The 54987-nt window shown below is 64.6% G+C and carries 57 protein-coding genes and 1 pseudogene (1 of these 58 only partly in view); 22 read left to right on the top strand and 36 right to left on the bottom strand.

Annotated elements, in window-relative coordinates:
- Positions 1–555, top strand: the 3' end of a protein-coding gene (locus GPL20_RS29090) for an RsmB/NOP family class I SAM-dependent RNA methyltransferase (RefSeq protein WP_157334122.1). The gene continues 747 nt to the left of window position 1, outside the view; 555 of the gene's 1302 nt are visible here — the last part of the coding sequence; its start codon lies beyond the left edge, outside the window; it ends in the stop codon at positions 553–555.
- 209 nt (positions 556–764) lie between these two features.
- On the opposite strand, the gene GPL20_RS29085 is transcribed toward GPL20_RS29090, so the two are convergent.
- The 3 genes from GPL20_RS29085 to GPL20_RS29075 form a co-directional block, all read right to left on the bottom strand.
- Positions 765–974 carry a cold-shock protein gene (locus GPL20_RS29085; RefSeq protein ID WP_157334120.1) on the bottom strand — a complete coding sequence of 70 codons (210 nt, stop codon included), beginning with the start codon at positions 972–974 and terminating at the stop codon, positions 765–767.
- A 261-nt stretch (positions 975–1235) separates the two neighbouring features.
- Positions 1236–1568: a DHCW motif cupin fold protein gene (locus GPL20_RS29080; RefSeq protein ID WP_157334118.1), complete on the bottom strand. Its 333-nt coding sequence runs from the start codon at positions 1566–1568 to the stop codon at positions 1236–1238.
- Positions 1569–1725: 157 nt separating this feature from the next.
- Complete coding sequence (locus tag GPL20_RS29075) at positions 1726–2097, bottom strand: nuclear transport factor 2 family protein (RefSeq protein WP_157334116.1); 372 nt, start codon at positions 2095–2097, stop codon at positions 1726–1728.
- 155 nt (positions 2098–2252) lie between these two features.
- Between GPL20_RS29075 and guaA the strand changes: the two genes are divergently transcribed.
- From guaA to GPL20_RS29060, 3 genes are all read left to right on the top strand, one after another.
- The gene (guaA, locus tag GPL20_RS29070) at positions 2253–3851 is read left to right on the top strand and encodes a glutamine-hydrolyzing GMP synthase (protein WP_157334114.1); all 1599 of its coding nucleotides are present in this window, start codon (positions 2253–2255) and stop codon (positions 3849–3851) included.
- Positions 3852–3926: 75 nt separating this feature from the next.
- On the top strand, positions 3927–4826 hold the full coding sequence (locus tag GPL20_RS29065) for an HNH endonuclease (RefSeq protein WP_157334112.1): 900 nt from the start codon (positions 3927–3929) through the stop codon (positions 4824–4826).
- Positions 4827–4929: 103 nt separating this feature from the next.
- Positions 4930–5328 (top strand): MAPEG family protein, encoded by a 399-nt coding sequence (locus GPL20_RS29060; protein ID WP_157334110.1) that lies wholly within the window; start codon positions 4930–4932, stop codon positions 5326–5328.
- A 31-nt stretch (positions 5329–5359) separates the two neighbouring features.
- On the opposite strand, the gene GPL20_RS29055 is transcribed toward GPL20_RS29060, so the two are convergent.
- A complete protein-coding gene (locus tag GPL20_RS29055) occupies positions 5360–5815 on the bottom strand; it encodes a DUF3592 domain-containing protein (protein ID WP_157334108.1) in 456 nt (151 codons plus the stop codon).
- 243 nt (positions 5816–6058) lie between these two features.
- Positions 6059–6937, bottom strand: a pseudogene (locus GPL20_RS29050) (LysR family transcriptional regulator); the annotation flags it as partial.
- Between the two features lie 79 nt (positions 6938–7016).
- Between GPL20_RS29050 and GPL20_RS29045 the strand changes: the two are divergent.
- Complete coding sequence (locus tag GPL20_RS29045) at positions 7017–7808, top strand: MBL fold metallo-hydrolase (protein WP_157334104.1); 792 nt, start codon at positions 7017–7019, stop codon at positions 7806–7808.
- A gap of 74 nt (positions 7809–7882) precedes the next feature.
- Here the strand turns inward: GPL20_RS29045 and GPL20_RS29040 are convergent, their stop codons facing one another.
- Together GPL20_RS29040 and GPL20_RS29035 are read right to left on the bottom strand one after the other, a co-directional pair.
- Positions 7883–8248 carry a bleomycin resistance protein gene (locus tag GPL20_RS29040; RefSeq protein ID WP_157334102.1) on the bottom strand — a complete coding sequence of 122 codons (366 nt, stop codon included), beginning with the start codon at positions 8246–8248 and terminating at the stop codon, positions 7883–7885.
- A 54-nt stretch (positions 8249–8302) separates the two neighbouring features.
- Complete coding sequence (locus GPL20_RS29035; protein WP_157334100.1) at positions 8303–8653, bottom strand: cupin domain-containing protein; 351 nt, start codon at positions 8651–8653, stop codon at positions 8303–8305.
- Between the two features lie 233 nt (positions 8654–8886).
- Here GPL20_RS29035 and GPL20_RS29030 point away from each other — a divergent pair, with 233 nt between their 5' ends.
- Together GPL20_RS29030 and GPL20_RS29025 are read left to right on the top strand one after the other, a co-directional pair.
- The gene (locus GPL20_RS29030) at positions 8887–10146 is read left to right on the top strand and encodes a serine hydrolase domain-containing protein (protein ID WP_157334097.1); all 1260 of its coding nucleotides are present in this window, start codon (positions 8887–8889) and stop codon (positions 10144–10146) included.
- Between the two features lie 200 nt (positions 10147–10346).
- On the top strand, positions 10347–11225 hold the full coding sequence (locus GPL20_RS29025; RefSeq protein WP_157334095.1) for an AraC family transcriptional regulator: 879 nt from the start codon (positions 10347–10349) through the stop codon (positions 11223–11225).
- 64 nt (positions 11226–11289) lie between these two features.
- Here the strand turns inward: GPL20_RS29025 and GPL20_RS29020 are convergent, their stop codons facing one another.
- On the bottom strand, positions 11290–12432 hold the full coding sequence (locus tag GPL20_RS29020; protein WP_157334093.1) for an FAD-dependent oxidoreductase: 1143 nt from the start codon (positions 12430–12432) through the stop codon (positions 11290–11292).
- A 77-nt stretch (positions 12433–12509) separates the two neighbouring features.
- On the opposite strand from GPL20_RS29020, the gene GPL20_RS29015 reads away from it, so the two are divergent.
- The 3 genes from GPL20_RS29015 (at position 12510) to GPL20_RS29005 (ending at position 14291) form a co-directional block, all read left to right on the top strand.
- Positions 12510–13181: a TetR/AcrR family transcriptional regulator gene (locus GPL20_RS29015; protein ID WP_205751213.1), complete on the top strand. Its 672-nt coding sequence runs from the start codon at positions 12510–12512 to the stop codon at positions 13179–13181.
- 85 nt (positions 13182–13266) lie between these two features.
- On the top strand, positions 13267–13929 hold the full coding sequence (locus GPL20_RS29010; protein ID WP_157334091.1) for an SRPBCC family protein: 663 nt from the start codon (positions 13267–13269) through the stop codon (positions 13927–13929).
- Complete coding sequence (locus GPL20_RS29005) at positions 13929–14291, top strand: ArsR/SmtB family transcription factor (protein WP_157334089.1); 363 nt, start codon at positions 13929–13931, stop codon at positions 14289–14291. The genes GPL20_RS29010 and GPL20_RS29005 overlap by 1 nt, the downstream gene beginning before the upstream one ends.
- Positions 14292–14535: 244 nt before the next feature.
- Here the strand turns inward: GPL20_RS29005 and GPL20_RS29000 are convergent, their stop codons facing one another.
- The 3 genes from GPL20_RS29000 to GPL20_RS28985 form a co-directional block, all read right to left on the bottom strand.
- Positions 14536–15000, bottom strand: coding sequence for a hypothetical protein (locus GPL20_RS29000; RefSeq protein ID WP_246251067.1), 465 nt, complete (start codon positions 14998–15000; stop codon positions 14536–14538).
- A gap of 851 nt (positions 15001–15851) precedes the next feature.
- Positions 15852–16961 carry a c-type cytochrome gene (locus GPL20_RS28990; RefSeq protein WP_254125698.1) on the bottom strand — a complete coding sequence of 370 codons (1110 nt, stop codon included), beginning with the start codon at positions 16959–16961 and terminating at the stop codon, positions 15852–15854.
- A 335-nt stretch (positions 16962–17296) separates the two neighbouring features.
- Positions 17297–17797, bottom strand: a complete 501-nt coding sequence (locus tag GPL20_RS28985; protein WP_157334087.1) for a peptide deformylase — start codon at positions 17795–17797, stop codon at positions 17297–17299.
- Between the two features lie 77 nt (positions 17798–17874).
- Here GPL20_RS28985 and GPL20_RS28980 point away from each other — a divergent pair, with 77 nt between their 5' ends.
- Both GPL20_RS28980 and GPL20_RS28975 read left to right on the top strand, forming a co-directional pair.
- Positions 17875–18459 carry a TetR/AcrR family transcriptional regulator gene (locus tag GPL20_RS28980; protein ID WP_157334085.1) on the top strand — a complete coding sequence of 195 codons (585 nt, stop codon included), beginning with the start codon at positions 17875–17877 and terminating at the stop codon, positions 18457–18459.
- 92 nt (positions 18460–18551) lie between these two features.
- A complete protein-coding gene (locus tag GPL20_RS28975) occupies positions 18552–19130 on the top strand; it encodes a DUF308 domain-containing protein (protein ID WP_157334083.1) in 579 nt (192 codons plus the stop codon).
- Between the two features lie 238 nt (positions 19131–19368).
- Here GPL20_RS28975 and GPL20_RS28970 read toward each other — a convergent pair whose 3' ends face one another.
- On the bottom strand, positions 19369–19830 hold the full coding sequence (locus GPL20_RS28970) for a cupin domain-containing protein (RefSeq protein WP_157334081.1): 462 nt from the start codon (positions 19828–19830) through the stop codon (positions 19369–19371).
- Positions 19831–20195: 365 nt separating this feature from the next.
- Here GPL20_RS28970 and GPL20_RS28965 point away from each other — a divergent pair, with 365 nt between their 5' ends.
- On the top strand, positions 20196–21416 hold the full coding sequence (locus tag GPL20_RS28965) for an MFS transporter (RefSeq protein ID WP_157334079.1): 1221 nt from the start codon (positions 20196–20198) through the stop codon (positions 21414–21416).
- A gap of 21 nt (positions 21417–21437) precedes the next feature.
- Here the strand turns inward: GPL20_RS28965 and GPL20_RS28960 are convergent, their stop codons facing one another.
- From GPL20_RS28960 to GPL20_RS28945, 4 genes are all read right to left on the bottom strand, one after another.
- The gene (locus tag GPL20_RS28960) at positions 21438–21824 is read right to left on the bottom strand and encodes an ester cyclase (RefSeq protein WP_157334077.1); all 387 of its coding nucleotides are present in this window, start codon (positions 21822–21824) and stop codon (positions 21438–21440) included.
- Positions 21825–21881: 57 nt separating this feature from the next.
- Positions 21882–22754: a bifunctional helix-turn-helix transcriptional regulator/GNAT family N-acetyltransferase gene (locus tag GPL20_RS28955; RefSeq protein ID WP_157334075.1), complete on the bottom strand. Its 873-nt coding sequence runs from the start codon at positions 22752–22754 to the stop codon at positions 21882–21884.
- A gap of 102 nt (positions 22755–22856) precedes the next feature.
- Positions 22857–23009: a hypothetical protein gene (locus GPL20_RS28950; protein ID WP_157334073.1), complete on the bottom strand. Its 153-nt coding sequence runs from the start codon at positions 23007–23009 to the stop codon at positions 22857–22859.
- Positions 23010–23132: 123 nt separating this feature from the next.
- Positions 23133–23486: an MmcQ/YjbR family DNA-binding protein gene (locus GPL20_RS28945; RefSeq protein ID WP_157334071.1), complete on the bottom strand. Its 354-nt coding sequence runs from the start codon at positions 23484–23486 to the stop codon at positions 23133–23135.
- 389 nt (positions 23487–23875) lie between these two features.
- On the opposite strand from GPL20_RS28945, the gene GPL20_RS28935 reads away from it, so the two are divergent.
- Positions 23876–24385, top strand: coding sequence for a DUF4269 domain-containing protein (locus tag GPL20_RS28935; protein ID WP_157334069.1), 510 nt, complete (start codon positions 23876–23878; stop codon positions 24383–24385).
- Between the two features lie 26 nt (positions 24386–24411).
- On the opposite strand, the gene GPL20_RS28930 is transcribed toward GPL20_RS28935, so the two are convergent.
- Complete coding sequence (locus GPL20_RS28930; protein ID WP_254125703.1) at positions 24412–25701, bottom strand: DNA polymerase IV; 1290 nt, start codon at positions 25699–25701, stop codon at positions 24412–24414.
- Positions 25698–26009, bottom strand: coding sequence for a DUF3572 domain-containing protein (locus tag GPL20_RS28925; RefSeq protein WP_166815614.1), 312 nt, complete (start codon positions 26007–26009; stop codon positions 25698–25700). Before GPL20_RS28925 ends, GPL20_RS28930 begins: the two co-directional genes overlap by 4 nt.
- Positions 26010–26264: 255 nt before the next feature.
- On the opposite strand from GPL20_RS28925, the gene GPL20_RS28920 reads away from it, so the two are divergent.
- Together GPL20_RS28920 and GPL20_RS28915 are read left to right on the top strand one after the other, a co-directional pair.
- Positions 26265–26630: a response regulator gene (locus GPL20_RS28920; protein WP_008566616.1), complete on the top strand. Its 366-nt coding sequence runs from the start codon at positions 26265–26267 to the stop codon at positions 26628–26630.
- 14 nt (positions 26631–26644) lie between these two features.
- Positions 26645–28018 carry a PleD family two-component system response regulator gene (locus GPL20_RS28915; protein ID WP_254125705.1) on the top strand — a complete coding sequence of 458 codons (1374 nt, stop codon included), beginning with the start codon at positions 26645–26647 and terminating at the stop codon, positions 28016–28018.
- A 360-nt stretch (positions 28019–28378) separates the two neighbouring features.
- On the opposite strand, the gene GPL20_RS28910 is transcribed toward GPL20_RS28915, so the two are convergent.
- Complete coding sequence (locus tag GPL20_RS28910; protein ID WP_157334066.1) at positions 28379–28960, bottom strand: TetR/AcrR family transcriptional regulator; 582 nt, start codon at positions 28958–28960, stop codon at positions 28379–28381.
- 142 nt (positions 28961–29102) lie between these two features.
- Between GPL20_RS28910 and GPL20_RS28905 the strand changes: the two genes are divergently transcribed.
- A complete protein-coding gene (locus tag GPL20_RS28905; protein WP_157334064.1) occupies positions 29103–30329 on the top strand; it encodes an MFS transporter in 1227 nt (408 codons plus the stop codon).
- A 21-nt stretch (positions 30330–30350) separates the two neighbouring features.
- Here GPL20_RS28905 and GPL20_RS28900 read toward each other — a convergent pair whose 3' ends face one another.
- The 10 genes from GPL20_RS28900 to topA all read right to left on the bottom strand — a co-directional run bounded on the left by GPL20_RS28900 (position 30351) and on the right by topA (position 44563).
- Complete coding sequence (locus tag GPL20_RS28900; protein WP_430641851.1) at positions 30351–30617, bottom strand: DUF3551 domain-containing protein; 267 nt, start codon at positions 30615–30617, stop codon at positions 30351–30353.
- A gap of 716 nt (positions 30618–31333) precedes the next feature.
- Positions 31334–32146, bottom strand: a complete 813-nt coding sequence (locus tag GPL20_RS28895; RefSeq protein ID WP_254125707.1) for a Crp/Fnr family transcriptional regulator — start codon at positions 32144–32146, stop codon at positions 31334–31336.
- Between the two features lie 350 nt (positions 32147–32496).
- Positions 32497–34647, bottom strand: coding sequence for a glucans biosynthesis glucosyltransferase MdoH (gene mdoH / locus GPL20_RS28890; RefSeq protein ID WP_246251064.1), 2151 nt, complete (start codon positions 34645–34647; stop codon positions 32497–32499).
- Positions 34635–36146 carry a glucan biosynthesis protein G gene (locus GPL20_RS28885; protein ID WP_373568247.1) on the bottom strand — a complete coding sequence of 504 codons (1512 nt, stop codon included), beginning with the start codon at positions 36144–36146 and terminating at the stop codon, positions 34635–34637. The genes mdoH and GPL20_RS28885 overlap by 13 nt, the downstream gene beginning before the upstream one ends.
- A 216-nt stretch (positions 36147–36362) precedes the next feature.
- On the bottom strand, positions 36363–36530 hold the full coding sequence (gene rpmG / locus GPL20_RS28880; protein WP_007603295.1) for a 50S ribosomal protein L33: 168 nt from the start codon (positions 36528–36530) through the stop codon (positions 36363–36365).
- 124 nt (positions 36531–36654) lie between these two features.
- Entirely contained in the window at positions 36655–37980 is a 1326-nt protein-coding gene (locus GPL20_RS28875) for an LLM class flavin-dependent oxidoreductase (RefSeq protein WP_157334056.1), read from the bottom strand.
- A gap of 251 nt (positions 37981–38231) precedes the next feature.
- Positions 38232–38981 (bottom strand): NUDIX hydrolase, encoded by a 750-nt coding sequence (locus GPL20_RS28870; RefSeq protein ID WP_157334054.1) that lies wholly within the window; start codon positions 38979–38981, stop codon positions 38232–38234.
- A 32-nt stretch (positions 38982–39013) separates the two neighbouring features.
- The gene (locus GPL20_RS28865) at positions 39014–39454 is read right to left on the bottom strand and encodes a DUF983 domain-containing protein (RefSeq protein WP_254125709.1); all 441 of its coding nucleotides are present in this window, start codon (positions 39452–39454) and stop codon (positions 39014–39016) included.
- Complete coding sequence (gene rnr / locus GPL20_RS28860; protein WP_254125711.1) at positions 39448–41796, bottom strand: ribonuclease R; 2349 nt, start codon at positions 41794–41796, stop codon at positions 39448–39450. The genes GPL20_RS28865 and rnr overlap by 7 nt, the downstream gene beginning before the upstream one ends.
- A gap of 7 nt (positions 41797–41803) precedes the next feature.
- Positions 41804–44563: a type I DNA topoisomerase gene (gene topA, locus GPL20_RS28855; RefSeq protein ID WP_157334050.1), complete on the bottom strand. Its 2760-nt coding sequence runs from the start codon at positions 44561–44563 to the stop codon at positions 41804–41806.
- A 228-nt stretch (positions 44564–44791) separates the two neighbouring features.
- On the opposite strand from topA, the gene GPL20_RS28850 reads away from it, so the two are divergent.
- Positions 44792–45031, top strand: coding sequence for a hypothetical protein (locus GPL20_RS28850; protein WP_254125713.1), 240 nt, complete (start codon positions 44792–44794; stop codon positions 45029–45031).
- Between the two features lie 215 nt (positions 45032–45246).
- On the opposite strand, the gene GPL20_RS28845 is transcribed toward GPL20_RS28850, so the two are convergent.
- Positions 45247–45714, bottom strand: coding sequence for a winged helix-turn-helix transcriptional regulator (locus tag GPL20_RS28845; RefSeq protein ID WP_157334046.1), 468 nt, complete (start codon positions 45712–45714; stop codon positions 45247–45249).
- Positions 45715–45835: 121 nt separating this feature from the next.
- Between GPL20_RS28845 and GPL20_RS28840 the strand changes: the two genes are divergently transcribed.
- Positions 45836–46609: a glucose 1-dehydrogenase gene (locus GPL20_RS28840; RefSeq protein ID WP_254125715.1), complete on the top strand. Its 774-nt coding sequence runs from the start codon at positions 45836–45838 to the stop codon at positions 46607–46609.
- 178 nt (positions 46610–46787) lie between these two features.
- Positions 46788–46970, top strand: a complete 183-nt coding sequence (locus GPL20_RS28835) for a hypothetical protein (protein WP_157334042.1) — start codon at positions 46788–46790, stop codon at positions 46968–46970.
- A 69-nt stretch (positions 46971–47039) separates the two neighbouring features.
- On the opposite strand, the gene GPL20_RS28830 is transcribed toward GPL20_RS28835, so the two are convergent.
- The gene (locus GPL20_RS28830; protein ID WP_157334040.1) at positions 47040–47648 is read right to left on the bottom strand and encodes an FMN-dependent NADH-azoreductase; all 609 of its coding nucleotides are present in this window, start codon (positions 47646–47648) and stop codon (positions 47040–47042) included.
- Positions 47649–47731: 83 nt separating this feature from the next.
- Between GPL20_RS28830 and GPL20_RS28825 the strand changes: the two genes are divergently transcribed.
- On the top strand, positions 47732–48166 hold the full coding sequence (locus GPL20_RS28825) for a winged helix-turn-helix transcriptional regulator (protein WP_157334038.1): 435 nt from the start codon (positions 47732–47734) through the stop codon (positions 48164–48166).
- On the opposite strand, the gene dprA is transcribed toward GPL20_RS28825, so the two are convergent.
- Complete coding sequence (dprA, locus tag GPL20_RS28820) at positions 48163–49305, bottom strand: DNA-processing protein DprA (protein ID WP_157334036.1); 1143 nt, start codon at positions 49303–49305, stop codon at positions 48163–48165. The two genes, GPL20_RS28825 and dprA, sit on opposite strands and share 4 nt — an antisense overlap.
- 90 nt (positions 49306–49395) lie before the next feature.
- On the opposite strand from dprA, the gene GPL20_RS28815 reads away from it, so the two are divergent.
- Complete coding sequence (locus tag GPL20_RS28815; RefSeq protein WP_157334034.1) at positions 49396–50640, top strand: amidase; 1245 nt, start codon at positions 49396–49398, stop codon at positions 50638–50640.
- On the opposite strand, the gene GPL20_RS28810 is transcribed toward GPL20_RS28815, so the two are convergent.
- The 4 genes from GPL20_RS28810 to GPL20_RS28795 all read right to left on the bottom strand — a co-directional run bounded on the left by GPL20_RS28810 (position 50632) and on the right by GPL20_RS28795 (position 54959).
- The gene (locus GPL20_RS28810; RefSeq protein ID WP_167533270.1) at positions 50632–51834 is read right to left on the bottom strand and encodes a patatin-like phospholipase family protein; all 1203 of its coding nucleotides are present in this window, start codon (positions 51832–51834) and stop codon (positions 50632–50634) included. The two genes, GPL20_RS28815 and GPL20_RS28810, sit on opposite strands and share 9 nt — an antisense overlap.
- Before the next feature lie 211 nt (positions 51835–52045).
- Positions 52046–52642, bottom strand: coding sequence for a glycerol-3-phosphate 1-O-acyltransferase PlsY (gene plsY, locus GPL20_RS28805; RefSeq protein WP_157334032.1), 597 nt, complete (start codon positions 52640–52642; stop codon positions 52046–52048).
- Positions 52643–52704: 62 nt separating this feature from the next.
- Positions 52705–54006, bottom strand: a complete 1302-nt coding sequence (locus GPL20_RS28800; RefSeq protein ID WP_167533273.1) for a dihydroorotase — start codon at positions 54004–54006, stop codon at positions 52705–52707.
- A gap of 5 nt (positions 54007–54011) precedes the next feature.
- Positions 54012–54959 carry an aspartate carbamoyltransferase catalytic subunit gene (locus GPL20_RS28795; protein WP_157334028.1) on the bottom strand — a complete coding sequence of 316 codons (948 nt, stop codon included), beginning with the start codon at positions 54957–54959 and terminating at the stop codon, positions 54012–54014.
- Positions 54960–54987: the final 28 nt, after the last annotated feature.

Below are 54987 nucleotides of genomic sequence, written 5' to 3'. Positions count from 1 at the left end.
GCCCTGATGCAGGGCAAGGGCCGCCTGATCGCCACCGACCGCGACAAGCGGCAACTGGCTCCCATCCACGAACGGCTGTCGCGGGCCGGCGTCCACAATGCCGATGTCCGCACGCCCAAGGGCGAGGCCGATCCGCTCTCCGACATCCGCGCCTCGGCCGATCTGGTCGTCATCGACGCGCCCTGCACGGGAACCGGAACCTGGCGCCGCAACCCCGATGCCAAATGGCGGATGCGGCCGGGCGCGCTGGAGATCCGCCTGCGCGACCAGGCCGAGGTGCTGGAGCGCGCCGTGCCGCTGGTGAAGGCCGGCGGCCGCATCGCCTACGTCACCTGCTCGGTGCTGGCGGAGGAGAACGGCGAGCAGGTGAGGGCGTTCATCGCCCGCCATGGCGAGTTCGCAGTCGTCCCGCCCGAGCAGACCGCGAGCGTGCTCTGGGACAAGGCGGAGGCCTTCGCCGACGCGGCGCTGCAATCGCCGGAGGGCTGGCTGATGACGCCGCGGCGGACGGGGACGGATGGATTTTTTGTTTCGGTCCTGCGGAAGGCGGGCTGATTACTCCGCCGTCATTCCGGGGCGCCCGCAGGGTGAGCCCGGAATCCATCGCGCGGCAGTCGTTGGGTTCCATGGATTCCGGGTTCTCGCTTCGCGAGCCCCGGAATGACACCCAAAACAAAAGCCCCGCGAACCGGATCCCGGTCGCGGGGCCTTTGTTGGTTGCGCTCTGCCGGTACGTCCGTGGTCAGAGCGCCGTGCGCTGGCGATTAGCCGACGCGGAGATTGTCAGCCGAGGACTTGCCGCTGCGACGGTCAGCGACGACGTCGAACGAGACCTTCTGACCCTCGTTCAGGGTCGAAAGGCCGGCGCGCTCGACGGCGCTGATGTGCACGAACACGTCCTTCTGGCCGTCATCCGGCTGGATGAAACCATAACCCTTTTGGGTGTTGAACCACTTCACGGTGCCCATAGCCATGGGAATTTCCTTTGTTAGAGAGAGTACGCACGCGGACCGGTACGCAGCATTGCGCCCATGATCCTGATCAGTCGATGTTTGGGGAAATCATCTGAAGCGTGCGCGCCCGTCAGCAACGAAGCGAAGCGGCCCAGTCGTTCGGCCAAGTATCGATGATCACAATATAGCGAGATATTGGGGCCACTTCAAGGCACCACCCGTGGACCGGAGTGTCGCGCTGGTTTACTATTTTGCGGTGCAAATTTGCCGCTCTCGCGCGTCTTAGTCGACGATGAAGAGCGTCGCCCCCGTCACTGTCGAGGACCGGTGCGCGACGTCGCCGAAATCCGAGACCTGGTAGCTCATCCCCGCCGTCAGCTTGAATTTGCGCCCGTCGCGCAACTCGGAGCAGAGCTCGCCCTCCAGCACGTAGAGCACGTGGCCGCGGTCGCACCAATGGTCGGCGAGGTAGCCCGGCGAATATTCGACCATCCGCACCCGAAGATCGCCGATGTTCAGCGTCCGCCACAGCGCCTCGCCGGTCTCCCCGGGATGCGCGGTCGGGGTGACCTTGCTCCAGTCGGTCACGGTGAAGGGCGAGGCGGGGAGTTTCATGGGGATGTCCTGTCTTGGCGCCGGCAGCGCCGTTGTTAGCGCACGCGCTTGCCACAGTCTCCGTCATTGCGAGCGCAGCGAAGCAATCCAGAACTGTATCCACGGCGGCAGTCTGGATTGCTTCGTCGCAAGAGCTCCTCGCAATGACGCGGATAGGCTAGTGCGCCAGATGATTCGCCGATCCCTGCACGATCTTTCCCTCGGCATTCACCCGCAGGTATTCGCAAATCCGCTTGCCGCGCTCGTTCTCGTAGAACACCACGACGCTGTCGGGGCTCACGAACAGATCGATCAGCGAGAAGTGCAGGTTCGGCACCAGGGCGAGCGCCTTGCCCCAATAGGCGCGAAGCGCGTCCTTGCCGCGCACGGTGCCGCTGGCCTCAAACCCCAGGAGCGGAATACGGTCCGAGGTCATCACGGCCGCCTCGTCATAGAGCGTGAGCACACGTTCGAGGTCGCGCGCGTTCCAGGCCTCGACCCAGGTGCGGCCGAGCGCGGCGAGTTCTGCTGGCTGATGATGCTGTGACATGGGGCGTTCTCCCCTGATCGGCCCCTGTTTCAGGCGAGGGGCTAAATTAGGTCAATAATACTTATCTATATTCCATTTGTCCATGTCCAAAGAAGAATGTGGGCGCGCAAGCCTGCGCGGTTGCGGGCCGCGGCATGGTCGCGTATCTGCTTGCCATGACAGCAGCACAGAACGACCGCTCCGCGTCGACGCCCTCGGTGGCCTCGGCGCACGACAAGATTCTCATCGTCGACTTCGGCAGCCAGGTGACGCAGCTGATCGCGCGCCGCGTGCGTGAGGACGGCGTCTATTGCGAGATCGTCCCGTTCAACAAGGCCGAAGCGGCCTTCGACGAGATGAAGCCGAAAGCGGTGATCCTCTCCGGCGGCCCCGAGTCGGTGCATGAGGCCGGCTCGCCCCGCGCCCCGCAGGCGATCTTCGATTCCGGCGTGCCCGTGATGGGCATCTGCTACGGCCAGATGACCATGGCGGCCCAGCTCGGGGGCGAGGTCGAGGGCGGCCATCACCGCGAATTCGGCCGCGCCGACGTCGAGGTGAAGGCAAAGAGCAAGCTGTTCGAGGACGTCTGGACGCTCGGCGGCAAGAACCAGGTCTGGATGAGCCATGGCGACCGCATCACGAAAATGCCGCCGGGCTTCTCCGTCGCCGGCACCTCGCCGAACGCGCCCTTCGCGATCATCCAGGACGAGACGCGCAAGTACTACGGCCTGATGTTCCACCCCGAAGTGGTGCACACGCCCGACGGCGCCAAGCTGATCCGCAACTTCGTCCGCAAGATCGCAGGCCTCACCGGCGACTGGACCATGCGCGCCTTCCGCGAGGAGGAGATCGCCAAGATCCGCCAGCAGGTCGGCAAGGGCAAGGTGATCTGCGGCCTCTCCGGCGGCGTCGATTCAGCAGTCGCCGCCGTGTTGATCCACGAAGCCATCGGCGACCAGCTCACTTGCGTCTTCGTCGATCATGGTCTGCTCCGCCTCGATGAAGCCAAGACCGTGGTCGACCTGTTCCGCCACCACTACAACATCCCGCTCGTGCACGTGGATGCCTCCAAGCAATTCCTCGGCGAGCTCGAAGGCGTCACCGATCCCGAAACCAAGCGCAAGACCATCGGCCGCCTCTTCATCGAGGTGTTCGAGCAGGAGGCCAAGAAGATCGGCGGCGCCGACTTCCTCGCGCAGGGCACGCTCTATCCCGATGTGATCGAGAGCGTCTCCTTCACCGGCGGCCCCTCGGTGACGATCAAGTCGCACCACAATGTCGGCGGACTGCCCGAGCGCATGAACATGAAGCTCGTCGAGCCCCTGCGCGAGCTGTTCAAGGACGAGGTGCGCAAGTTAGGGCGCGAGCTCGGCCTTCCCGAAATCTTCGTCGGCCGCCACCCGTTCCCGGGCCCGGGCCTCGCCATCCGCTGCCCCGGCGACATCACCCGCGACAAGCTCGACATCCTGCGCAAGGCCGACGCCGTCTACATCGACCAGATCCGCAAGCACGGCCTCTACGACGAGATCTGGCAGGCCTTCGCCGTGCTGCTCCCCGTCAAGACCGTCGGCGTCATGGGCGACGGCCGCACCTACGACTACGTCGTGGGCCTCCGCGCCGTCACCTCCACCGACGGCATGACCGCGGACTTCTACCAGTTCGACATGAAGTTCTTAGGGGAGACCGCGACGCGCATCATCAACGAGGTGAAGGGCGTGAACCGGGTGGTGTACGACGTGACGAGCAAGCCGCCGGGGACGATTGAGTGGGAGTAGGGGGTGGTGCCTCCTCGATGTTCAGAATCGCTCCATCGGGGGGCGACTTGTCGGAGGGGCGGCGTCGCATAAATTATGGGATTGGGGGTATTCATCCATCGATTGGATTCGATTTACGAAGACAGCCCCGCTGAACAGTATCAATTTCCCCGCCAGTATCTCCGCCGTGTTGAAGCCTGCATCGGTGATTGGATAATCTACTACGAACCAAGCAAGGTGGCCGAGACGCGCGGCTACTTTGCGATGGCTCGGGTTCAGCAGGTTATTCCGGACCCAAGCGCGTCGGGGATGTACCTCGCTCTGATCGAGCCCGGAAGCTATCTCGATTTTGCCAACCCGGTCCCGTTCAACGGGGCGACTGGTCCCGTGGAGCGCGGGGTCCTGAATGAGCAGGGACGAATTTCAGGACGTGCTCAATCGTCAGTCCGCCCGATCTCTCCCGACGATTTCAATAGAATATGCGAACTTGGTTTGGCGGAGAATGCGCCGCTGCTTCCGCGGCGCGATGACGATGTCCGATCGCTCGACCTCGGCGAGGAGCAGGCGCCGTTCAGGCTAGAACAGCAGCGCGACCGTGTTAGCCTGACAGTATCGAGAGTTTTGCGCGATCGAGTGTTTCGCCGCATCGTGCTCCGTGCCTATGATGAGCGCTGCGCAATTACGGGGCTAAAGCTCATCAATGGGATGGGGCGCGCTGAGGTCGCGGCCGCTCACATACGGCCGGTCGAGGCAAATGGCCCAGACATCATCAGCAATGGCATCGCTCTTTCAGGTACCGCGCATTGGATGTTCGATCGCGGCCTCATTGGCCTGGCGGACAATTTGGAAATCCTGATCTCGCGTCAGACGAATGATCTGGATGGTGTCCGATCGATAATCAACAAGACCGGTCGCGCGCTTGAGCCGAAGAGGCTGTCGGATCGGCCGCATCCACATTTTCTGAAGTGGCACCGCGAGCATTGTTTCAAGCAATGAGCGTGGCCCGCACGATGGGTAGAGCGCAACGAAACCCATCGTGCTCAAGGGGGCGGCCTGCTGAGATCGGCCGCTCGCATTTTGAAGGAGGAGACGAGATCGCATGAGCTTCGAACTCATGATGTTGGCTGCGGCCACCGTTTGGGGCTTCCTTCAACTCGTCGCCGCCGCGCAAGCCGCGAACGCGCAGTACGGCCTCAGCTGGGCTGCAAGCCCGCGCGATGGCGAGATGCCTCCGCTCAGACCGATCCCCGGGCGCATCAACCGCAACTTCCGCAATTACATGGAGACGTTTCCGTTCTTCGCCGCAGCGGTCCTCGTTGCGCAGGCGGCCGGCGTTCACAATGAGCTGACCCATTGGGGGGCGATCGCCTATATCGGCGGGCGCATCGCGTATAGCGTGCTTTATGTGTCCGGCGTTCCGCTGGTCCGCTCTCTGTTCTGGAACGTCGCGGCCTTTGGCATGCTCGCAGTGCTGGCTGCGCCTTTCCTGCCGCACTGACGCTCGTGCGTGCACGTCCTCGGGCTACCGCTCACTTGACGACAAAAATTGCGGTCAGCGGAAGCCCGGCGATGAAGGTCAGCACCGCGATGTAGAGCAGCTTTGCGATGGGACGGCCGGCTTCGCGCACCCGGCTGGGTTTGGCCGGATCGTAGTCCACCTCGACCGTCGCGCCGATCCGGCGCGTGGTGTCGTTGCAGCTGAGGTCCGAGGTGAAGGTGAATTCCCGCCCCGATGTATCCCTGAAGCGGATGATCGGCCGATCGGGGGAATCGTCGCCGGGATCGATGCCGACGATCGTGCCGGTGGTGCGGCGACCTCGGCGCAGGACGACGATGTCTCCATAGAGGTGGATGAACAACAGGGTCGCAAAGCCCGCGGCGACCAGGAAGAAGTAGGTCTGGGGGACCGATGGATTGAGCCCGACCAGTCGCGCCGCGGCCTGGAACGGCGTCAGCGCCGCCTCGAACAGGGCGGAGACGTTCATCCAGAAACTGGTCCAGGCCTGCTGCAAGGTCGCTCTTCAACCTTCAGGATGGGACGGCATCCTCCATCCGCCTGCAGTTCACCTAGATCAACCGCTGTGCCCGCGCCACTTGTCCTGCCTGCTTCGGTTAAGGACAGGTGACGACGGGCCCGCTGATGCAGCGCAGCCCGGCAATCCTTTGTCAGCACGTCGGCGGGGCCGCAGTTCGTATTCGCCGCCAGCCCCGCACCCAACCTGTTTTCCCGAGAGACGCAGCGCGTTCACCAGCGCGGACAGTGCAGCAGGTTGATGCTGACGACTGGGATAGTACATGAAGAAGCCGGGAATTGGCGGCGTCCAGTCTTCCAGGACACGGACGAGCCGCCGCTTGGCGATGTCCCCTGCGACCTGCTCTTCATAGACCAGACCAAGGCCAACTCCGGCGAGCGCCGCCTCAATCACCAGGTGAGTGTCGTCGATGACGAGCGGGCCGTTCACGCTGATCGTGACCGACTTCCGCCCGCGCTCGAACTCCCATCGATATGGACCGCCCGGAAGGCGCAGCGTGATGCATCGATGGTCGCCGAGATCCGTCGGCTTTTGCGGGATGCGTCGTGACGCGAAATAGCGGGGCGATCCCACGACCGCCAATCGCAAGTCCGGCGTGACGCGCACCGCGATCATGTCTTTTTGAATGTACTCGCCGAGCTGAATGCCGGCATCGAACTCGCCTGCGACGAGGTCCACGGGACCCGTGACGGTGACAACGTCAAGAACGATGTCGGGGTAGGCATCGGCGAATGCCGCGAGCCGCGGCAACATGACCATCACGGCGGCCGAGCGCGACATCACAATGCGAAGGCGGCCCGCAGGCCGGTGCCGAAGGCTTCGGGCCCTGTCGAGGGCAAGCGTGATCTGTTCGAGTGCCGGAGACAAATCCTTCAAAAGCGCTGTCCCTGCAGCGGTTGGGGCAACGCTCTTCGTTGTCCGGGCGAGAAGCCGCAACGCGAGCCGCTGCTCGAGCCCCCGGATCGTGTGGCTCAGCGCAGACTGAGACACCCCCAACTTTGCCGCGGCCCGGGTGAAGCTTCGCTCACGGGCGACCATCGCAAATGCGGCGAGTTCGTTCAGTTCGCTTCTCATGCTTTATGAATTATGCTCATGACACCATCCCAAACAACAGGTCTATCCTCATAAACGACCCTGGACTAGGCTTGACCTCATGATCGTGACATCGCGCAGCAACAACGTTCTCGGCGGCACGTCAGGCGATTGGCGTGTCTGGTCGCTGTCGGACGGCTATATCGAGATGCCCGCGGACCTTTTGCGGGACCCGCAGAATAACCCGGTGCCGCAGGCCGCGCAGGGAAGCGCACTTCGCCTGTCCGTCAACTGCTTCGCCCTCGCAGGTCCAGGCGGTGACGGCGTCCTGATTGACAGCGGAGGAGGAGGCTGGATGCCCACAGTCGGGCGTCTCGAGCAGACGCTGGCGGAAGCCGGGATCGACCCGGCATCGATCACGGCTTTGGCGCTCACTCACACCCATCAGGATCATGTGCAGGGGCTTTTGACCCCCGACGGCCGCGTGCTCTTTCAGAACCTGAAGGCGATCATGATTGGCGAGGCGGCCATGGAGAGTTTTCTCGCCGAGCGGCACCTTGCGCGGTTCCGGCCCTTGCTGAAGCCCATCCGAAATGGCGACCAGGTGGCTGAGCGATTGAGAGCGGTTGCCCTGCCAGGTCATGCTCCCGGTCACACTGGCTACGCGTTCGACACGGACGAGGACCGTTTCCTGTTCTTCGGCGACATCGTGCACGTGCCGGCCGCGCAGTTCGGCGATTCCACGCTCAGTTGGGGCTATGACGACGATCAGGCGACCGCACGCACGACCCGCCTGAAGGTTTTTGATGATGCGGCCGAGGCGGGGACGTGGATCGCCGGCGCGCACCTCGGCTGGCCAGGCATCGGTCGCGTGGTTCGCAAGGATGGAGCATACTTCTATCAGCCGGCATGACGATGAACGGACCGGACAGCCGCGCCGCTGTCCCTCGGGGCCGCCTTGAAGGACCTGCCGGCGAATGAATCCATTCAATTTCCGTTCTGAATGATCCTGACAAGCGTTCCGTCGGGATCGATGACGGCACCCACAATTCCTCCCCAGGCCTCTTTCTTTGGGCGGTGCGCGCGGGGCCAGCCGTTCGTCGTTTCAGGTACGCCGGCGGCGAGGGTAGCCGCGAAGAAGGCGTCGACGTCATCCAGTCGGAGGCAGCAGCTGAACCAGCTCGTCGCAGGGTCGAGATCGGGATGCGGGAAGAACTCCAGCACCAAATCGCCTCGTTTCAGAATCATCCACTCGCCGTCGCGCCAGGTCGGTTCAAAGCCCAGTTCTCCGTAAAACCTCGCCGTCGCTCCGAAATCTCTCGAAGGAAGGTTGGGCGTCGCGCTATCGGTCATCGGGTTACTCCACCCGGTCTTACTGCCAGTCGCATCATCCGCCGGCAAGACGCATCATCGGCGCGCCACCTGCCAATGCGGATAGGTGACATAGGCCGTCACGGCGCCTTTCTCATGCGAGCGGATGGTGACCTGCTTGCCCTTGGGCATGTAGACGATCTCGCCGGGACCCGCGGTGACGGTGTCCGAGTCGCTCGACACCGACAGCTTCCCCTCGAGCACGATCATAACGTCATCGACGGCGAGCGTCTCGTCGAGGCTCTGGTTCGGCGCATAGCGGCCGAAGCCGATGGTGATCGGTCCGCCGTGGCGCTGGTCGACGGCGTTGGCGACGAAGATGTCGCCGTCCTGATCAGGCGAGCGTTCGAACGATGCCCCGGCTATCGCGAATTTGCTGACTTTCATGACAACCCTTCCATCTTGCGTCAGTCGTCGACCGACGAAGGATGATAGACGCCTGAAGCCGATGTTTGTTCAGCGCGTCAGCGGCGCAGTTTGACGCAGATGGCATCGACACGGTGCGAGCACACGCATTGTCACGCGCGCGGCGACGGTCACCTCGGCACAAACGCTGGATGTTGACCGGGGGCCGCCATGATACGAACGACATCCTTCGTTCGCCTCCGGAGCTTGCTTGCATGTCCATCACTCCCGCCCGCAGCCAACCATCGGCCACCGCCTCCGAGACCGACCCCGAAACCCTCGGCTGGATGAAGGGATTTCCGCCGCTCGCCGACCGCACCATCACCTTCCAGGACGGCTCGTTCCGCAGCTTCCCTGAACTGCGCTGGGCCTGGAGCAACATCCGCCAGCTGGTGCCGACGGTGAACGTCTGGCGCGGGGCAGGGCCCGCATCGGTGCTTCCGCGCGAAGACCATGACATCGGCGCCGTGGCCTCCACCACGATGGACGGGCGGCCCATGACCTTCGCAAGAATGCTGGAGGAGACGTACACCGATGGCATCGCCGTGCTGCATCGGGGCAAGCTGATCTATGAGCGTTATTTCAGTGCGCTGAAGCCGCACAAGGCGCATCTCGCGATGTCGGTGACGAAGTCGTTCACCGGCGTGCTCGCGGGCATGCTGGTCAGCGAGGGCAGGATCGATCCGCAGGCGCCGGTGACGGACTATGTGCCGGAGCTGAAGGCCAGCGCGTTCGGCGACGCGCACGTGCACGAGGTCATGGATATGACCACCGGCCTTGTCTACACCGAGGTCTATACCGACAAGAATTCGGACGTGTGGGGCCTGCGGCGCGCCAACGGCATGGCGCCGATTCCGCCGGGCTATGACGGCGCGACCACCATCTTCGATTTCCTCGTCACGCAGAAGAAGCAGGGCGAGCACGGCAAGGCCTTTGCCTACAAGACCGTCAACACCGACGTGCTGGCCTGGATCTGTCGCCGCGCCAGCGGCATGACGCTGTCCGATCTGCTCTCCGAGCGCATCTGGCAGCCGATGGGTGCCGAGGAGGACGCGCATTATCATGTCGACCGCATCGGCACCGAAAGCGGCGGTGGTGGTCTCTCCACCAGCTTGCGCGATCTCGCCCGCTTCGGCGAGACCATGCGCAATCACGGCCGCTTCAACGGCCGCCAGATCGTGCCGTCGTCCGTGGTCGAGGACATTGCGCGCGGCGGCGATCCTGATAAGTTCAAGCTCGCCGGCTACACCACGCTGCCGGGCGCCTCCTACCGCAATCAATGGTGGGTCAGCCACAACGCCCACGGCGCCTACATGGCGCGCGGCGTCCATGGCCAGGGCATCTACATCGATCCCAAGGCCGAGATGGTGATCGCGCGCTACGCCTCGCACCCCGTCGCGGGCAACGCCGCCAACGATCCCGTGACGCTGCCGGCCTACATGGCGCTGGCGAAGGAGCTGATGGCCGGCGGGTAAACGCGCGACCTCTTCGTAGCCCGGATGGAGCGAAAGCGTAATCCGGGACAGACCCACCGCATCGCGCAACTGCCTGTGTGGTACGAATCCCGGATTGCGCTGCGCTCCATCCGGGCTACGGGTCCCCTGTCAAACCGCAAGATCGGTCGAGCACATCACGGCCATCCGCACCTAACTGAAGCCGCCACGGAGGAGGGACCATGAAGGCGGCGCTGCAAAACTATCAGGAGCGGATGCGGCGGGTGCTGGACCATATTGACCGGCATCTCGACGATGATCTTGACCTGGACACGCTGAGCGGTGTTGCGGCCTTCTCGAAGTTTCATTTCCACCGGCAGTTTTCGGCGACCTTCGGCTTATCAGTGCATCGCTATGTCCAGCTGGCCCGCATGAAGCGCGCGTCGCATCAGCTGGCCTACAGTGACGCCCTTGATGTCACTGACATCGCGATGGATGCCGGTTATGACGCACCGGACGCCTTCGCCCGCGCCTTTCGGCAACGGTTCGGGCAGTCGCCGTCGTCGTTCCGGAAGTCTCCCGACTGGGAGCCGTGGCTTGCGGCCTTCGGGCCTCTCGACAATGCGAGGAACAAGCTCATGAAGACTTTTACCAGTGACGATGTGACGATCCGCGATGTGCCCACCACAAAGGTGGCGATCATGGAGCATCGTGGCGACCCGGCGACGCTCGGCGATACCATCCGGCGCTTCATCGCCTGGCGCAAGGCCGCTGGCCTGCACCCCAGCACAAATCCGACCTTCAATGTCTGGCGATCCGAGCGACGTCCTGCCTCGCCCGCCGATTACAGCGTGGACCTTTGTGTCGGGACCGACCAGCCGATCGCGGCGAACGGCGACGGGATCAAGGCCGGCGAGATCCCCGGCGGACGCTGCGCCGTGCTGCGCGTGGTCGGCTACACCGACAATCTGGAGCCCGCCGCGCTCTATCTTTATCGCGACTGGCTTCCGGCCAGCGGCGAGGAAGCGCGCGATTTCCCGATCTATTGCCAGAGGCTCAGCTTCTTCCCAGAGGTGCCGGAACATGAGACCGTCGCGGAGCTTTTTCTGCCGCTGAAATAGTGGGCATGTAGGGTGGCTTCCGCGAAGAGAGATAGTGGTGGGTTACGCCTTCGGCTAACCCACCCTACAAATCCCGCGCCATCTCGCGCATCCCGGTGAAAAACTCCACCAGGCTATCCGGCGCGCGCTCGCCCAGACAAAGCTCCAGCATCTCGTGCGCGCCGACCGCGGCGGAATGGCTGCGGGGAAACAGCGTGGCCTCGTAGGTCGCAAGCGCTGTTTCGATGTCGTCGGGGCGCGCGGCGATGGCCGCGCCGAGCTCGGCGCCGTCGAGCATCGCAAGGTTCGCGCCGTCGCCGGCCGGCGGCATCAAATGCGCGGCGTCGCCGAGCAAGGTCACCCTGGCTACGCGATCCCAGCGATGGTCGCTCGGCAATGTATGGAGCATGCGCAGGACCGGCGGCGTATCGGCGTCGGTGATCAGCGCGGTGAGGGCCGCCGCCCAGCCGTCGAACTCGGCCGCGATGCGCGCGATCGCTGCGGGAGCGTCGCTGAAGTCGATGGCGGCGAACCATTCGGCGGAACGGTTCAGCGCGAGATAGGCGTGAAGCACGCCGTCTGGTTCGCGGTGCGCAAAAATGCCTTTGCCGGGCGCGTTCGCGAACAGGGCGCCGCCGCCGACTGCCGCGGCCGCAGCTGAATGCCGCGCGTCGGCGTCGCGAAGATAAGTCTCGATGAACGACGTGCCGACATATTCCGGCGCAGCAACCGACAGCAGTGGCCGCACCTTCGACCAGGCTCCGTCAGCGCCCACGAGCAGCTCCGTGCTCGCGCTGGAGCCGTCGGCGAATATCAGCTCATGCCGCCCGTTGCCGCGCGCGACGACATTCGCGAGCTTCTTCCCCCATCGAATTGTCTCCGCAGGAAGGGAGTCCAAAAGGATGCGCCGCAGGGCGCCCCGATGCACCTCGGGTCGTCCGCCTGTGCCGTCGTCCGGCTCGTCGAGCAGCACCTTGCCGTTCCGGTCGAGCAGGCGCGACGCCTGGCCGCCCGGATGGATCAGCCCCAGGAATTCGTCGAACAGGCCCGCTGCCTTGAGGGCGAGCTGGCCGCTGTCGTCGTGGATGTCGAGCATCCCGCCTTGCGCCCGGGCCATCGGCGAGCTCTCGGCCTCGTAGACGGTGGCTGGAATGCCCTGAAGGTGGAGGACGCGGGCGAGGGTGAGGCCGCCGAGCCCAGCACCGACAATCGTGACCGGTGACGTCATCGGGTCCTTTACGATGGATTATGGAACGATGTTCCATTGTATTGGAGCAGCGTTCCATGCATGTCAAGATGGTCCCTATGGCGAAGAAGACCCACCGGATTGAACGGCGCACCGACGCGCTCTCGAGGGAGCGGATCATCGCGGCCGCGATCGAGATCCTCGACACCGACGGCGAGGCCGCGCTGACCGTCCGCGCGCTCGCTGCGCATCTGGCGACCGGAAGCGGGGCCATCTACTGGCACGTTGCGGACAAGAACGAGCTGCTCGCGGCGGCCACCGACGCGATCATCGCGCGCGTCATGAGCGAGGTGGCCGGTGGCGCCGAGCCGCGCGAGGCGATCCGCGCGGTGGCCCTCGGCGTGTTCGACGCGATCGATGTCCATCCCTGGGTCGGTGCACAGCTCTTCCGCGAGCCATGGCGACCCGCGATGCTGGAGATCATCGAGGGTGTCGGCGGACGGCTCCAGGCGCTCGGCGTGCCCCACGCTGCGCAATTCGACGCAGCGTCCGCGCTCGTGCACTACATCCTCGGTGTCGCCGGCCAGAACGCCGCGAACGCCCGCGTCCATGCGCCCGATACGGATCGATCGGCTTTCCTCGCATCCGTTGCCGCGCAGTGGGCCGCGCTTGATCCCGCGCGATATCCGTTCGTGCGACAGATGGCGACCCGGCTGCGCGACCACGATGACCGCGAGCAGTTTCTTGCCGGCGTCGATCTCATCCTGGCGGGCATCGGCACTGTTCGCTAGGGCAACCCGGGCCATAATATAAGGATTGACTTATATTAGTATAGACCGATATTCATCCTCGCACGACATGGCAAGGAGAACGCAGATGGAGATCGACGTCGCCAGGGTTTTGGGGCTTGTCACGCGTTCGGTGAAGAACTTCGACAAAGATGGGAAAGCGGCCAGTGCGGTGACATTGACACGGCTTTACGAGACCAGCGTCGAAGATCTCTGGGACGCCGTGACCAGCAGAGAGCGCATTCCGCGCTGGTTTTTGCCGGTCGAGGGGGACCTCCAGCTCGGCGGCAGGTACCAGCTCAAGGGCAACGCGGGCGGCACCATCACGGCGTGCGCGCCGCCGACCCATTTTGCAGCGACCTGGGAATTCGCCGGAGCCGTGAGCTGGATCGACGTCAGGCTGACAGCCGAACGAAGTCAGGCGCGCTTGACGCTTGAGCACACCGCGATCATCGAGGATCATTGGAATCAGTTCGGCCCGGGTGCGGTGGGCATCGGTTGGGACCTCGCGCTTGCGGGACTTGAGCGATATCTTGCGACCGGTGCATCCGTCGACCATGAGACGGCCGAGGCATGGATGGGCTCGCCCGAGGGCAAGGAATTCATGACGACAAGTGGCGAGTATTGGCGCGCGGCGCACGTCGCAAGCGGCGTCGATCCTGTCTCGGCAAAAGAGCGCTCGGACCGCACCATTGCGTTCTATCGCGGCGAGATGCCGCCTGACATCGCACATCCGGGCACGGGAAGCTGATGCACGCCTTCGAGGTCCTCGCCGATCCCGTACGCCGTCGCATCCTCGAGCTGCTCGCGCCCGGGGAGATGGCGTCCGGTGAGGTCGTCGAAGCGATCGGGGCCGAGTTCGGAATCACCCAGGCGGCCGTGTCGCAGCACCTCAAGGTGCTGCGCGAGAGCGGCTTTGCAATCGTCCGGGCGGAGGCGCAGAGACGGCTCTATTCGGTCGACGTTGCGGGGCTTCAGGCGGTCGATGCGTGGATCGGCCGGTTCAGGAGTTTTTGGGAGCCGAAGCTGGACGCGCTGGCGACGGAGATCGCGCGCGGCAAACGAGAGCGTCGGAAGGCGCCCGTGATCAAACGGGGCGGGAAGAGGGCCTGAGAACGCGTGGAAGGCGCCATCCCGCCACGTTCACCGCCGCGACAACGTCTCGAACCGCTTGACAATCAGCCGATCGCAGCGAACGGCGACGAGATCAAGGCCGGCGAGGACCCCGGCGGACGCTGCGCAGCGCAATATCGCGATGGGCCGGAAGCGGGCGTGAGTGAGCGAAGTCTCGCTCTTGCTCGCGCTCAAAGAAAGGCGGCCCGAGCGGCCGCCTTTCTCCTCTTTGTGTCGAATGAGATTACTGGCAGGGATGCTGCCGGCCGTCCGCACCCTTGAACGTGGTGCCGGGCGTGCAGGCAAGCTTGTTATGGTCGGCGTAAGTCTTCCAGTCGCGGCCGCCATAGCCGTAGCCATGATAATTGTAACTGTTGTCGAAGGCTCGGAAGGGTGCAGTTGCGATCGCCCCCGCGGTCGCGACCGCGCCGCCCACGACATTGCCCGCTACCTCACCGGGCCCGGCAGGCCTGCGATACATTCTCCCGTCCGGCAAGGCGGCATTGGCGCTACGGATCCGCTGGTTGCGGTAGGTCGCGTGACGCTGAACGTGGCCCTTGGCGGATGCTTGAGATCCCTTGGTCTGGACCTGAGTGTACTTCCCACCCTTGGCCATTTTACCCTCGGCCATCGCTGGGCTCGCGAGCGCGGAGACGACAACGGCCGCACCGCTGAGAATGGCAAGACTGGCGATCTTCAATCTCATCATTGAACGCTCCCTTCTCTGTGATCTGTGATTGAATACGGAGGACCGACGGATGTTCCGTTGCTCAAACCGATGTGATCGGCATTCAAGCTGCCAGAAATGGGAACATCCAGCGGCCAGTTCCCGGCCGGTGGCAGCTCCGGGACACAAGGGCGGTCTCAAAAACATAACCACCTGCGACTCCGCATCTGGTTTGTGGGTGCCTGACCGGATGGCTGTGGCACCCGTGAATTTATTCTCGAACGAAGATATGAGACTTGATCTTCCACTGTCCGTCGGGTTGGCGTTCAAGGAGTCTCACGGTGCTGCCAGAAATTGGCGCCGGCTTCTCATTCACCACTAACGTGGCTGTGAAATGTGAGGTGGTATAGGCATGTTTCCGATGGACAACACATCGACCAGCTCAACCTTGTGATTTCTGACACTTCTTCCCCGCCCAGCAAAGAAATCACGGATTGCCAAAGGGCCGGTGACGGGCTGTGCACCAGGCGGGCGTTTGAAGGCGCTTGGAGAGGAGGGTCGGCGACATCTGGGGCCGCGGCGAAGCTGGTTGAAGTGGCGAGACCCTAGCAACAGCTCGCGGAGCACGAGCGGAGTCCACCGCTCCGTGAGAATTTCCGCAGCTTTGGCTACGGGGCAAAATGATCCATAGCCTTTCATGCAAGAACTTTAACGTCAGAGAGGCACCAAGGTAGTCCAGTTTCTTGACTAGTGGCCGCGCCAGTACGCTCTCATGCTGCTCGCAAGTTTCTTGGGACGGGTACCAAACGTCAGTATTCCGGCTCGGCACTGATCCCGTCATTGCCGCGCCCGCCCAAACATAACAAGTTCAGCAGGTGACCGTCGGCACCGCTTCACCGCTCCAGCGTGGCGAGATAGGCGGCAAGTGCCAAAAAGTCTGCCTCGTTGAGCGCTTTGACCACGTCGATCATCGGCTTGCTTTCCGACCCGGCGCGGAAGCCGTGCCGGTATTCGTAGAGCTGGCGGAAGATGTAGGTCGGCGAGCGCCCGGCGATGCCCGGCACGACCTCGGTGCCGGTCAGTTTCTCGCCATGGCAGGCGGCGCAGGCGATTTCCGGCTTCGCGGCCAGCCCGCGGCCGGTAGCGACGCTACCGGGCGGCACATAGGCGATAAAGCGGACGCGCGAGTCGCGATTGGCGAAGCGGTCGACGTCCGCAGGCGTCTCGATGATGCGCATGCCGATCGGCTCGCGTTCATCGTTTTTAGTGACGAAGAACCAGCCGGCGACCGTCGGTTTCGGCACGGTCTCAGTCTCCACAACGTCGACCAACTTCTTGGGCTTAATGGCGGCAAAATATTCAGCCGCCGCCTTGATCTCGTCGTCGTTCGCAGCCTTCGCGAGCGAGATCATCCAGGCTTGCGGAATGCGGTCGGGTAGTGCTGTCGAGCGTTTGCCGCTCCTGTAGTCCTGCATCTGCTGAATAAAATAGGCGACTGGCAGGCCAGCGATATCAGCGTTCTCCGGGCCACCCGTGCCAGAGGCACGATGGCAGAAGCCGCAGGCGTAGACGTCAGGCTGGCGGCCGCTCGCCACGACTGCCGGCATCGCCGGATGGTCACCTGGGTGCCAATCCGGCGCCAGGAAGCGATTACGCGTTTGTGGGACCGTATAGCTCGCCGTGCTGTCGGGAACGTGGCGAGGTTGGCCGTCATCGGGCGGCGGCTTGAAGTCGGGCGGGTTGTAAGTGTAGGCCCAGAACGGCGGCTTGTCGGTGATCTGCGCGTCCGCGCCCGCCGTACATACGAGAATTATGGTGAGTGCACCTGCCGCCTGAGCGACTGGTCCCAATCGTGCCATGTTCGTCCCCGGCTTATCTGCCCAGACGAGGACAAGGAAATTAGCCGTGAATCCGCGCTGGAGCAATTGGCTTTGTTGGTTGTTAAGGCCGGCCGTCCTGCGGTCCGAGTTGGGTGCGCCCTCGTTACACAGGCTGATGCGCACGCTGGCGAGCCTCGGCATCCTTACCGAGCGAACGGAGCAGCGTTTTGCTCTGACCGATTTGGGCGAGGCACCGGGTGCACCCGCGAGATCAAGTCTGCTGATTGGCGATGCTCGGGCAACTCGGTGGCCAGCTGGAGCGCATCTTCTTGACGCCCGCAACGGGTCAAAGGCCGAAGTCTGGATCTGTCGGATGCTTAGTCTTCTCCGTCCGCGATAGCGGCAGTGCCAAGACTCTCGCTCGGCGTCGGTTCAGGGCCAGGGGCGAAATCATCGTTTGCTATAGTTCTTGTTGCGCGCCTTATGTTCGGACGTGGCTCCCCAACAACTAACCGACCCTACGAATCCCGCGACATCTTCTCGAACTTCTTCACCAGCCGCTCCCGCTTCAGCCGCGACAGCCGCTGGATCCAGAACATGCCGTCGAGCTGGTCGATCTCGTGCTGGTGGCACACCGCGCGCAAGCCGTCCGATTCCTCGGTTCGTGTGTTGCCATCGAGATCCTGATAGCTGATCCGCACGCGGGCGTGGCGCTGGACCTCATCGTTGACGCCCGGCATCGAGACGCTGCCCTCGCGATGCAGGATCATCTCGCTTGAGACCCATTCGATCTGTGGATTGACGTAGGGCTGCGGGCCCTCCTTGGCGTCGAGCTCGAGCACGACGACGCGCAAGGGCACGCCGATATGCGGCGCGGTGATGCCGATGCCCGGCGCGGCGCGCATCGTCTCCAGTAAATCCGCTGCGAGCTCGCGCAAGCCGTCGTCGAATGCGGTCACGGGGCGGGCAGGGGCTGCGAGCCGGCGGTCGGGATAGCGGAGGATGGGGCGGATGGTCATTCAAGGCTCCTACCACTCACGGATCATTGAAGCACCCCATCTTGATTGTCTACCAACTGGAAGGTAGATGCTCTGGCATGAGTAGTCCTTCATCAACGGCCGACGATATTCTCGCCTGCGCACGCACGCTGATCATTGCAGGCGGCTACAACGGCTTCAGCTACGCCGACGTGGCCGAGATCGTCGGCATCCGCAAGCCCAGCATCCACCACCATTTCGCCAGCAAGGTCGATCTGGTCCGCACGCTCGTGTCGCGCTATCGCGAGGAGGCCCAGGCCGGGCTGTCGGCGCTCGAACGCAACATCTCGGATCCGGCCGAACAGCTCAGAAGCTATGTGGCCTACTGGGAGGCGTGCATCAAGGACGCGACGGCTCCCTTCTGCGTCTGCGCGCTCCTTGCCAGCGAGCTTCCGATCCTGCCCGAGGACGTGGCGCTCGAGGTCCGGGCCCATTTCCGCGCGCTGGCCTCGTGGCTGACCTCCGTGATGGAGCGCGGCAAGCGGCAGGGCCGGCTCCATCTCTCCAGCACACCCCGGATCGAGGCGGAAGGATTCATGGCGACCGTTCATGGCGCGATGCTGTCGGCGCGCGCCTATGGCGATCCGAAGATGTTCGGCATCATCACCCGGCCGCTGCTGGACCGGCTTTCCATAAGGCACTGACGGACAAGGGCGACACATGCTGCAAGCCGGCAAGGCGGCGGGGCCATTCTGTCGTGCGTAAAAACTACCAACTAGTAGGTAAGGAGAGAGCAATGAGAGACCGTGAGCTGACTTCGGAGACCACCGACCAGGCGCAATGGTTGAAGCAGTACTACTTCCTTCGTGCCGCGTTTTCCGTCGCCTGGGTCATTGCGGCCCTTACCATCGCGCCGTCGTCTGCGGTGATCGCAGCAACGTTGCTCGTCGCCTATCCGGCATGGGACGCTGCGGCCAATTATCTCGACGCGCTCTGCAGCGGCGGGTTGAACCAGAACCGCACGCAGGGCCTGAACGCGCTGGTCAGTCTGGCAACCACCATCGCCGTCATCCTGGCCTTGCGCGTGAGCATGAACTGGGTGCTCGGGATCTTCGGGGCCTGGGCGATCCTGTCCGGATTGCTCCAGCTCGGCACGGCCGTGCGGCGCTGGAAGCGTTTCGGCGCGCAGTGGGCCATGGCGCTCAGCGGTGGCCAGTCGGCGCTGGCGGGCGGCTTCTTCATCTTTCAGGCCTCGATGCCTGCGGTGCCGTCGATCGCGAATGTCGCGGGCTATGCCGCGGTCGGCGCGCTCTACTTTCTGGTCTCGGCGGTCTGGCTCACCGTCAGCACGTGGCGGCGCAGCGCAGCCCTGTAAGGGGCAGGGCTATCGCAGATGACGTTGGAGGCTGTGGGATGAGCTCGGCCTGCATGGTTCGAGACGCCCGCTTTGGCGGGCTCCTCACCATGAGGGTCTGATATTTCGCCGCAAAAACCGACCTCATCCTGAGGGCCCGCCGCAGGCGGGCGTCTCGAAGGATGGCGGCGGGCGAGCTATTCGCCAAGTTTTTCGTCACATGCGACAGCCCTGCTGTAAGGGGTTGGCCGTTTCCGGATCACGCGTCCGGATACGGCGTGCCGTCCTTGTGCAGGAAGCGGCCGTCGGATGCCGGGCTCATCATGTCGATGTCGGAGCAGGTGATGAGGTCGTCCTGTGAGCGCGAGCCGACTTCGAGATAGACCGCCGTTGCATTCGACCTGTTGATCATGTGATGGCCGTTGCCGCTTGCTTTTGGGAACGCGGCGCAATCGCCCGCGCGCAGCACGGTCTCACCGTCGTCCTCGATCAGCGTCACTTCGCCGTCCAGCACATAGACGAATTCGTCCTCGTGCGAGTGCCAGTGGCGCTGGCTCGACCAGCCGCCCGGCGGCAGCCGCATCAGGTTGACGCCGAAATCCGTCAGGCCTGCGGCATTGCCGAGCCGCTGCCGGATGCGCTCGGCACAGGGGGCGCTGAAGGGAGCCGGATAGCCGGAGCCCTTGCGGGCCGGCACGGCGGCGAGGTCGATCTTCGGCATGGGTGATGTTCCTGCAATTCAGGGCGCAGATGGCGGAGCACATCGTTGGACACGGCTGCATGCCGCCGTCGAGCGGCGAGCGTCCGGGCCGATGGTCACGATCGGGGATCGTGGACGAGATTAGGTTCTGTGGGATGATGCCATTGTGCCGGTGTTTTGCCCGACGAGTCAAATCGGTTCCCGACATCGTCAGTTGCCGGCACCGTAAGTCATTGATCCCACAGCACCCGGCTACTGTGCATGGGGTTGTTTTCGCGTTTCTTGTTGGCAGATCACAAAAGCGTGCCGCAAAATTTGCGTCGGCCTGTCTGCCCCGCCCGTTCCCATTCGTCTTCCACCCAAGACAGATCTGACGGGAGACCAAAATGACCCAATCCCCCTACCGCTGGGTGATCGTCGCCGCCGGCGGCTTGCTCGGCTGCGTCGCCATCGGCGGTATGTTTTCGCTGCCGGTGTTCCTCCAGCCGATCGCGAAGGACACCGGCTGGTCGGTGACCGGCATTTCCAGCGCGATGACGATTGGCTTTCTGGCGATGGCCTTCACCAGCATGGCCTGGGGCACGGCGACGGATCGGTTCGGGCCGCTGCCGGTGGTGTTGACCGGCTCGACGGTGCTGGCGCTCAGCCTGTTCGCCGCGAGCCATGCGACGTCGCTGATCGTGTTCCAGTTCGTGTTCGGCCTGCTGGTCGGCGCTTCCTGCGCTGCGATCTTCGCGCCGATGATGGCGACCGTCACCGGCTGGTTTGAGACCCATCGCAGCCTCGCCGTGTCGCTGGTCTCGGCCGGCATGGGCATGGCGCCGATGACGATGTCGCCGCTGGCCGCCTGGCTCGTATCCAGCCATGACTGGCGCACCTCGATGCAAATCGTGGCGCTGGTGGTCGCCGCCATCATGATCCCGGCCTCGCTGCTGGTGCGCCGTCCGCCGGCGCTCGCACATGCCGTGGCGGCACCGACGGGCGAGGGGGCGCCGCCGGCGGACATGTCGATGGGCGAGGCGCTGCGCTCGCCGCAATTCCTGATCCTGCTCGCCACCAATTTCTTCTGCTGCGCCACCCATTCCGGCCCGATCATCCATACCGTCAGCTACGCCGTGAGCTGCGGCATCCCGCTGATCGCGGCGGTGACGATCTACAGCGTCGAGGGCTTCGCCGGCATGGGCGGCCGCATCGCCTTCGGCCTGATGGGCGACCGTTTCGGCGCCAAGCGCGTGCTGGTCACGGGCCTCCTGTTGCAGGCCTTCGGCGCGCTCGCTTACGTCTTCGCAAATCAGCTCGCAACGTTCTACGCGGTCGGGGCCATCTTCGGCTTCATCTATGCCGGCACCATGCCGCTCTATGCCGTGCTGGCGCGCGAGAACTTTCCGCTGAAGATGATGGGCACCGTGATCGGCGGCACCGCAATGGCCGGCAGTCTCGGCATGGCGACAGGCCCGCTCGCCGGCGGCCTGATCTACGATGCGTTCTCCAGCTACGCCTGGCTCTATATCGGCTCCTGGGCGATGGGCCTCGGCGCCTTCCTGATGGCGATGATGTTCAGGCCATTTGCGAAGCCGCAAGGCGAGGCGGCGCCGGTGGCGGCGTGAGTTCGACGTCGAGGCGCAGCGTCAGAGCTGCGCCTCGATCGCCGCCTTGTCGATTACCGACCAGACCCGCCGGATCTTTCCGTCGTGGAAGTCGTAGAACACGTTCTCGCAGAACGACACGCGCCTGCCGTTCACATCGAGCCCCAGGAAGTATCCGGACGGCGTGCAGTCGAATGCGAGCCGAGAGGCGATGCGGGGCGGATCGCAGATCAGCAGCGCGATGTTGAAATGCAGATCCGGGATTTCGCGAAAATCCCGCTCCAGCATCGCGCGATAGCCGGACAGGCCGAGCGGCCGCGCGTTGTGGACGACATCGTCATGCACGAACTGGCCGAGCGCCGGCCAGTCCTGCCGGTTCAGGCAGGCGATGTAGTTGCGATAGTGGTCGGCGAGATCGTCGCTGTTCATCGTGAAGCTCCTGTGCTGCGGGGACAACGCAGCAGGAAGCGAATCCGCCCCGCGGCGTCACAGCCGCTTTTCGAAGAACAGATCGGGATAGGGATCGTCGTTGAAGCGCGGGATCTCGCTCCAGCCGGTGGTGCGGTAGAGCTGGCCGGCTTCGGGCAGGGCGCTGTTGGTGTCGAGCCGCAGCAGCGTGATCCCGAGCTCGCGTGCGGCAGCTTCAGTGGCGTCCATCAGGCGGCGACCGAGCCGCAAGCCGCGCGCGGCGGGCGCCACCCACAGCCGCTTGATCTCGGCATAGCCGTGATCGGTGCCCTTCAATCCGACACAGCCGATCGGCAGCGTGTCGGACATTGCCACGATGAACGTGCCGCGCGGCCGGCGCATGTCCTTGGCATCGGGATCGCGCGACAGCGAGACGTCAAAGCCCTGCTTGAAGCGGCGGCCGAGCTCGGCGTAGTACTCGCGAAGGCAATGGCGCGCCTCCTCGCTCTGCGGGTCCATCTCGTCCAGCGTGACGCGCTCCCGCGTCAGCGCCGAGGCGATCAGGTCCATCGCCGCCAGCAGCGCGTCGGCTTGCGAATGCTGCGCGAGGAAGCCCTCGGCCTGTGCGTTCGACAGCGCCTCATAGGCGGCGAACTCGCGCCGGCCCGCACGTGTGAGCTTTGCCACGCGGCGGCGCGCATCGTCGGCCTGCGCCGTGGTCTCGACCAGCCCTTCGTCCTCGAGGCTGCGCAGCAGCCGGCTCATCAGCCCGGAATCGAGGCCGAGATAGTCGCGGATCTCCGCCACATCCGAGCGCCCGTGCCCGATCGCATTGAGCACGCGCGCCGCACCCAGCGGCCGCCCGCGCCCGAGGAACGAGGTATCGAGCGCACCGACGGCGGAGGTGACGGCGCGGTTGAAGCGGCGGACGCGGGAAACAGGGTTGAGCATATATCTGACTTTAGTCAGATATCTCGTGGAGGTCAATTGAAAGTGGCTGGCCTCACTTCACCGGTGGCCTCCGGCGCAAATATGAAAGGCGAGTGCGCCGATCTAGGTGCAGAGCGCCCGCGGAATCATCCACGTCGCGAAGGTTTGCCACAGGCCGTCCTCGCGGCGGCGCTGATAGGCAACGAAGTCGGCGCCTTCGCCGTGCACCAGTTCGTAGCGATGAGTCTTCGTGGATGCAGTGCTGGAACTGGTCATGGAAAATCTCCATCTGGAATGGACTTTCCGTTTAGCTAGTTGCGGTGCAGCACTGCTCCAATGGGGAGATGAGGATCATCTCATCACGTTGTGGGGAGACCCCACCTTGCCTCACCCTTGCGCTCAATTCAGCCCCAGCGCTTCGCGCGATTTGCGCGTGAGCCTTGAAGCGATCAGCGCATGGGCCTGTGCAAGATAAGCGGTAAGCTCGGCATCCGGCAGCGCGTTGTTGCTGACGAGCTGCACCCATTTGGCGCGCGCGAGATACGGCGCGGGCCGTGCCAGCCCGTGCTCGATCAGCATTCCATAGGCCATGTCCGAGACCTTGAACATGTAGCCACCGGAGCTTGCTGCGAAGCCGCCCCCGAGCGCGAACATCTTGCCGCCGACCTTGAACACGGAGGTGCCCTCCCACTGCACCACCTTGGTGGTGGCGGGCAGGCGGAGGCTGCGCGCTTCGAAGCTCCTCGGTGTCATCGCCAGAGCGATAGCAGGTTGCGTGCAGCTTGCAACGTGCGCTAGCGGCCGAGTGCCATGAAGGCAGCGATGGTCTGATCCACCGCCGCCTCGTCGATATGGCGATGGGTGACGAGCCGAAGCTGATTGGCGCCGCTTGCCTGCACGAGAATGCCCTAGTGTCTCATGCCCGCGGTCCATCCGGCCGCCTGCTCGCCCTCCGGCTGCGCGTCTTCCTCGACTGGATCGCCGGGATGTCCCCATCACGGTCCGGCTTCATGTCCCTCAACAGAGCGCTGAGATCGAGCTCACACACGCGGTCGGCAAGATGGGTTTTCGCTAACATAGCCGCCGACCCCGCTCGGAAGATCGGCAGGCGCATGGCAGTGATCGGTGCTATACGAGCCGCGATGGACTACGAAGCCGCGATTGAAAGCTCAGGGGTGTTGGAGTCGCTCCTCGCGTTCGACCCGCGCGTCGTCGGCACGCTTCCCCTGGGGCTTTCGGTGCCGGGCAGCGATGTGGATATCGTCTGCCATGCCTTTGATCCCGTCACCTTTGCCGAGGCGATCTGGCGACGATATCAGTCTTGCGACGACTTCCTGCTCCATCAGTGGACGTCTGCGGGACGTCCGGTGATCGCGCGCTTCGCGTGGGGTGGATGGCCGTTCGAGATTTTCGGGGCCGAGCGGCCGGTCGACGAGCAGCAAGGATGGCTGCATTTCGAGATCGAAAGAAGGCTGCTGGCACTCGACGATGGTCGCCTGCGCAATACCGTGGTTCGGCTGAGATCAAATGGTGCCAAGACGGAGCCGGCATTCGCCGCCGTGCTCGGGATCGCCGGGGATCCTTACCGCGGGCTGCTCGATCTGGTCTTGGAGACAGACGATCAATTGCGGACCCGGCTGAACAGGTTGTGACGGGAATCGCGGGGTCGACCGAACGTTTACTCCTGCGTCTTCTCCGGCCCCTCATACGCAATGCCGCGGATCACCGCGGCGCTGCCGAACTTCTTGCGCAGACTGTCCACGGCGCGCTCGGCGTGGGCGGCGCGGCGGTCGAGCATGTCGGTGTCGTCGGCGGGCGAGCCTTCGCGCAGCGCGCTGACGCCGGCGCCCATCAGGCGGAAGGCGGTGCCGTCGATCTCCTTCGCCAACATCTCGCGGCAGATCGAGAAGATCTTGGCGGCGAGCTGCGTCGGCGCTGTGATCGATTGCGAGCGGGTGCGCTGGCGAAAGTCGGCGGTCTTCAGCTTCAGCGTGACGGTCGAGCCGGCGAGCTCGCTGCTCTTGAGGCGTGACGACGTTTTCTCGCACAGCCGCCACAGGATCTTCTCCAGCGTCGCGAAGTCGCGGATGTCGGTCTCGAAGGTGGTTTCGCTGGAAATCGTCTTGGCGCCCCGATCCGGCTCGACGCGGCGATCGTCGATGCCGCGTGCGAGCCGCCACAGCCGGCGGCCGTCGCTCGGAAATTGCCGCATCATCTCGATTTCGTCGGCCTTCTGAAGGTCGGCGATGATGCGGAAGCCGCGCTGCACCAGCCGCTCCTGGGTCGCGGGTCCCACGCCGAAAATGAAGCCGACCGGCCTCGAAGCCAGCATCAAGCGGGCCTCCTCCTGGTCGAGCGCGGCAAAGCCACGAGGCTTGTCGAGGTCGGAGGCGATCTTGGCCAGGAACTTGTTGCAGGACAGGCCGACCGAGACGGTGATGCCGATGTCGCGCTCGACGTCGCGGGCAAACCGGGCCAGCACCTTTGCCGGGATCATGCCGTGGACGCGCTCGGTGCCGGAGAGGTCGAGGAAGGCCTCGTCGATCGACAGCGGCTCGACCAGCGGCGTCAGCGCCTGCATGGCCTGGCGAACCTCGCGGCCGACCCGGACGTATTTGGCCATGTCGGGGCGGATCACGGTCGCATGCGGGCAGGCCTCCAATGCCTTGAACATCGGCATGGCGGAGCGAACGCCAAACGTGCGCGCGATGTAGCAGGCGGCCGATACCACGCCGCGCTTGCCCCCGCCGATGATGACGGGCTTGTCCGCAGTATCGGGATTGTCGCGCTTCTCGACCGTCGCATAGAAGGCGTCGCAGTCGATATGGGCGATGGTCAGGGTCGACAGCGCGCGGTGGCGGACGAGGCGGGGGGAACCGCAAGCCGCGCAGCGCCGCCCGTCCATGCCCAGATCGGCCAGACAATCCCGGCAGAAGCAGCGGGGCCCGGCCGGGTCAGGGGTACTCACGGCACGTCGCGCTCCCAGGAGGGGTCGCCGAGCGCGTCGCCCAGCACCTGCCGCGCTGCGGCGACGTTGGTCGGATGCAGTTCCGCGGCCTTCGCGAAGGCCTTCACGGTGTCGTCATCGCGCAGCACGAAATCGAGCACGCTGAGCAGGAAATTGGGGTCCGAGGCGGCGTTGCGCAGGGTCTCCGGTCCGACCCCTGTCTCGGCCAGGAACAGGCCCAGCCGCTCGGGCTCGCCCGCGACAAAGGACAAGGCCTGAATCGCAACGATTTCAGCGACTTCACGAGGGTTGTGAACAGGCTTTTTCACGGGGCCGATTTGCCTTTCCGTTAACTTTCGGTGTCTACTTTGGAGTCATCATGCCCGAGTCTTCTGCCCGAGTCTTGAGATCAAGTCTTGCGACCGCGGACAAGCATCTGGAAACCACATCGCAGAAAGTCGGCCCTCGGGTTTAACGAAACTAGAGCGAATCTGAGGCTAGTTTGAATCCAGTTTTCGAAGCGCCGGCGAGCGGCGCCTGAGGCGTCACATGTATGGGTCCATCGGACCAATCAGGAGGGCGGGATGGCTAAGACCGTCCTGATCGTGGAAGACAACGAGCTCAACATGAAGCTCTTCCGCGACCTGTTGGAGGCGCACGGCTACCAGACCTCGGGCACCAGCAACGGCTACGAGGCACTCGACCTCGTTCGCAAGATGCGGCCCGACCTCGTGCTGATGGATATCCAGTTGCCGCAGGTCTCGGGGCTGGAGGTGACGCGCTGGATCAAGGACGATCCGGAGCTGCGCGCCATTCCCGTCGTCGCGGTCACGGCGTTCGCGATGAAGGGCGACGAAGAGCGCATCCGCGAGGGCGGCTGCGAAGCCTATTTGTCCAAGCCGATCTCGGTCGGCAAATTCATCGAGACGGTCCGGCGTTTCATCGGATAGGAAGTGAGTTCAAAGTGTCAGCGCGTATCCTGGTCGTCGATGACGTTCCCGCCAACGTCAAGCTCCTCGAAGCCCGCCTGTCCGCCGAATATTTCGACGTGATGACCGCCTCGAACGGCACCGAGGCGCTGGCGATCTCCCGCCGCGCCGAATGCGACATCATCCTGCTCGACGTGATGATGCCGGACATGGACGGCTTCGAGGTCTGCCGCCGGCTCAAGACCGATCCGGCGACGCATCACATCCCGGTCGTGATGGTCACCGCGCTCGACAGCCCCGCCGACCGTAACCGCGGCCTGGAAGCCGGCGCCGACGATTTCCTGACCAAGCCCGTCTCCGACGTGGTGCTGATCGCGCGCGTGCGCTCGCTGACGCGGCTGAAGATGATGACCGATGAGCTGCGCATGCGCGCCATCACCTCGCTCGAGATCGGCATGCAGGCGCCCGAGCGCAGCGCGGTGGCCGACACCGGCAAGGGCGGCCGCATCCTCCTGGTCGACGATCGCCAATCTTCTTATGAGCGGCTGGCGACGCTGCTTGCCGCCGAGCACACCATCGACGTCGAGCCGAACCCCACGGAAGCGCTGTTCCATGCCGCCGAGGGCAATTACGATCTCCTGATGGTCTCGCTCGATCTCAACAATTTCGACGGACTGCGGCTATGCAGCCAGGCGCGCTCGCTGGAGCGCACGCGCCACGTGCCGATCCTGGCGATTGCGGACCCCGAGAACTCGACCCGGCTGCTCCGCGGCCTCGAGATCGGCGTCAACGACTACTTGCTGCGGCCCATCGACAAGACCGAGCTCCTGGCGCGCGTCCGCACCCAGATCCGCCGCCGCCGCTACACCGATCATCTGCGCGACAACGTGCAGAACTCGATCGAGATGGCGATCACCGATGCGCTCACCGGCCTGCACAATCGCCGCTACATGGAGAGCCATCTGGCGACGCTGGCCGAGCAGGCCGCGACCCGCGGCAAGCCGCTGGCGCTGATGATCCTGGACATCGACTTCTTCAAGTCGATCAACGACAATTACGGCCATGACGCCGGCGACGACGTGTTGCGCGAGTTCGCGGTGCGGGTGCGCAAGTCGATCCGCGGCATCGACCTGGCCTGCCGCTACGGCGGCGAGGAGTTCGTCATCGTCATGCCGGAGACCGATCTCCACGTCGCCGGCATGGTCGCCGAGCGCCTGCGCCGCTCGATCGCAGGCGAGTCGTTCGCGATCCACAAGGGCGCAAAACGCATCGAGGTCACGATCTCGATCGGTCTGACCACGCTGGAGCAGAAGGGCGAGGCGGTCGCCGACGTCCTCAAGCGCGCCGACACCGCGCTCTACCGCGCCAAGCACGATGGCCGCAATCGCGTGGTATCGCAGGCGGCGTGAGGGACGCGCGCACAAAAAGCGCGAAACAACCCCATGCACAGTAGCCGACGTTAGCTGGATCAACGGCTTGCGCGAGTAGTCAAGCGGCGTGCGCTGGCAGCCCGCAAAGTTTGACACGTCGGGCAAAACAGGAGCATTTTGTTAGGATCGCGCGCTGCGTGGATGAATGCTGTCGCTACATCCTCAGCCGTCGTCCCCGCGAAGGCAGGGACCCATAACCCCAGGGAGTGGTTGGGGCGCGATCCGGTAACTGCGAGTCCCCGTCAAACGTTGTCCTGTGGTTATGGGTCCCGGATCTGCGCTCCGCTCTGGACAACGCTGCGCGTTGCCAGGAGCTGCGCTTGTCCGGGACGACACTGATTATTGCGGCGTCTGCTTGCGTCCCTTCGCAGCTTTCGTTGCATCACCACCCACATCCACACCCGCATTCCGCAGCAGCACCTTCGCCGCTTCCTTCGCAGCCCTGGCCATCGCGGGGTCGTCGCGGACGAGGTCCTGCGCGATCGAGCCATCGACCAGCAGCACGAGCTGCGTTGCGAGCGCGTCCGCATTCGCTACACCGAGCTCGTTCAGGCGATCGCGAAACCAGAGGCGGCGGCTTTCCTTGAAGGCGACCGCGATCTTCTTCACGGCGCGGTCCTGAGGCCCGAGCTCGGCGACCGCATTCACGAACGGGCAGCCGCGAAAATCCTTGGCCGCAAAGCGCCGCTCCAGCGAGTCGAAGGTGGCGAGGATCTGCTCGGCCGGCTGCTTGTCGGAGGGGCGCTGAGCTACGAAGCGACGCTCGAGGTACGCCGCGATCAGCGCGTCCTTGGAGGGGAAGTGGTTGTAGAGCGTGCGCTTGGAGATGCCGATCTCGGCCGCGATGGTGTCGACGCCGATGGCGCGGATGCCTTGCAGATAGAACAGCTTGTCGGCGGTGGCGAGGATCCGCTCTTTCATGTCGGATTTTTCGGCAGGCGGCATAACACAGACCTGTGTAACGAGCGCCTTGACATCGGCGCCGGCTTGCATTCTAGATTACACAGGTCGGTGTAATCAAGCCGGCGGCCGCCAACCCGGGCGTGAACAAGGGATAACAACCATGCCGCTGCTGCAAGCGCTACGTCCGACGCTGCCAATTCTGATCGGCGCCTCGATCATGCTCACGCTCAGCATGGGCCTGAGGCAGTCGCTCGGAATCTTCATGCAGCCCCTGACCCATGACGTCGGGATATCGATCTCCGACTTCACGCTGGCGATCGCCGTGCAAAACCTCGCCTGGGGCTTCCTCCAGCCGGTCGCCGGCGCGATGACGGTGCGCTACGGCTTCCGGGCAATCATGATGGTTGGCGCGCTGCTCTACATTGCCGGGCTCGCGCTGATGGCGGGTGCGCACGGCATGATCTCGGTGATGATCGGGGCAGGGGTTCTGATCGGCACCTCGCTCGCCTGCACGGCGGCCGCGATGGCGATGTCGGTTGCGGCGCGCGCGGCGCCGGAAGGCGTGCGCTCGACGGTGCTCGGCATGGTCTCGGCGGCGGGCTCGCTCGGCGCATTGTTGTCGGCGCCGATCGGGCAGGTGCTCGCGGAAGGCTATGGCTGGCGCATCGGGCTCGGCGGCTTCGTCGTGCTCTCGTTGCTGATGCTGCCCGCAGCGTGGTTTGCCGGGCGGATCGACCGCGTTCCGCTGCCGAAGACGAGCGGGCTCGGCAATGTGTCGGCAGCGACCGCGACGGCGACCGCATTCGGCAATCTGACGTTCTCGGTGATGACGGCCGCCTATTTCGTCTGTGGCATGCAGCTCGTCTTCATCACCACGCACCTGCCGTCCTATCTCCAGATCTGCGGCATGGACCCGATGCTGAGCGCGAAGACGCTGGGCGTGATCGGCGGCTTCAACGTGCTGGGCTCGCTGTTCTTCGGCTGGGCCGGCCAGCGCTGGAACAAGCTGGCGCTGCTCGGGGGCATCTACGTCGCACGCTCGCTGGTGCTCGCCTGGTACTTCATGCTGGCACCGTCGGAAGCCTCGACGCTGGTGTTCGGCGCGCTGATGGGCTTCCTGTGGCTCGGCGTCGGGCCGCTCGTTGCCGGCGCCGTCGCCGAGATGTTCGGCCTGCAATGGCAGGCGATGATCCAGGGGCTCGCCTTCATGAGCCATCAGGTCGGCAGCTTCGTCGGCGCCTATGGCGGCGGACTGATCTACGACGCGCTCGGGTCCTACAACATGGCCTGGCGCATCGGCGTCGCGGTCGGGCTTGCCGCCGGCATCGTCCAGATCGCGTTTGCGCTGATCAGACCGACCGCGCCGCCGGTGTTGAGAGCAGCTTAGCAGGGCGCGTGCTCATGGGAGTCACGGTTTGGTCGTGCATCGGCGTCCCTGTGAGTCACACGTCGTCCGACGCGGAGCCTGCTGCCCGTACCTCACGCGCGGGTTGATGTCACAATAGGTGTTCCACCGCCCGGACGCCGATGCCAGGCACTGCTCTCGCGTCTCATACATGCACTCGCCGGAATAGCCGAGCTGACCGCCGAAGAGGCACCAGGGATAGTCGCGCCCGGCTTTTGCGTCAGTAGAAAGCCCCGCCAGCATGAATACAACAAACAAAGCGAGCCGCATTCGACCCTCCATCATGCAAAGCTAGGAGAGCATAGAGCATCCTGAAAACAATTGAAGCCCAGCCGGCCGAAGCATCGAGCCGGAGCGGGCACAGCAGCACTGTGTCTTGCGAGGCTTCCGATCGGATCCTTAGGAACATCCGCGTGCGGCCCTGGTTGGCCGGACATCGTCAACCGGAGTTCAACAATGCGAAAGACTATTTTCTCAGTGATGATGTGTGCGTTGCTTGCCGGCGCGTCGGTCAGTGTTGCCCACGCGCAGGCAGGAGGCGCAGGTGGAGCGGGCGGCGCGGGTGCTGGAGGAACCGGAACGGGTGCCAGTGCTGGCGGAACCGGCGCCGCTGGCAGCGGAACGAGCGGTGCCGCGGGAACGGGGAGCGCCGGCGCGGGCGCTGGAGGCACCACTGGTGCGGCAGGTACGGGATCTAACGCGGGTGCCGCCCAGGGGGACGGCCAAGGTGGTGGTCCCCAGACTCTCCGTCCCGGGCGAAGCAACGATCCAACCGGGCGCTAACGTTCTCGCCTTATGGCTGAAAAGAAGCTGCCGAGTCCTCGCTCGACAGCTTCGTCTGCCTCGGCAATGTGTCCCGATGGAAAATGCGCAAAGCCAGCCTCGCAAGGCGGCGCCGGTGTTGCGGACGGCCCAGGCGGGGCAATCGCATTTGAGCTTCACAAGCGGTCGTCATGCCCGGGCGTGTCCCGGGCAGGCGCTGCTCTCTATTTTTCCGCCCGTGAAACGGCTCTGGATTCACCTCGCACGCCGTCGGAGGCGACGATGGGGCTTTGCCGGGTCGGCGGATGAGCAGGCTGTGGCGCTGACAATTCCTGGCAGTACATCCGGTCGATGTTGCGCTGCATGAGCGCATAACAATCGCACGCGACTCTTTCGAGCCGCGCCCGATCGATCTCTATGAACCCGCGTCGGTCGGAGGGGACGGCGCCGGCCTCGCGTAGCTTGCTCATCGTCAGAGTCACTGTCGGCCGCCGCACCCCAAGCAATTGCGCAAGCGCCTCCTGCGTCACCGGAAGGAGGTCATGGGGGACGCGGTCGTGAAGCTGCAGGAGCCACCGCGCCATGCGGCCGTCAACCCGGTGCAACGCGTTGCAGGCGGCTACGTGCTGGAGCTGCAATAACACCGCGCGGGCATGGACCTGCACGACGTTCCTGATGGCCGCGCTTTGCGCATAGGCGGCGCGAAATTTTGCGGCGGAAATCATCGACGCAGTGCCGGCCACGCGAGCAATCGCGGTCACGGATGAAAGCGACGGGCCGAGCACCGAGAACGAGGCCAAAGCGCCTTCCCGCCCCATCAAGGTGGTTGCGACCGATTGCCCGTCAGGCATGTCGAGCATGAAAGCGATTGCGCCGCTATGGGGAAAATAAACCGGGTCGAGCTCATCACCCGATCGCACCAGGACGGCATCGGTTTCGAACGAGACCTTCTGGAAGTAGGGCGTGAGCAAGCCCAGATCTGCCGGCGGCAGCGCCGCAAGGAGTCGATTTCCGATGCCCGGGTGGTGGGCGGTCACGATGCTTTCTCGTGAACGAGCACCGGATGAACGACCGTATCCATTTATTTCAGTCACCATGATTATCCGAAATACGAATTGTCGAGCGAAATTGATCCAAACAGAGCCATTAATCGAGATCAAGCACGGGTAATTGCGGTGAGCTTACCGGCGGCCTCGCGCACCAGCATCCTGCATAAGTCATACTATTCGTGACCGGTGATGGTTGCGGCAGCGCTCGCTTGCAGCGCGGCTGCACGTTCACGTGGCACAACGCCGGTCGCCTGACGCCAGGGCTCGGGCATCTGCTCGACGTCCCCGCGCGGTAAGCGCCTGAAGCCGCCCACGCCGGCGGGGCTCAGCTGGGGTTTTCAACCAGCCCTACTCTTACCTGCGCGAGGCGTGTGAAGGACCTGCTGGAGCAGGGTGGGATGACCAAGAACGGCGCGCAATTCCGGCTTGTCGAGCCATGCGGCTGCATCCTCCAGGCTTTCGCATTCCTCGAGCTTGATGGTTGCGGTCGCCAAAGGTACGTCGACGGAGCCAAATTTGCGCGGTCCGGCAACGGGCAGCGATCCCAAATGCTGGCCTAGCAGTTCCGGATCCTGGCTGAGTTGGTGTAGAGCACCGGCCATTACGATGGGCCCAGATGCGGCGAGTTCGTTTGCACGAAGCACCACAGCAGACGGGTTGTTGGTTTCCGGTGTGGCAAAGAGTCCGGGCGTCTTCAGCCGTGCAGAGGTCATGAGCCCCAACGGGATTGAAAGCAGAAGACCCAGCACGACCGGCGACATCCAAAGCAGCAGCGGCAGGGAAACCGCGCAGGCACTGACCGACAGGGCCAAGCCGCAGAGCGTGGGGCCGGCGAGCTTGCGATAGATTTCGCCGCGAGCAAGCTGGCCGCCGCTTCGGCGTTGCACCTGCCAGCCCGCGTCCCGGCCGGCGAGAATTTCAAACACGGCCTTGGTCTGGAAGATCATCATGCAAGGAGCGATCAATGCCGCAATAAGCGTCTCGCAAACGACTCCGGCCATGACGCGAGGGCTGCCTCCGAACCCGGTCCGCTCGCTTCGACTGCCGATCAGCACCAGATAGGCGAGCAGCTTCGGCAGGATCAGAAGCCCCATTGTCGCTGCAAAGACCTGCGCGGCAAGCACCGGGTCCTGTTGCGGCCAGGTCGGAAACAGACTGAAGCCTTTGGGGAAGTATTCCGGTCGGATGAAGTGCGCCTGCAGTGAAATGAGCAGGCCGAGCACCAGGAAGAGAAGCCACAGCGGCGCCGTGACATAGGAGGCGATACCCGTAAGCAAATGCAGCCGCGAGACCCAGTGTAGCCCGCGCGCGGGCAAGACGGCGAGGTGCTGAAGGTTACCCTGGCACCAGCGACGATCTCTCACCGCAAAGTCCAAAATCGACGGCGGGACTTCTTCGAAGCTGCCGCCAAGGGCCGGCGCCAGATAGATTGCCCAGCCCGCGCGGCGCATCAACGCGGCCTCGACAAAATCATGGCTGAGGATGTGGCCCCCGAAAGGCCTACGACCGGTCAGCTCCGGCAGGCCGGCCTCCGCAGCGAACGCTCGTACCCTGATGATGGCGTTGTGGCCCCAGTAATTGCTGTCGCCACCGTGCCACCAGGCATTGCCGGCCGCAATGATGGGGCCGTAAACGCGCCCTGCGAATTGCTGCAGCCTCCCGAAAATTGTGCAGGCGTTGACGATGACCGGCTGCGTCTGGATCAGTGCAGCATCGGGATGGGACTCCATCGTGTGCACAAGGCGAACTATTGTTTCGCCCTCCATCAGGCTGTCCGCATCGAGAACGATCATGTGATCATAGGCCGATCCAAACTTCATGACCCAGTCGGCGATGTTGCCGGACTTCCGCGCCGTGTTATCGGAGCGATGCCGGTAGTACAGCCGAGCGGCGGCGCAGGCGCGGCGCAGCCGAATGAACGTCATCTCTTCACAAATCCAAATGTCCGGGTCGCTCGTATCGCTCAGTAAAAACCAGTCGAACTGGTCTCCTCGTCCGGTAACCTGAACTGACTCATACATTGCACGTAACCGCGCCATGAGTTGGTGCGGGTCCTCATTATAGGTCGGTAGCAGAATGGCTGTGCGCGAGAGTACACCAGGCAGTGAGCCCGTCTTATCGATCGGCAGACAAGACCTGCTGCGCATGAGCAGCACGAAAAATCCGGCCAGCGCAGTCATGAAGGAGAACGCGATCCATGCGAGCAGAACGAGGAACAGGCCGAGCAGCACCGCCTCGAGGAAGGTTACACCGCCGACGTTCACCACATCGTACATGCCGTAGCCCCCTGCAAGCGTCAGCACCCCCGTCCCGACAAAAATGAAAAGACGGCGAACCGTCAAAGCGGCACCCGAATGCACCGGCGACCGGTTAGCTTCAGTCGCACGATCCAGCCGGCACGGCAGCATCGGAAGGGGACTTTCCGGCGGCAGAAATGGGCTACCAGGAGCATTCGGCGACGGCGTAGGTAACGACGTCAGGGTGTCCATCGATAGATCCAGACTTCGGAGACTGGCGCTTCGTTCTGCGCCAGGAAAGCTCGCAGTTCGATTGCGGCTTGCCCCTTGACCGCGCATTGGAAGCTCAGCCGCCATCCGCCCGTCATGGGATTAGGTTGCGTGACGATGTTGCTGACTTCGGCTTTTGCCGCAGTCACCACGCCTTTGACGGTCTTGGCATCGAGTCCTTTGAGTTCGTCCCCCATCAGTTCCAGCACAAACAGTTTGCTGTCATCTCCCCGGCTACCGATACCCGTTCGTGTGAACCGTGCGAGCGCCTCGGGTTTGGGGGCGTCCGGCCCCCAGTGCAGCCGATAAGTGAAGATGTGCTCGCTCTTCGCAATTAGCGGCTGCTTCGGTTGCCAGAGCGCTGCGATGTTGTCGTGGGCCTCCTCCTTGGTGGGTATCTCGAATAATTTCACCGCTCCTTCGCCCCAATTGCCGATCGGCTCGCACCAGAGGCTGGGGCGCTTTTCGAAGTTGGATTCGAGATCCTGATAGGCCAGGAAGTTCCTCTGCCGCTGCATCAGGCCGAAGCCGCCTGGATTGACATCGGCAAAGCTGCTGACCTGGAGATCGCGGGGATTGTTCAGGGGGCGCCAGAGTTGCTCGCCTCTGCCGTTGAAGATCGCAAGTCCATCCGAGTCGTGAACCGCAGGGCGGAAGTCGTCAAAATCTCTGCGGTCGTTCGGCCCGAAGAAGAACATGCTGGTCATAGGGGCGAGCCCGGCATGCTCGATGTCGACCCGTGGATAGAGCGCCATCTCGACGTCGAATACCGTGCTTTGGCCCGGCCGGATCGTGAATCGGTAGCTTGCGGCCGCGCTCTTGCTGTCCAACAGCGCGTGCACAACGATGGAAGAGGCATTTGGCACCGGCTTCTCCAGCCAGAAAGCCTTGAACGCCGGGAACTCTTCGCCCTTGCTCTCGCCGGTATCGATCGCCAGCCCGCGCGCGGACAGCCCATAGGTCTGTCCTTTCGCGATTGCTCGGAAGTAACTGGCGCCAAGGAACACACAAACTTCATCGTGGTAATCGGGCCTGTTCATCGGTGCGTGAATGCGGAATCCGCCAAACCCGAGGTCGGCCTTAGGCCATTGTCCAAGACCCTCTCCGAAGGAGAAGTCGTCGCGCCGATACGGGACGGGCATGACGCTCCTGTTCACCACTTGAAAGATGTCGACCCGGTTCTTGTAAAAGAAGCCGCGGTGGAAAAATTGCACTTCGAACGGTAGCTTTTCATCGCGCCACAACGCCCTCTCAGGCGCGAAACGAATTGATCGGTATTGGTCGTAGTTGAGATTCTTCAGTGCATCCGGCAGCTTCTCGTCGGGAGGGACGAATGATTTCGCGGCGAGCGCGCGAGCAAGCTCGCGCAGGTACGACGGGCTGAATGTCGGGGCGGGGCCCGTCTGAGCCTGCGCTGCGCGCAACAACATAGCGGCAGCTGAAAATGCAGCCGATGCGCGAAGAACTTGCCGGCGGTTCACGCTCGCGTCTCCCGGTCCGAAACAGGTGGGAAACGGCCTATATTCCCCGGAGTTCCGAGCGGGTAACGCGATCTGACAACAGTGGTTTCGACACGAGTTCGAACGGACTCAGGCGAGGGTCCCAGGCGCTGCCGTTGGGGTCCGGAACACATGAAGAGGCGGAACGAAAACGGGGCCCGAATGGGCCCCGTAGAAACTCAGCAGCGTTGCGCGATCTTACTTGATCTTGGCTTCGCGGAATTCGACGTGCTTGCGCGCGACCGGATCGTACTTCTTCTTGACCAGCTTGTCGGTCATGGTGCGCGAATTCTTCTTGGCGACGTAGTAGAAGCCGGTGTCAGCCGAGGACACGAGCTTGACCTTGATGGTGACCGCTTTGGCCATGTTCAGAACCTCTGAAAATATGGGAATCTGGAGCCGGCCAAATGGCCCGCGTTGGCCGGCAACCTAGCCAGAAACCGCCTGATGTCAAGGTTTTGCGGGACAAAAAGCCCCCGAATCGGCCCGATTACCCCTCGAAGAACCGGTTTTTCGGCCGCGGCAGGCCCAGATTCTCCCTCAAAGTGGCCCCTTCATACTCTTTCCGGAAAATCCCGCGCCGCTGCAGCTCCGGCACCACCTTGTCGACGAAATCGTCGAGGCCGGCGGGCAGGAACGGGAACATGATGTTGAAGCCGTCGGCGCCGCGCCCGACCAGCCATTCCTCCATCTGGTCGGCGATGGTTTTGGCTGTGCCGATGAAGGACAGCCCGCCATAGCCGCCGACGCGCTGGGCGAGCTGACGCACGGTGAGCTTTTCGCGGGCGGCGAGATCGACCATGCGCTGGCGGCCGCTCTTGCTGGCATTGGTCTCGGGGATGTCGGGGAGGGGGCCGTCGGGATCGAAGCCGGAGGCATCGGTGCCGAGGATGACGGACAGCGAGGCGATGGCGCTGTCGTAGTGCACACGGCTGTCGAGCAGCGCACGTTTCTCCCTGGCCTCGTCGACGCTGTCGCCGACAACGACGAAGGCGCCGGGCAGGATCTTGAGATGCTCGGGGTCGCGGCCGACCTTCTCCATGCGGCCCTTGATGTCGGCATAGAGCTTTTGTCCGTCGGCGAGGCTGCCGCCGCCGGTGAACACGGCTTCCGCCGTCTCGGCCGCGAGCTGCCTGCCGTCCTCCGACGCGCCGGCCTGCACGATCACCGGCCAGCCCTGCACGGGGCGGGCGATGTTGAGGGGGCCGCGCACCTTCAGATATTCGCCGTTGTGGTCAAGCGTGTGCATCTTCGCGGGATCGAAGAACAGGCCGGCCTCGACATCGCGTACGAAGGCGTCATCGGCGAAGGAATCCCAGAGGCCGGTGACGACGTCGTAGAACTCGCGGGCGCGCTTGTAGCGCTCGGCGTGCTCCATGTGGTCGTCGAGGCCGAAATTCAGCGCCGCGTCCGGGTTCGATGTGGTGACGATATTCCAGCCCGCGCGGCCACCGCTGATGTGATCGAGCGAGGCGAAGCGGCGCGCGACGTGATAGGGCTCGTCGAACGTCGTCGAGCCCGTGGCGATCAGGCCGATGCGCTCGGTGACCGCCGAGAGCGCCGACAGCAGCGTGAAAGGCTCGAACGAGGTCACGGTGTGGCTGCGCTTGAGCGCATTGATCGGCATGTTCAGCACGGCAAGATGATCGGCCATGAAGAAGGCGTCGAACTTGCCGGCCTCGAGCTTTCGGATCAGCGTGGTGATGTGACCGAAGTTGAAATTGGCGTCGGGCCAGGCGCCGGGATAGCGCCAGGCGCCGGTATGGATGCTGATCGGGCGCATGAACGCGCCAAGCTTGAGTTGCCGTTGTGCCATCGCGCCCCGCTTCCATGTTGGGTGTCGTTGGGGAAAGACATAGGCACGAGTGGGAACACCGCCATTGGCAGGGCAGGGAAGATTCTTTTGTTTTTCGGTGGGCCCTCAGCACGTTTCCGTCATTCCGGGGCGCCGCGGAGCGGCGAGCCCGGAATCCATTAGGCTGCGGAGACCGTAGAGGGATGGATTCCGGGCTCGCGCTGCGCGCGCCCCGGAATGACGAGGAGAGGATCGCGTCCCGGAATGACGACTTAGCTCAAAATATCCTTCTGCATCCTGCCGCCGTAGAAATGGAAGAACGGCACCGGCGCATCGTGGCGGAGGGGGCCGGCGGCAAGGCGGGTGTCGAGCTCGTTGAGCACGTTGCGCGTCATCGGATGCAGATCGGCGAGCGGCTTCGAGCCGAGCTCGACCCAGACCAGCTCGACGAGCTCCGCATCGGCATGGATGACGCCTTCGACACGGTGGGTGATCGCGGAGGCATCCGCGGTGAAGAAGCGCGTGTCGAAGCGCTTGACGCGGCCGGGCGGGGTGATGGCGCGTGCGATCAGGAACAGGCCGGACGGATCGGGCAGCAGGCCAGCATCCGCGAACGGCTTCCAGGCGCCCTCGAGTTTCGCCTTGTGATCGGCCCTGCGGCCGAGGCAGAGACCGGTCTCCTCGCAGGCTTCACGGATCGCGGCAATCGCGAGCGATTTGGCGCGCGAGGCCGGGGTCTTCGGGCTGCCCTTGGCGAGATTGGCTTCGAGCTCGGCGGTCATGGGGGCTGCACAGGGCACGCGATAATCGGCCTTGTCGACGCGGCCGCCGGGGAAGACGAACTTTCCGGGCATGAACACCACCTTGTCGTGGCGCTTGCCGACCAGGACCTTTGGAATGGTGCCGCTGCGGTCGACCAGGATCAGCGTCGCGGCATCCTTGGGGCGGAAATAGGGATGGTGATCGGCTTCCTTCTCGTCGTGGACCTTCGCCTTCTCCGCTGCCTGCGCGATATCCGTCATGTCCTCACCCGAACCGTTTTTGCTTATTTTGCTTAGACAGGCGGAATACCATCCGGAGGGTTCTCGTCAAACCCGTGCATGCGCAGAGCCCATTGCAATCCGACCACGGCGCCCTTGACCGGTTGCAGCAGCGCCAGCGAGGCGACGAAGGTGAAGGGCAGATAGGCCACGAAGCTGAGCCAGACCGGCGTGGTGTAGTTGGTCTCGATCCAGAGGATGGCCGGCACCACGATGTGGCCAACGATGACGATCACGAGATAGGCGGGCAGATCGTCGGCACGATGCGGGGTGAAGTCGAGGCCGCATCTGGCGCAATTGTCCGCCGTCTTCAGGAAGGCGCGGAACAGCTTGCCCTCGCCGCAGCGCGGGCAGCGGCCGCGAAAGCCGCGCTTCATCGCAGCCCAGACGTCGCGCTTCTCGACGAGGCCGCTCTCGCGCGTCCAGATTTTGGGGGCCGTGCTCATTGTCACCACGCTTTGCCCTTCTGTCCCTTGCCTTTGTTCTTTCCTTTGCCCTTCTTCACCTTGCCGGACTTCTGCTTCGCCGGCTTGTGTTTTCGCTCCGGACTGCGTCCGGGATGCGGCTTGGACGATTTGCGCTGCGGGCGGAACGGCCTGCGCTCGCGCGGTGAGGTCTCGCTGGCCGACGACAGCAGCTCGAAGCGCAGCGCGCCTGCAATGGGAGCAGCTTCGATCAGGCGGACGTCGACGACGTCACCGAGCTGATACATGGTGCCGCTGCGCGTGCCGACCAGGGCATGGCGGCTCTCGTCATAGTTGAAATATTCCGTGCCAAGGGATCGGATCGGGATCAGGCCGTCCGCGCCGGTGTCGGCGAGCTTGACGAACAGGCCGGCGCGCGTGACGCCGGAGACGCGGCCCTGGAAACTCGCGCCGATGCGGTCGGCGAGGTGATGCGCGATCAGGCGGTCGACGGTCTCGCGCTCGGCCTTCATCGCGCGCCGCTCGGTCAGCGAGATATGCGCGGCGACTTCGCTTAAGGTCTCCGGCGTCTCGCTGTCGGGCAGGGCGCCTTCGCCGAGACCGAGCGCGCGGACCAGCGCGCGATGCACGACGAGATCGGCGTAGCGGCGGATCGGCGAGGTGAAATGCGCGTAGCGGCGCAGGTTCAGGCCGAAGTGCCCGTAGTTCTCAGAGGAGTATTCCGCCTGCGCCTGGGCGCGCAGAACCACCTCGCTCACCAGCGGGTAATAGTCGTGGCCCTCGAGCTGGGCCAGCACGCGGTTGAACAGCGTCGGGCGCAGCGCGCCGGCTTTCGCGAAGGGAACGTCCAGCGTCTCCAGGAATTCTGCGAGCGCGTGCACCTTCTCCAAGGTCGGCTCGTCGTGCACGCGGTAGATCAGCGGCAGCGACCTCTTCTCCAGCGTCTCGGCTGCCGCGACGTTGGCGAGGATCATGAACTCCTCGATCAGCTTGTGCGCATCGAGCCGCTCCGGCACGACGACGCGATCGACCGTGCCGTCGCTCTTCAGGAGGATCTTGCGCTCGGGCAGATCGAGATTGAGCGGGTCGCGCTCGTCTCGCGCGCGCTTGACGCTAGAATAGGCGGCATAGAGCGGCCTCAGGATCGGATCGAGCAGGGGGCCGGTGGTGTCGTCCGGCCGTCCGTCGATCGCGGCCTGCGCCTGCGCGTAATTGAGCTTGGCGGCGGAGCGCATCAGGATGCGATGGAACGTATGCGAGCGCTTGCGACCGTCGGGGCCGATCACCATCCGCACCGCGAGCGCGCCGCGCGGCTCGCCCGGCACCAGCGAGCAGAGATTGTTGGAGATGCGCTCGGGGAGCATCGGCACGACGCGGTCGGGGAAATAGACCGAGTTGCCGCGGTCGAGCGCGTCGCGGTCGAGCGCGGTGCCCGGCCGCACGTAGAAGCTGACATCCGCAATGGCGACGTTGACGATGAAGCCGCCCTTGTTGTTGGGATCGTCATCGGCCTGCGCATGGACGGCGTCGTCGTGGTCCTTCGCATCCGGCGGATCGATGGTGACGAGCGGGACGTCGCGCCAATCCTCGCGCCCCCTGAGATTGGCGGGCTCGGCCGCCTCCGCCTCGCGCTCGGCCGCGGGGGAGAATTGCAGCGGGATCTCGTGGGCGTAGATCGCGATCAGGCTGATCGCCTTCTCCGACTTGACCGAGCCGAGCTTCTCCTTGACGCGGCCCGAGGCGAGGCCGAAGCCGCGCGAGCGGACGATGTCGACGCTGACGAGGTCGCCGTCCTGCGCGCCCTGCGTGTCGGCCCTCGCGATGTTCAGCTCGCGGTCGGCGAACTTCTTGTCGACGGGGACGAGCCGGCCGCCGCCTTCGGGAAGCTCGCGGAACACGCCGAGGATGCGGCTCTTGGCCTTGTCGATGACCTTGATGATACGGCCGCGATAGGCGGGACCTTCTTCCTCGTCCGAGCGTTCGACGCGCAGCAGCGCGCGGTCGCCGACGCCGGCGGCGGTGCCGGGCTTCGGCCGGCGCGGCATCTCGATGAGGATCTTTGGCGGCTCGCCGTTCTCGACCTCGTCCCATTCGGCGGGGGAGGCGATCAGTTCACCGTCGGAGTCGCGCCCCGTGATGTCGGCGAGGAGCGTCGGCGGCAGCGTATCCGGCTCCGAGACCTTGTGGCGTTTTTTCTTGATGATCCCGTCGTCGGCGAGCTCGCGCAGCATGCGCTTGAGCTCGACGCGATCGGCGTTCTTCAGGCCGAACTCGCGCGCAATTTCGCGGGTCCCGACCTTTCCTGGATTTGCCTTGATGAAGGCGACGATGGCACTCCGATCAGGAAAGCCACGGTCATTCTTGCGTTTCACTTAACCTCTAATTCTTGCCGGCACTCTTCTTGGCCGGAGTATTTGCAGGATTCTTGGTGGCGGCTGCCTTGATCGGCGACGTCTTGGCAGTCGACGACACGGCGGCGCGCGCCTTGCTGGTGGATTCAGTTTTCGATTTGGCCGCGGCTTTCTTCGCGGCCGGCTTCTTCGGCTTCGGCGCGGCGTCCTCGCCGTCGGCCTTCTCCGCAGTCTTCTTGGCCTTGGCCGGCTTTGCCGCCTTCTTCGCCTTGGTCTTGCCGCCGCCCTTGGCCGCGCGCTCGTCGATCAGCGCGATCGCCTGCGGCAGCGTGATGGCGTCCTTTTCGAACTCGGCCGGGATCGTCGCGTTGACACCGCCGGCGGTGACATAGGCGCCGTAACGGCCGCTCTTCACGGTGACGGTGCCGAGCGTCGGATGATCGCCGATCGCCTTGCCGGGATCGGCGCCGAAGCGGCGGCTCGGGCCCTTGGCGACCTTCTCCGCAATCAGCGTGACGGCGCGGTTGAGGCCGATGTCGAACACCTCGTCGCCGGCCTCGAGGCTGGCATAGGTCTTCTCGTGCTTGACGAACGGCCCGAAGCGGCCGAGTCCGGCGGTGATCGGCTGACCGGTTTCCGGATGCTTTCCGATCTCGCGCGGCAGCGACAACAGCTTCAGCGCGAGCTCGAGGTCGACATCGCCGGGCGAGGTGCCCTTCGGGATGCCGGCGCGCTTCGGCTTCTCGCCTTCCTCATAATCCTTCTGCTCGCCGAGCTGGATGTAGGGGCCGAAGCGGCCGGCCTTGACCCAGACATCGCGACCCGTATCAGGGTCCTGGCCGAGCGAACGGTCGGCAGTGGTCTCGCCGTCGGCGGCGAGCTGACGGGTGTAGCGGCATTCCGGATAATTCGAGCAGCCGACGAAGGCGCCGAACTTGCCGGCCTTCAGATTCAGCCGGCCGGTGCCACAGCTCGGGCACTGGCGGACGTCGCCGCCATCGGCGCGCGGCGGATAGATGTGCGGCCCCAGCATCTCGTCGAGCACGTCCAGCACCTGCGCGACGCGCAGGTCCTTGATGTCGTCGACGGCGCCGATGAAGTCGCGCCAGAAGTCCTTCAGCACCTGCTGCCAGGAGATCTCGTTGTTGGAGATGCGGTCGAGCTGCTCTTCCAGGCCCGCGGTGAAGTCGTATTCGACGTAACGGCTGAAGAAGCTTTCCAGGAACGCGATCACGACGCGGCCCTTGTCCTCGCCGTGCAGGCGCTTCTTCTCCAGCTTGACGTAGCCGCGGTCCTTCAGGACCTGGAGGATCGAGGCATAGGTCGAGGGCCGGCCGATGCCGAGCTCTTCCATGCGCTTGACCAGCGAAGCCTCCGAGAAGCGCGGCGGCGGTTCGGTGAAATGCTGGGTGACGGCGAGGGACTGCCGCTTCAAGGCTTCGCCCGCGCTCATGCCGGGCAGGCGGCGGGAGTCCTCGTCCTCCTCGTCGTCGCGGCCTTCCTGGTAGAGCGCCAGGAAGCCGTCGAACTTGATGACCTGGCCGGTGGCGCGCAGCTCCAGCGTACGTCCGCCGGCCTTCGCGGTGATGTCGACGGTGGTGCGCTCGAGCTCGGCCGCTTCCATCTGGCTCGCGATGGTGCGCTTCCAGATCAGCTCATAGAGTCTGGCCTGATCGGCATCGAGCTTGCGGCTCATGCTGTCCGGGCGGCGGGACATGTCGGTCGGGCGGATCGCTTCGTGCGCTTCCTGCGCGTTCTTGGCCTTGGCCTGGTACTGGCGCGGGGCGTCCGGCACATAGGCGTTGCCGTAATCCTCGCCGATCACCTTGCGCGCCTGGGTGATCGCCTCGGGGGCGATCTGGACGCCGTCGGTACGCATATAAGTAATGAGTCCGGTGGTCTCGCCGCCGATGTCGATGCCTTCATAGAGGCGCTGGGCGATGCGCATCGTGTGCGCCGGCGCAAAGCCGTATTTGCGGCTGGCTTCCTGCTGCAGCGTCGAGGTGGTGAAGGGTGCCTGCGGATTGCGCCGCGCAGGCTTGGCGTCGACCGCGGTCACGGCGTAGTTCGCGAGTTCCAGCGCCTTCTTGAAGTCTTCCGCTTCCGCGCCGGTGCCGATGTCGAGGCGCTGGATCTTCTTGCCGTCGGCGCCGACGAGGCGGGCCTCGAAGGCGTCGCCGCGCGGTGTCAGCAGGGTCGCGACCAGCGACCAGTATTCGCGGGCTACGAACTTCTCGATCTCGAGCTCGCGGTCGCAGACGAGGCGCAGCGCCACCGACTGCACCCGGCCGGCCGAGCGGGCGCCGGGCAGCTTGCGCCACAGCACGGGGGAGAGTGTGAAGCCGACCAGATAATCGAGCGCGCGGCGCGCCATATAGGCATCGACCAGCGCGCCGTCGATCTGGCGCGGATGCTTCATCGCCTCCGAGACGGCCTGCTTGGTGATGGCGTTGAACACCACGCGCTCGATCTTCTGGTCCTTCAGCGCGCGCTTTTCCTTCAGCACCTCCAGCACGTGCCAGGAGATGGCCTCGCCCTCGCGATCAGGGTCGGTGGCGAGAATCAGGCGGTCGGCGCCCTTCAGGGATTTGGCGATGTCGTTGAGCCGGCCGGCGGCCTTGGGGTCGACCTCCCAGATCATCTTGAAATTGGCGTCGGGATCGACGGAGCCGTTCTTCGCGGGCAAGTCGCGGACATGGCCGAACGACGCCAGAACCTCATAGGACGAGCCCAAATATTTGTTGATCGTCTTGGCTTTCGCCGGCGACTCCACAATGACGATATTCATGTAGTTCCAGTAACTTACGGGAAAATCTTAGGCCGAATTCGAAGGGACTCGGAACGGCCGTTTCGACCCGAACATGGGTGGTGCGGCCCTCGCTGTCAAATCGAGGGGTGTTGAAAGCCGCCAGGATGGGAAAAGTTTCATATCGAGAAAGTTGCAAAATACCACCTTGGAGTTGCGGCCGATGTCGGCGTAATGTCCCTGCGGGGCATGGATTCGGGGTGGGGTCTGGTGACAAGGCCAGGAAAGAAACGAGCGCGCGCCGCGTCTGGCGCGCGAGGGGGGACGCGCAACGAGGAACCGGAGGAGGGCGGCGCGGACGAGGCGGTCGCCTTCATCGCGGAGCAGGCCGGGGCATTGCGCAAGCTCGCCGAGCGCCACAAGCTCGACGTGCTGCATTATCTCCTGGGCATGACCAAGCTGGAGGCCGACGAGCACCTGCGGCTGCGGAGCAAGCGCAAGCTGTCGTGAGGGTACCGTCTCTATCTGATCCGTCATCCTGAGGCGTGAGGCTTGAGATGCGAACGCATCGCAAGCCGAGCCTCGAAGGATGAGCGGCCCCGCTGATGCAGCCGGGCCGTCGCCCTTCGAGGGCCGCTGAAGAAGCGGCCACCTCAGGGTGACGGTGAAAGAGTTGGGCGCGCTGCCTCAACCGCGGCAATGACGGTGGTGGTGGGTCGTTGCTATCAGGCCGACCTTCGCCGCGGCGCGGGCCGCGGCTTCAACATGGTATCGGCGGGGCTGAGCAGGCGGCCGTCCTCGGCGCGCATTTCGAGCTTCTTCACCGGGAGGCCCTTGGCGCGGTCCACCAAAATGGTCGCGATCTCCTCGGGGGCGTCGTCGAACTCCTCGCTCCATTGCCGGAGCGCCACCAGGATTGGAAAGGTACCGCGGCCCTTCGGCGTCAGCACGTACTCTTGATACGCGCTGCCGTCGGAGGCGGGGGCGGTTTCCAGAATGCCGTGGTCGACCAGCGCGCGCAGCCGCGCCGACAAGATGTTCCTGGCCATGCCGAGCTTGCTCTGGAATTCGCCGAAGCGGCGCAGGCCGAACAGCGCCTCGCGGATGATCAACAGGGACCACCAGTCGCCGATCGCCTCCAGCGATCGCGCGATAGGGCAGGAGTCTCCCTCAAAGCTCGTTCTTTTCACCATTGTCCCGGTCCTGTCGCGTTCGCCCGATTTCGGCGGCGATCACGCGCTTGTGTGGTTGCATCATAAAACCAAATGGCCTAGATGGCAATCTAGTTTCATAATGCAACTAGTGGAGGCGAGCGTGAGACTTCAAGGTAAGACGGCCCTGATCACCGGCGGCAACAGCGGCATCGGGCTTGCAACGGCAAGACTGTTCGTGGCCGAGGGCGCCAAAGTGGTGATCACCGGGCGCAACAAGGAGACGCTGGAGGCCGCCGCGAAGGAACTCGGGCCGAACGCGATCGCGCTCGCTGCGGACGCCACCGACATCGCCGCGACCGAAGCTGCGATCAAGCGGGGCACCGAGACGTTCGGCAAGCTCGACATCGTCTTCGCCAACGCCGGCATCCCCGGCGGCACGCCGCTCGGATCGGCGACGCTGGAGGTGTTCGAGAAGGTCATCAGCACGAACCTGACCGGCGTGTTCTTCACGGTTCAGTCCGCGCTGCCCTATCTCAACGACAACGCCTCGATCATCCTCAACGGCTCGGTGATCTCCGTGCTCGGCATTCCCGGCTACTCGGCTTACGGCGCGGCCAAGGCCGGCGTGCGCGCGATGGCGCGGATCATGGCCTCGGAACTGTCGCCGCGCGGCATCCGCGTCAATGTGGTGGCGCCCGGCGCGATCCGCACACCGATCTGGGGCGCTGCGGTCGCAACGCCCGAAGCCGAGAAGGCGTTCGAGCAACGCATCGCGCTGTCGACGCCGCTCGGCCGCATCGGCGAGCCCGATCACATCGCGAAGACGGTGCTGTTCCTCGCTTCGGATGATTCCGCGCATGTGCAGGGCCAGGAGATCTTCGTCGACGGCGGCGCAGTGGCCTCGCCGAGCGGCGCGCCGATCTATCGCGGCTGATCAAATCAGACGAAAATTGAAACGGTCGGCGCAGCCGCAGCGGTTGCGCCGGCTGGTTCGTTCGTCTTGACTGGTGTATTCTCTGAACCTTGCGTGATGAGGCAGTACCTTCGCGCAAGCTGCAAAGACATTTTTACGGGCAGGGGGGTGAGAAAACTCATTTTCAAGGGAGTCCACTATGCCGAAAACAGCCCGCTTTTTTTCCTCGATTTCAGCGCCACGTATTTACACCGAACGATCCACCATTCCGGCGAAACGCTCAGACAGTTCCGAGTTCGTGGCGGTGGCGCTGTTTTCCGGAATCGGCCTGCTCGTCTCGCTGATTGTCGTGATCGTCGGCATGCAGGGCGTCTGGTTCTAGCTTCGCAGATCACGCGCGGGCATCAGCCGCCGCGGGTCGTCGGCGACGGCTGATGATTTGCGCGGGACCTTAAGCTGCGCGCAGGCTGGTGGCCGCCTGGAGCGCGCCTGCAATCGCCTTTTCGCGATGTTCCGGCCCGACCTGGATGCCGTCGGCGATGACGAATTCGGGGTTCTGGATTCCCATGAAGCCGAATACGCCGCGCAGATAGGTTTCGAGATGCTCAAGCACGGCGAGCGGGGTGTCTGCGCCATAATAGCCGCCGCGGGAGATCGCCACGATCACGCGCTTGCCGCCGGCGAGCCCCTGCGGGCCGTTCGCCCCATAGCTGAACGTCTTGCCAGCCACGAGGACGCGGTCGATCCAGGCCTTGAGCTGGCTCGGAATGGTGAAATTGTACATGGGCGCGCCGATCACGACGACGTCGGCCGCCAGGAACTCGTCCAGTGCCGCCGCGCTCGCGGCGAGGTCGGGTGCGAGTTCCGCCGGCGCGGGCGCGCCTTGCGCGACGGCAAGATGCGATCCGGACAGGTGCGCAAGCGGGGTCTGGGTCAGGTCGCGATAGACGATGTCGAGCGCGGGGGTCGCCTGCCGCAGGCGGTCGACGATGGCGGCGGAGACCTGCCGGCTGACGGAGTGGGGGCCGAGAACGCTGGAGTCGATATGAAGGAGTTTCATTTGGGTCACCCATGGTATAGGTTTGTAACCAGCGCTACATGAGTGACTATCGAAAACCCCGCAAGAACGCACTTTTTTGAGCCATGGGCACATTATTGAAACCTGAGAACACCGATTTGCCTGCGCCGACGAGGGCAAATCAAAGGCCCGCCCCGATGCCGGACCCAAACCACGCGGACTGCCGGGGGGTCGCCTCGATCCTCGCTCGGGTCGGCGACAAATGGAGCGTGTTCGTCATCATGATGCTGAGTGACGGGCCAAAGCGCTTCAATGAGCTGAAGCGCATGATCAACGGCATCTCGCAGCGGATGCTGACCTTGACGCTGCGCGGGCTGGAGCGCGACGGCCTCGTCACGCGCACGATCTTTCCGACCATTCCGCCGCGGGTGGATTACGAGCTGACCGATCTCGGCCGCGGCCTCCAGCAGCCGGTGAAGGCGCTCGGGGAGTGGGCGATCGCGCACCAGGAGCAGATCGCGGCGGCACGCACGCGCTTCGATGAGCGCAACGAGCCCTAAAGCAGCGACACCAATCCGCCGCCGTGGCGTTCGAGCCGGCCGGCAAGCTCGAGCTCCAGCAGCACGGTGCGCACGATCGCGGGCGAGGCGCCGGACATGCGCACAAGATCGTCGATCGAAATGGGCGCGGGGCCGAGCAGGCCCGTGATCTGGTCGCGGTCGTGGCCTTGCGGATCATGCTCGAACGGCTCGCTGTCGGGCTCGCCGGCCGGATGCATGACCGGCCGCTCCATGATCGGTGCGACAGCGTTGATGATGTCGGCAGCTTCCGTGACGAGCGTTGCGCCCTGCTTGATCAGGTCGTTGGTGCCGGCGGCGCGCGGATCGAGCGGTGACCCCGGGACCGCGAACACCTCGCGGCCCTGTTCGGCCGCCATACGCGCGGTGATCAGGGAGCCCGACCGGTGCGCCGCCTCCACCACGACTACGCCGAGCGAGGCGCCCGAGATCAGCCGGTTGCGGCGGGGAAAGTCGCGGGCGCGTGGCTCGTGACCGAGCGGCATCTCGGAGATCGCCGCGCCGCTCTGGTCGAGGATCGCGGCGAGCAGGTCGCCATGCTCGGGCGGGTAGATGCAATCATGCCCGCCGGCGAGCACGGCGATCGTGCCGCTTTCGACGCTGGTGCGATGCGCGGCCTGGTCGACGCCGCGCGCGAGGCCGGAGATGACAACAAAACCGGCTTCGCCGAGTTCGCGCGCGAGCTGGCCGGCGAATTTCAGGCCGGCACCGGAGGCGTTGCGCGAGCCGACGATCGCGATCATCGGCCGCATCAGGGTTTTGGTGTCGCCGCGGACGGCAAGCAGCGGCGGCGCATCGTCCAGAGTTGCGAGACGGGCCGGATAGCCGTCTTCGCCCGGCGCGCGCCAGGCGATGCCGAACTTGCGGCTTGCGGCAAGCTCGGCCTTCGCCTCGTCCGCGCTACAGATGCGCCCCGATCGCTGTGCACCGCCGCGGCGCGCCAGATCGGGCAGCCGCTCGAGCGCGGCACGCGCAGTGCCGAAATGATCGACCAGCGAATAGAAGGTGCGCGGCCCGACATTGTCGGAGCGGATCAGCCGCAGGCGGTCGATCCGCTCGGACTCGGTCAGCTCCACGCTCGGATTGATGGCGTCCACGGCGTCTCCTTGCGGGGGCAGCATGGAACAACCTGAGGGCGTGGGCAACAGTGGCGTGCGCTTGCACGACCTCGCCCCGATGCTAAAAGCGATCCCAATAAGAAGGATTTTGCCATGATCTCACTTGCCGACCTCCAGCGCCGCATTGAAGCGGGCGAACTTTCGCCCGATGCCGCCATCGCCCAGTCGCACGCGGCGATCGAGGCCAAAGAGAAGGACGTCCGCGCCTTCGTCCGCCACGACAAGTCGGCAAGAGCGCAAGGCGCCGGTCCGCTGCGCGGCATCGCGGTCGGGATCAAGGACATCATCGACACCGCCAACATGCCGACCGAGATGGGCTCGCAGATCTATCGGGGCTGGCAGCCGCGCAGCGACGCGCCGGTCGTGATGATGCTGAAGCAGGCAGGGGCGACCATCATCGGCAAGACAACGACGACGGCATTCGCCTCGCGCGATCCGACGGCGACGCTCAATCCGCACAATCTCGGGCATACGCCGGGCGGCTCGTCGTCGGGCTCGGCGGCGGCCGTTGGCGCCGGCATGATTCCGCTGGCGCTGGGCACCCAGACCGGCGGCTCGGTGATCCGGCCTGCCGCCTATTGCGGGACCGCCGCGATCAAGCCCTCGTTCCGCATGCTGCCGACGGTCGGCGTCAAATGCTATTCGTGGGCGCTCGACACGGTCGGACTGTTCGGCGCGCGCGCGGAGGATCTCGCGCGTGGGCTATCGGCAATGACCGGCCGCACCGAATTCTCCGGCATCGTGCCGGCGAAGTCGCCGCGCATCGGCGTGGTCCGGCAGGAGTTTGCCGGCGCCGTGGAGCCGGCCGCCGAAGAGGGCTTGCAGGCCGCCATCAAGGCCGCCGAACGCGCCGGCGCCGGCGTGCAGACCATCGATCTGCCGGAAGCAGTGCAGGAGGCTTGGCGCATCCACCCGATCGTCCAGGATTTCGAGGCGCATCGCGCGCTCGCCTGGGAGTTTTCGGAACGTCACGACGAGATCGCACCGATGCTGCGCGCCAGCCTCGATGCGACGGTCGGACTGACGCCGAAGGAATATGACGAAGCGCGCCGGATCAGCCGCCGCGGCCGCCGCGAGCTCGGCGAATTGTTCGAGGGTTTCGACGTGCTCCTGACCTATTCCGCGCCGGGCACGCCGCCGGCCAAGGAGCTCGCGACCACCGGCGACCCCCGCTACAACCGGCTCTGGACGCTGATGGGCAACCCTTGCGTCAACGTGCCGGTGCTGAAGGTCGGTGGCCTCCCCATCGGTGTGCAGGTGATCGCGCGCTTCGGCAACGATCCGCTCGCACTTGCGGCGGCCTGGTTCCTGGAGAACGCGCTGGCGAAATCAGGCTAGTGCAGATTCGACCGCAGCTGTGCGCTGGCCGGATGCGGCGGGCGCTGTGCTGTTATCTGCACCTTGCTTCATCAGCCAGCGCTCGGTGGCCTCACGGCCGCTCCGGTGAAGCGTGCGAATGAAGCCGCGGCCGAGATCGGTCGATGAGCGTTGCGCCAGCCCGTCGACGGAGTCTTCCGCTGCGATCCTGAACAGCCGCAGCGAGGGTGCGGCGGTTGCTCGCGCCCACTCCAGCGCCGCGATCTCGGCATTGAGGGCGGCGTTGGCCGCGATCTGGTCGAGCCGGCGGTCGATCGCGGCAAGCGTGATCGGCACATAGCTGTCGCGCGCCGGTGTGACCTGCACCAGCAGCACGTCCGTCGCCTTCGTTTCCTCGACCAGTCGCACTATGGGCGGATTGCCGCCAAAGCCGCCGTCCCAATAGGCCTCGCCGTCGATCTCGACGGCGCAGTGAACCAGGGGCGGGCAGGTCGAGGCCAGCGCGACGTCGGCGGTCACAGACTCGTTGCGGAAGATCTGCTGCTGGCCGTCGCGGATCCGTGTCGCTGCGATCAGCAGCTTCGGGCACCGCGCGTCGCGCAAGACGGAAAAGTTGATGTCGCGCGACAACGCCTGCCGCAGCGGATCGAGATCGAACGGATCGAACTGGCCGGAGCGCAGCGTCGGACCGAACGCGACCGAGCTTCCTGCCGGGGAAAATCCGCCGACCAGCATCAGCGAGCGGAACGAGGCCTCGTGCATCAGGCGGACCCAGAACCGGTTCAGCCGGCCGCGGGCGGCTTCGCGGCCGCCTTCGGCAAGGCCGGACGCGAGCAGCAGCGCGTTGATGGCGCCGGCGCTGGCGCCGCTGATGGTGTCGATCGCGATCGACGGCTCTTCCAGCAGCCGCTCCAGCACGCCCCAGGTGAAGGCGGCAAAGGTGCCGCCGCCCTGGAGCGCCAGCGAGAGTTTGTGCGGCGGCCAATGGTCGGAGCGTGACTGAGCAGCAGGCGTGGGCGTAGGTACGATCTCGACTGCTACGGGAGCTCGGGCGACTGGATCAGGCCGCGGCACTGGCGGAGGAACGGGGACAGGCTTCGGCGCAGGAGGCGGCGCGGGCGCATCGGACCAGATATTGGTCGTCGACAGCAGCCGGCTTGCCGCAGTGCCCTGCAAGCCGCCTTCGTCATGCGTGCCGACCATCTTCTCGCTCATTCTGAGCAACCGCGTAACGCCTTTTCCGCTGTCAGGATGACAGGCGTGGAGCCTGTTCGCCACTCTAGCCGTGAGTCGGCCGCAAGTTGCGAACAGGATTTGGCATATAATGCGGAAGGGACGCGGCGGAATCCGTACTTTTTCCGGCTTCAGATTTTGTTTTGACGCGTTTTCTTGACGCGAACCGGTATCCACTTCGCTCGAAAACGCTCTACGCCTTTTCGCCGATCCGGCTTTCCTTACCCGCTTGCAGGCGCTTGATGTTCTCCCGATGCGCGTAGAACAGCAGCAGCGTCAGCACTGCAAACAGCGCGGACAATGCGAGATGCCCGAACCACCACAGGAACATCGGCGTGATGAACGCCGCCACCAGCGCGGAAAGCGAGGAGTAGCGGCTGGTGAAGGCGGTCGCCAGCCAGAGCAGGCAGAACACGACCGCGCCTGGCCAGAACAGGCCAAGCAGGATGCCGATATAGACGGCGACGCCCTTGCCGCCTTTGAACTTCAGCCAGACCGGAAACAGGTGCCCGAGGAAGGCGCCGAGGCCGGCCACCATGGCGGCATTGGGGCCTGCGATGTAGCCGGCGATCACCACAGCCACGGTGCCCTTGAGGGCGTCGAACAGCAAGGTGCCCGCGGCAAGGCTCTTGCGTCCCGTGCGCAGCACGTTGGTGGCGCCGATGCTGCCGGAGCCGATCGAGCGGATATCCTGCGTGCCCGCAAGCCTGGTCAGGATCAGCCCGAACGGAATCGAGCCGAGGAGGTAGCCGATGACGAGCGCCACCGGCAAAAATGCTTCAAAGCCCATGGCCGCATCCCCAATGGCTGCATCTTAAGGTCGAGCCGAGACGCCACGCATGATCCTGCACGTCAGACATGTTCGTACACCGTCCGTCCGCCGACAATGGTGCGCACCACGCGGCCTGTAAAGCGGGCCTCGTCGAACGGGGTGTTCTTGCAGGGCGATTTGAGGTCGGCGGGATCGACCACCCAGGGCGTATCGGGATCGATCACGATGACGTCGGCCGGGCTGCCTGCGCGCAGGGTTCCGCCCGCGAGCCCAAGCAGCTCGGCCGGCCGGGTCGACATCGCCCGGATCAGCGTCTTCAGTTCCATTTCGCCATTGTGCACCAGCCGCAGGCCGGCCGGCAGCATGGTCTCGAGCCCGACCGCGCCGGGGGCGGCCTCCGCGAACGGCAGGCGCTTGACTTCGACGTCCTGCGGATTGTGGTCGGACATGATGACGTCGACGAGGCCGGAGGCCATCGCGGCGACCAGCGCGCGGCGATCGTCCTCTGTGCGCAGCGGCGGCGACAGTTTCAGGAAGGACCGGTAGGGGCCAATGTCGTTCTCGTTCAGCGCAAGGTGGTTGATCGAGACCGAGGCGCTGACGGCGAGCCCGGCATCGCGGGCGCGCTTGAGGATGTCGAGGGAGTCGATGCAGGTCAGCGAGGCCGCGTGATAGCGCCCGCCGGTGAGCGCGACGAGGCGCAGGTCACGTTCCAGCATCACGGCTTCGGCGGCATTCGGGATGCCCATCAGACCGAGCCGGGTCGCGAACTCGCCTTCGTTCATCACGCCTTCGCCGACGAGGTTGGGATCCTCGGTGTGATGCACGATCAGCGCGTCGAAGTCGCGGGCGTAGGTCAGGGCGCGGCGCATCACCTGGGCGTTGGTGACGCTTTTGTCGCCGTCGCTGAAGGCGACCGCGCCGGCCGCTTTCAAGAGGCCGAACTCGGTCATCTCCTCACCGAGCATCCCCTTTGTGAGCGCGGCCATCGGCTGGATGTTGACGATCGCGGTGTCGCGGGCGCGGCGCATCACGAAATCGACCGTTGCCGAATTGTCGATGACGGGCGAGGTGTCGGGCTGGCAGATGATGGTGGTGATGCCGCCGGTTGCGGCGGCCTGGCTCGCCGACGCGAAGGTCTCGCGGTGGCTGAGGCCCGGCTCGCCGACGAAGGCGCGCATGTCGATCAGGCCCGGCGCCACGATCTTGCCGGAGCAGTTGACGATGTCGGTGCCTTCGGGGACGCCGGCCGCGCCAATGCCGCGGCGGGTCTCGCGGATGGTGCCGTCGGCGATCAGGACGTCGCCTATGCCGTCGAAATCCTTGCTGGGATCGACGACGCGGGCGTTGGCGAGCAGGATGGGGCGGCGGTCGGTCAGCATCGGCATCACGCGTTCGGCAGATTGCGGGCGAGCGCTTCCAGCACGGCCATGCGCACGGCGACGCCCATTTCGACCTGTTCGCGGATCAGGGATTGGGCGCCGTCGGCCACGATCGAGTCGATCTCCACGCCGCGGTTCATGGGACCCGGATGCATCACGAGTGCGTCCGGCTTGGCGTAGGCGAGCTTCTTCTGGTCGAGCCCGAAATAATGGAAGTATTCGGATGACGAGGGCACGAAGGAGCCGTTCATGCGCTCGCGCTGGAGCCGCAGCATCATGACGATGTCGGCGCCTTCGAGGCCCTCGCGCATGTCGCGCGCGACCTCGACACCCATCCGCTCGATGCCCGGCGGCAGCAGCGTGGAGGGGCCGACGACGCGGACGCGGGCGCCCATGGTGTTGAGCAGGATGATGTTGGAGCGGGCGACGCGCGAATGCAGCACGTCGCCGCAGATTGCGACCACGAGGCCCTCGATGCGGCCCTTGTTGCGGCGGATGGTGAGGGCGTCCAGCAGCGCCTGGGTGGGATGCTCATGCGCGCCGTCGCCGGCATTGATCACGGAACCGTCAACCTTGCGCGCCAGCAGTTCCACTGCGCCGGAGGCGTGATGGCGCACCACCAGGATGTCTGGGTGCATCGCGTTCAGCGTGACGGCGGTGTCGATCAGGGTCTCGCCCTTGCGGATCGAGGACGAGGACACCGACATGTTCATGACGTCGGCGCCGAGCCGTTTGCCGGCGAGCTCGAACGAGGATTGGGTCCGGGTGGAGGCCTCGAAGAAGAGGTTCACCTGCGTCCGTCCACGCAGGACGGTGCGCTTCTTGTCAACCTGGCGGTTGAGCTCGACATATTCTTCGGACAGGTCGAGGAGGCCGGTGATGTCGGCCGCGGAAAGGCCCTCGATGCCCAGCAAATGCCGGTGGCCGAGGACGAAGGTCGATTTCGATGTCATTAAAAGCAGAGCTATAGGCGTGGATGGG

Source organism: Bradyrhizobium cajani, from assembly GCF_009759665.1.
Classification (GTDB): Bacteria; Pseudomonadota; Alphaproteobacteria; order Rhizobiales; family Xanthobacteraceae; genus Bradyrhizobium; species Bradyrhizobium cajani.
Note: the sequence above shows the minus strand (reverse complement) of the source record. Positions and strands in the feature narration are given on the sequence as shown.

Excerpts from the sequence above, each read along its gene's own strand:
- GPL20_RS28980 (WP_157334085.1), top strand. The coding sequence starts at position 17,875 with ATGAGTAGTCCTTCATCAACGGCCGACGATATTCTCGCCTGCGCACGC.
- topA (WP_157334050.1), bottom strand. The coding sequence starts at position 44,563 with ATGAATATCGTCATTGTGGAGTCGCCGGCGAAAGCCAAGACGATCAAC.
- GPL20_RS29055 (WP_157334108.1), bottom strand. The coding sequence starts at position 5,815 with ATGAACGTCTCCGCCCTGTTCGAGGCGGCGCTGACGCCGTTCCAGGCC.
- GPL20_RS28835 (WP_157334042.1), top strand. The coding sequence starts at position 46,788 with ATGCCGAAAACAGCCCGCTTTTTTTCCTCGATTTCAGCGCCACGTATT.
- GPL20_RS28870 (WP_157334054.1), bottom strand. The coding sequence starts at position 38,981 with ATGACGGATATCGCGCAGGCAGCGGAGAAGGCGAAGGTCCACGACGAG.
- GPL20_RS29080 (WP_157334118.1), bottom strand. The coding sequence starts at position 1,568 with ATGAAACTCCCCGCCTCGCCCTTCACCGTGACCGACTGGAGCAAGGTC.
- GPL20_RS28845 (WP_157334046.1), bottom strand. The coding sequence starts at position 45,714 with ATGGTGAAAAGAACGAGCTTTGAGGGAGACTCCTGCCCTATCGCGCGA.
- GPL20_RS28970 (WP_157334081.1), bottom strand. The coding sequence starts at position 19,830 with ATGCCGAAGATCGACCTCGCCGCCGTGCCGGCCCGCAAGGGCTCCGGC.
- GPL20_RS28975 (WP_157334083.1), top strand. The coding sequence starts at position 18,552 with ATGAGAGACCGTGAGCTGACTTCGGAGACCACCGACCAGGCGCAATGG.
- GPL20_RS28795 (WP_157334028.1), bottom strand. The coding sequence starts at position 54,959 with ATGACATCGAAATCGACCTTCGTCCTCGGCCACCGGCATTTGCTGGGC.
- GPL20_RS28935 (WP_157334069.1), top strand. The coding sequence starts at position 23,876 with ATGGACTACGAAGCCGCGATTGAAAGCTCAGGGGTGTTGGAGTCGCTC.
- GPL20_RS28960 (WP_157334077.1), bottom strand. The coding sequence starts at position 21,824 with ATGAACAGCGACGATCTCGCCGACCACTATCGCAACTACATCGCCTGC.
- GPL20_RS29000 (WP_246251067.1), bottom strand. The coding sequence starts at position 15,000 with ATGATGAGATTGAAGATCGCCAGTCTTGCCATTCTCAGCGGTGCGGCC.
- GPL20_RS29015 (WP_205751213.1), top strand. The coding sequence starts at position 12,510 with ATGGCGAAGAAGACCCACCGGATTGAACGGCGCACCGACGCGCTCTCG.
- GPL20_RS28955 (WP_157334075.1), bottom strand. The coding sequence starts at position 22,754 with ATGCTCAACCCTGTTTCCCGCGTCCGCCGCTTCAACCGCGCCGTCACC.
- GPL20_RS28945 (WP_157334071.1), bottom strand. The coding sequence starts at position 23,486 with ATGACACCGAGGAGCTTCGAAGCGCGCAGCCTCCGCCTGCCCGCCACC.
- GPL20_RS29025 (WP_157334095.1), top strand. The coding sequence starts at position 10,347 with ATGAAGGCGGCGCTGCAAAACTATCAGGAGCGGATGCGGCGGGTGCTG.
- GPL20_RS29045 (WP_157334104.1), top strand. The coding sequence starts at position 7,017 with ATGATCGTGACATCGCGCAGCAACAACGTTCTCGGCGGCACGTCAGGC.
- GPL20_RS28910 (WP_157334066.1), bottom strand. The coding sequence starts at position 28,960 with ATGAAAGAGCGGATCCTCGCCACCGCCGACAAGCTGTTCTATCTGCAA.
- GPL20_RS29060 (WP_157334110.1), top strand. The coding sequence starts at position 4,930 with ATGAGCTTCGAACTCATGATGTTGGCTGCGGCCACCGTTTGGGGCTTC.
- GPL20_RS28965 (WP_157334079.1), top strand. The coding sequence starts at position 20,196 with ATGACCCAATCCCCCTACCGCTGGGTGATCGTCGCCGCCGGCGGCTTG.
- GPL20_RS29030 (WP_157334097.1), top strand. The coding sequence starts at position 8,887 with ATGTCCATCACTCCCGCCCGCAGCCAACCATCGGCCACCGCCTCCGAG.
- guaA (WP_157334114.1), top strand. The coding sequence starts at position 2,253 with ATGACAGCAGCACAGAACGACCGCTCCGCGTCGACGCCCTCGGTGGCC.
- GPL20_RS28810 (WP_167533270.1), bottom strand. The coding sequence starts at position 51,834 with ATGAGCGAGAAGATGGTCGGCACGCATGACGAAGGCGGCTTGCAGGGC.
- GPL20_RS29065 (WP_157334112.1), top strand. The coding sequence starts at position 3,927 with ATGGGATTGGGGGTATTCATCCATCGATTGGATTCGATTTACGAAGAC.
- dprA (WP_157334036.1), bottom strand. The coding sequence starts at position 49,305 with ATGCTGCCCCCGCAAGGAGACGCCGTGGACGCCATCAATCCGAGCGTG.
- GPL20_RS28800 (WP_167533273.1), bottom strand. The coding sequence starts at position 54,006 with ATGCTGACCGACCGCCGCCCCATCCTGCTCGCCAACGCCCGCGTCGTC.
- GPL20_RS28875 (WP_157334056.1), bottom strand. The coding sequence starts at position 37,980 with ATGGCACAACGGCAACTCAAGCTTGGCGCGTTCATGCGCCCGATCAGC.
- GPL20_RS28905 (WP_157334064.1), top strand. The coding sequence starts at position 29,103 with ATGCCGCTGCTGCAAGCGCTACGTCCGACGCTGCCAATTCTGATCGGC.
- GPL20_RS28825 (WP_157334038.1), top strand. The coding sequence starts at position 47,732 with ATGGGCACATTATTGAAACCTGAGAACACCGATTTGCCTGCGCCGACG.
- GPL20_RS29020 (WP_157334093.1), bottom strand. The coding sequence starts at position 12,432 with ATGACGTCACCGGTCACGATTGTCGGTGCTGGGCTCGGCGGCCTCACC.
- GPL20_RS28985 (WP_157334087.1), bottom strand. The coding sequence starts at position 17,797 with ATGACCATCCGCCCCATCCTCCGCTATCCCGACCGCCGGCTCGCAGCC.
- rpmG (WP_007603295.1), bottom strand. The coding sequence starts at position 36,530 with ATGGCCAAAGCGGTCACCATCAAGGTCAAGCTCGTGTCCTCGGCTGAC.
- GPL20_RS29010 (WP_157334091.1), top strand. The coding sequence starts at position 13,267 with ATGGAGATCGACGTCGCCAGGGTTTTGGGGCTTGTCACGCGTTCGGTG.
- GPL20_RS29005 (WP_157334089.1), top strand. The coding sequence starts at position 13,929 with ATGCACGCCTTCGAGGTCCTCGCCGATCCCGTACGCCGTCGCATCCTC.
- GPL20_RS29085 (WP_157334120.1), bottom strand. The coding sequence starts at position 974 with ATGGCTATGGGCACCGTGAAGTGGTTCAACACCCAAAAGGGTTATGGT.
- GPL20_RS29040 (WP_157334102.1), bottom strand. The coding sequence starts at position 8,248 with ATGACCGATAGCGCGACGCCCAACCTTCCTTCGAGAGATTTCGGAGCG.
- GPL20_RS28920 (WP_008566616.1), top strand. The coding sequence starts at position 26,265 with ATGGCTAAGACCGTCCTGATCGTGGAAGACAACGAGCTCAACATGAAG.
- GPL20_RS28830 (WP_157334040.1), bottom strand. The coding sequence starts at position 47,648 with ATGAAACTCCTTCATATCGACTCCAGCGTTCTCGGCCCCCACTCCGTC.
- plsY (WP_157334032.1), bottom strand. The coding sequence starts at position 52,642 with ATGGGCTTTGAAGCATTTTTGCCGGTGGCGCTCGTCATCGGCTACCTC.
- GPL20_RS29075 (WP_157334116.1), bottom strand. The coding sequence starts at position 2,097 with ATGTCACAGCATCATCAGCCAGCAGAACTCGCCGCGCTCGGCCGCACC.
- GPL20_RS28815 (WP_157334034.1), top strand. The coding sequence starts at position 49,396 with ATGATCTCACTTGCCGACCTCCAGCGCCGCATTGAAGCGGGCGAACTT.
- GPL20_RS28950 (WP_157334073.1), bottom strand. The coding sequence starts at position 23,009 with ATGACCAGTTCCAGCACTGCATCCACGAAGACTCATCGCTACGAACTG.
- mdoH (WP_246251064.1), bottom strand. The coding sequence starts at position 34,647 with ATGGACACCCTGACGTCGTTACCTACGCCGTCGCCGAATGCTCCTGGT.
- GPL20_RS28900 (WP_430641851.1), bottom strand. The coding sequence starts at position 30,617 with ATGCGGCTCGCTTTGTTTGTTGTATTCATGCTGGCGGGGCTTTCTACT.
- GPL20_RS29035 (WP_157334100.1), bottom strand. The coding sequence starts at position 8,653 with ATGAAAGTCAGCAAATTCGCGATAGCCGGGGCATCGTTCGAACGCTCG.